The sequence below is a fragment of the Janthinobacterium sp. SUN176 genome (assembly GCF_030587335.1).
In the GTDB taxonomy this organism is placed as follows: domain Bacteria; phylum Pseudomonadota; class Gammaproteobacteria; order Burkholderiales; family Burkholderiaceae_D; genus Janthinobacterium; species Janthinobacterium kumbetense.
In genome coordinates, this window is the sequence record NZ_JAPWIA010000005.1 from 1 (window position 1) to 57,671 (window position 57,671).

A 57,671-nucleotide genomic window follows, 5' to 3' on the forward strand; every position below is an offset into this window, starting at 1 on the left:
TGACCATAGCAAGTTGGTCCCACCCCTTCCCATCCCGAACAGGACCGTGAAACAACTTTGCGCCGATGATAGTGCTGCAACCAGTGTGAAAGTAGGTTATCGTCAGGCTTGTTATTCGCAGTAGAGAAAAACCCCGTCAGAAATGGCGGGGTTTTTTTTCGTCTGGCGCTTCCTTGCTGTTCCCCTTCCCGCTTTCGCTCATTCACCACGGGTGTATAAAATACAACATCCTTCGATATTTACATAAGTGCTTATATAAATGCTGTTACTATCGCTACATGAAACAAGAAAGAAAGTAGCAGCCACTCCCTGACAACCCACGAGGAAAGCGATGATGGACAGCACCCTGAGCATGGCAACGAAGAAATCCCCCCTGGCGCGCCTGATGGCCTATCCCTTGGTGCAGATCGTGCTGGGGATGGTTCTCACCTTTGCCGCGGTACCGCTGGTGATGGGTCTCGCTTCCCAGCTGGTGGACAAGCCTTACCGCATCCTGTGGCCGCAGTTGCTGGCGGCGGTACTGGTGTGGTTTGGCTACCGCTTCTATGTGAGGCGCATCGAAAAACGCCAGCCGACTGAACTGGCAATGCCGGGCATGGCGGGGGAACTGGGACGTGGATTGCTGTTCGGCACCGGGCTGGTCGCCCTGACCTTCGGTGTGCTGGCTGCGCTGGGCGTGTATCAGTTTAGCGGCGTCAACGCCCTGAGCGTCTTGTTGCTGCTCCCTCTGGCCGAACTGGTGCTGGTCGGCATGGCCGAAGAGATGATGTTTCGCGGCATCCTGTTCGGCGTGACGGCGCGTGCGCTGGGCAGCAAGGCTGCCATCGTGATCTCATCCCTGGTATTTGCCCTGGCCCATTTGCCCAATGCCGGCTTTTCGCTGCTGGCGATCATCGCACTTGTCGCGTATGGCGTGCTGCAGGCGGCGCTGTATATGCAGACGCGTCGGCTGTGGGTGTGTATCGGCACGCATATCGGCTGGAATTATTGCGTCGGCCAGGTATTTTCTTCGACCGTATCGGGCCATGCGGCCACGGATGGTCTGCTGCGCGGCGAACTGGCTGGCAATACCGTGCTGACCGGCGGCGCTTTCGGCGTGGAAGGTTCGCTGGTGACCGTCTTGCTGATCGGCGCCGTCGCCGCGTACGTGCTGCGCCTGGCTTTTGCCAGCGCACCGGGCACGTCGCGGGACTAGTTCACCTGGCGGCCCTATTGTCCGGCGACTGCCGGCGTGGCGTCGCTCCTGGCGACCCACTCGATCAGCGCATCGACGGCCGCGCGGCCATTGCCGTTACCCACCAGGTCGCTATTGATCATGGCGACCACCACGCATTGCTGGTTGTTGGCGTCGGGCACATAGCCGGCGATGGCCACGACATTTTTCAAGGTTCCCGTCTTGATGCGGGCCCGCGCGGCGGCCGGGCTGTTCAACAGGCGCTTGCGCATGGTGCCGTCCAGCGCCACGATGGGCAGGCTGGACTGGAACTCGGGCGCCCACGGGCTTTGCTGCATCGCCTGCAAGACGCCGGCCATTTGCGCCGGTGCAATGCGTCCCGTGCGCGACAAGCCGGAACCGTTGTCGACCAGCATGCCCTGGGTATCGATATGGTGCCGCTGGAACCATTCCTGGATGACTTGCCGCGCCCGGCTGGCCGTATCTTCCGGTGCCGCCATGGCGACGGGGCGGCTGCCCAGCCAGCCATCGCTCTGCAAACTGCCCAGGCTCAGGAACAGGGTGCGGGCCAGGGTGTTATCGGAGGTCTTGTTGATATCGCGCAAGACTTCCGGCAAGGCGCGCGCCACGTGGTCGGCCAGCATGCGCGTGCCGACCGGTTCGGCCGTCGGCGGCAAGCCCGTGCCTGGTGCTTCGCGCACCGTGCCCGTGATCGTGCCGCCGAGGCGTTTCCAGGTGGCGCGGAACAAGCGGTCCGCATAATCGTTGCGATCGAGCACATTGATGCTGGTGGCCTTGCTGCAGTTTTGCGGGAAGGTGCCATGCAGTATCACCTGCAGCTTGCCGCTCGCATCGCGCCGGTATTCGGGCGGGCGCCAGCCATCTTCCCACTTGGCGCAACTGCCCTTGACCAGTTTCATGTCGCTCGTGATGCTGACATTCTCGAGCGGCGGCTGCATCTGGAAGCTCAATTGCCGCTCCGTCGCACTGATGTTGATATCGATCAGATTGGTGTTCAGAAGCAAGGCATCGGGGATGACGTTGTAGCGGAACTCGGCCGACTCGTCGAAGGGCGCCGCGCCGATGTCGGGCCGGGCCGGCTGGAACAGCTGGCGGTCGAGAATCAGATCGCCCTTGATTTTGACGATGCCCTGGTTGCGCAGGGTTTGCAGCATGTGCGCGAGCACGTCCGCATTGAAATCCGTGTCGGCGCCGCCGCGCAGGATCAAATCGCCCTTCAGCACGCCATTGATGACGTCGGCACTGGTGCGCAGCTCCGTGCGGCCGCGGAAGATGGGACCGAGCTGCTCCAGGCCCACGGCCGTCGTCACCAGCTTCATGGTGGAAGCGGGCTGCATGCTACGCTCGGCCCCATGCGACAGCACGGTGGTGTTGCCGCGCAAGACGATGGCGCCCATGGCGTCTTCCGGGATATTCGCGCTGCGCAGCAGCAGGCTGACGGATTCGGGCAATTGCGCGTGGGCGGTCGACAGGCCCAGACCCGCCAACAGCGCAGCCATCAGAACAGGACGTAACATGGTGCTCCTTAGTGGAAAAAGACGTAGGCAACGAAGACGGCGGTGATCACGCCGGCCAGATCGGCGATCAGGCCGGCCGTGATCGCATAGCGCGTCTTGCGGATGCCGACGGAACCGAAATACAGGGCCACGATATAGAAGGTGGTGTCGGCCGAGCCCTGGAAGACGCAGGCCAGGCGGCCGACGAACGAGTCGACGCCGTAGGTATTCATGGCGTCGATCATCATGGCTTTCGAGCCGGAGCCGCTGAGCGGCTTCATCATGGCCGTCGGCAAGGCGGGCACGAAGTCCGTATTGATGCCCAGGTTGGCGAAGAACCAGTTCATGCCACTCATCAGGAAATTGAACACGCCCGCGTTGCGGATCACGCTGATGGCCACCAGCATGCCGACCAGGTAGGGAATCACGGTGATCGACGTCTGGATGCCGCCTTTTGCCCCTTCGATGAACGCGTCATACACATTCACCTTCTTGCGCAGGGCGCCGATGATGAAGATGGCGATGACGCTGATCAATACCAGGTTGCTGACCACCTTCGAGACCAGCTCGATTTCCTGTTTTGTCAGGTATTGCGTGAAATACCAGATCATGGCGACGATGGCGCTCGTCATGCCGCCCATCCAGCCCAGCACGACCCTGTTGAGCAAGTTGATGCGTTGCTTGATCGACACGGTAATGATGCCGACCATGGTGGCCACATAGGTGGCGATCATGCAGGGGATAAAGATGTCGGACGGGTCGGCCGCGCCGAGGATGGAGCGCTGCGCCATGATGGCCAGCGGAATCAGGGTCAGGCCCGAGGTATGCAGCACGAGGAACATGATTTGCGCATTCGTCGCCTCTTCCTTGTTCGGGTTCAAGGTTTGCAGGCTTTCCATGGCTTTTAAACCGAAGGGCGTGGCCGCATTGTCCAGGCCCAGCAGGTTGGCCGAGAAATTCATCACCATGTGGCCCGTGGCCGGATGGTCTTTCGGAATTTCCGGGAAGATGCGCGAAAAGAAGGGCGCGATCACTTTCGCCAGCCAGCCGACGATGCCCGCCTTTTCGCCGATGTTCATGATGCCGAGCCACAAGGTCATCACGCCGGCCAGCGGCAGGGCGATATCCATCACGCCCATGCGCGCCGTCTCGAAAGTGCCGTCGATGATGCGCTTGAAGATATCGGTATCGCCGAGAAACAGCCACTGCAGCACTGCGGCCAGGAAGCCAACGAGGAAAAAGCCGGACCAGATGTAATTAAGTGCCATATGCGATCAGTTCTGTGTGTCGGGAGTGAAAAATGTCTGCAAACAAAGTATAGGGGCAGCCCGATACGAGTTGATGAAAGAATGCAGCAATCGCATGCCAAAAAGTTATAAGCTGGCAGCCTGTTTTCATTGGCGCCCCGTAGCTTGCCCGCGTAGTGTGGGGGATGCCTGTCGCTAATCGCTGTTCGTTACCTTGTCTGCACTGGATCACTGATGATGTTTTTACGCAAAACCGCCTGCGCCGCCGGCCTGGCCCTGTTGACGCTGTTGAATGTACCGGGCCACGCTGCCGATGCTGCGTCCGCCAGCACTGCCCGCGCGAACAAGACCCTGCACCTGTTTTTGAGCACCAGCGAGACGGGCCTGGACCCGGCCGTGGCCTCGGACCTGGCCAGCCTGAACTTGATGGAAAATATTTTTGATCCGCTGCTGCGCTATGACTACCTGGCGCGCCCCGTGCAGCTGCAGGGCAATACGGCGCGCGGCATGCCGACGGTGGAAGATGGCGGGCGCACGTACACCTTTCACTTGCAGCCCGGCATCTTCTTTACACAAGATCCCGCTTTCAAGGGCCAGCCGCGCGAAGTGACGGCGCAGGATTATGTGTACAGCCTGACGCGCCTGTATGACCCCAGCCTGAAGTCGCCGTGGCTGTTCTTGCTGGAAGACAAGCTGGTGGGCGATGCGGCCCTGAAAACCAAATTCAGCTACGACACGCCGATCGCCGGCTTGCAGGCGCTGGACAAATACACCTTGCGCATCCGCTTGAACGGTGTCGATCCGAACTTCCTGTTTTACCTGGCCATGCCGGCGACAGCCGTGGTGGCGCGCGAAGTGGCCGAGGCGTACCCGGCGGCAGGGCAGATCGGCAACCACCCCGTGGGCACGGGGCCGTTCCTCGTGAAGGAGTGGAAGCGCAGCGACAAGATCGTGCTGCAGGCCAATCCGACTTTCCGTGCCACCGTGTTCCATACGGAGGCCAAGGCGCTGGCCGCCTTGCCGCTGGACGCGCGCGCCATCGCCACCGCGCTGGAGGGCAAGCGCTTGCCGCTGGTCGAGCGCATCGAGGTGCGCATCGTTGAGGAATATCAATCGCGCATGCTGGGTTTTTTGAAGGGCGAATTCGATTACCTGGAGCAAGTGCCGGAATCGATGACGGACATGGTGCTGGAAAACGGCGCGCTGAAACCGGCATTGGCCGCCAAGGGCTTGCAGCTGACGCGCTTTCCCGTGCTGCAAACGTATTACATGTGGATGAACATGGACGACCCCGTGCTGGGCGGCATGAGCAAGGACAAGCTGGCCCTGCGGCGCGCCATCGCCCTCAGCTACAACGGCCGCGAAGACATCGCGCTGCTGAAAAAAGGACTGGCCTTGTCGGCCCAGTCGCCGCTGCCGCCGAATGTGCTCGGCTACGACAAGCAGTACCGCAGCCCCGTCGGCTACGATCCCGCGCTGGCGCGCGCCTTGCTGGACCGCTTCGGCTACAAGGCGGGCGCCGACGGTTTCCGCACCCAGCCGGACGGCACGCCCCTGGTCTTGACCATGCATACGGAACCGAGCACGGTGGGACGCTTGCGCGATGAATTGTGGCGCCGCAACCTGAACGCCATCGGCGTGCGCGTGGAGTTTAAAAGCGACAAGAAGACGGAAATCATCAAGGCCTCGCGCCTGGGCAAGGTGCAGATGTTCGAGACCAACTGGATCGCCGACTTCCCCGATGGCGATAACTTTATGCAATTGTTGTACGGCGGCAACGTTGGCCGCGCCAACTATGCCCGCTTCAACTTGCCCGATTACAATAAACGCTATGAGGAGGCGCGCCTGCTATCCGATACGCCGCGCCGACGCAGTCTGTACTTCGACCTGTTTCAGCTGATCCACGCTTACACGCCGTGGGTGTTGCTGACGCATCCCATCTCTGCCGACCTGCAACAACCGTGGCTAAAAAACTACAGGCGCCACCCCGTGGAATTCACGTCCTGGCGCTATCTGAACGTGGATAAAACCAGGGCTAGCCCCGCAGGCAAGTGACCATGTCGCTGAAAAGGGCATTCATTCCAAAAAGTTATGGTTAGGAAAGCATTTTTCATTGGCTGGGCCCGGATGCATCGCGCTACTCTGAAAATGAAAACAAATAAAGTCATGCGCAAATGTCATAAAAAAATGTACTGCGAGACAGACGTTGCGACGTGAAAAAAACAGCCTGACTTGAGAACTCAAGTTTCGATTGCCCAAATAAAGGAGAGACCCGTGAGATTGAAGAAGCTAGCGCAATTGGTGGCATTGATGGGGGTGGTGGGACCGGTGATGGCACAGGAAGCGGCGGCGCCAGCAATGCAACGGGTCGAAGTGACAGGCAGCAGCATCAAGCGGGTGGCCAAGGAAGGCGCGCTGCCGGTGCAAGTCATCAGCTTTGAGCAGATGGAAAAACAGGGCATCACGACGGCCGAGCAACTGGTGCGCACCCTGTCGGCGAATGGCACGGGTGCCGAGAACATGACTTCGGGCAATAACGTGTTCGGCGCCGACGCCGACCGTCTTGCCGGTGGCGCCTCGTTCGCCTCGCTGCGCGGGCTGGGACCGGGCGCGACCTTGGTACTGCTGAATGGCCGCCGCGTGGCCACGCATGGTGCCAGTGGCCGTGCCGTCGACTTGAATTCGATCCCACTGGGGGCGATTTCACGCGTGGAAATCCTCAAGGATGGCGCCTCGGCCATCTACGGCACGGACGCCATCGGCGGCGTGATCAATTTCATTCTGAAAACCAATTACAGCGGCGTGGAAGCGTCCGTTTCCACCAACGATACGCAGGCAGGCGGCGGCGCCACGCGCCGCGCTTCGCTGCTGGCCGGCACGGGCTCGCTGGAAGAGGACCGCTACAACATCATGGCCAGCCTGACCGTCGACAAGGCGCAGCGCCTGAATGGCAGCGACCGTTCCTTCGTCAGCGGCTTCCAGCCGGGCCGTGGCCTGTCGCCCGATACCACGGGCACGCCATTCGCCAACCAGATGTCGGGGCCGGGCACGGCACTGCAAATCCCCAATCCTGATCCGAAAAAACCAGGGACGTTTATTGGCGGTTACACCTTGCCTGGCGACCCGACGGTGTATCTGCAAGCCAATCCCCTGAGCTTCCAGGGCAAGTGCGACAGCATCGCCGGCATGTCGCAGTACCAGACGCAACTGTGGAAAGACGTGACCTCACCACTCAGCACCACGCATTCCTGTGCGTATGACTACGGCGCCGACTATGTGCTGCAATTCCCTGTGGAACGGGTCAATTTCCTGTCGCGTGGAACTGTCCAGCTGGCGCCCGACCACCGCATGTTTGTCGAAGTGCTCGGATCGCGCACCAAGGCCACGGCGATCCTGACGCCGATGCAGGTGCAGACGAGCATCGCCAACAAGGGCGTGTATCCGGTGGGCGGCGCGTATTACCAGGATTTGTCGGCCTATATTCCCACGTTCGACAATACCAAGCCGATTGCCTACAAATGGCGCGCCAATGAGATCGGTAACCGCACGCAGGAAAACACCACCGACAATGCGCGCGTGCTGCTGGGTTTTGAAGGCAACTTCGGCAAGTGGGATTACAAGACCGGCGTGTCCTACGCACAGAGCACCACCAAGACCAAGCTGACGGATGGCTATTCCTACACGGATAAGTTATATGCGGCCTTGGGGACAGGGATCATCAATCCCTGGGTGGGCGCGGGCCAAAGCCAGACGGAAGCGGCCAAGCAATTGATCGAGTCGACCAAGTTCCGTGGCGCCTTCCAACATGGCAAGACGACCCTGACGCAGATCGATGGTTCCGTTTCCGGCGAGCTGTTCCAGCTGCCGGCTGGTGCCGTGGCAATGGCGGCCGGCTTTGATTTGCGCCGCGAGGGCTACAGTTTTGAACAGGATGTCGATGCCAACCTGATTCTATTGGCGCCAGGAAATGCCGCCTTGAAGGATGTCAGCCGCAACGTCAAGGCCGTGTATGCCGAGTTGCTGGTGCCGGTCATGAAAGACCTGGAAATGCAGCTGGCCGTGCGTCGTGACGATTACAGCCAGGTGGGCGCCACCACGAATCCCAAGATTGCCTTGCGTTACCAGCCAGCCGACTTCGTCCTGTTCCGCGCCTCGGCCAGCAAGGGATTCCTGGCACCGAGTTTCGACCAGCTCTATTCAGGTGTATTGACGCAGGAATTGCCGAATGGTGTGAAAGATCCGGAAGGCTGTATCAAGCATCCCGGCGTGACCGAATACTGTTCCATTCCCCGCCTCATTTACACGACGGGCGGCAACCTGAACCTGAAGCCGGAGACGTCGAAGCAGGGCAGCGTCGGTATCGTCATCGAACCGGTGAAGGGTTACTCCGCCTCGTTCGATTACTGGGCCATCAATACCCAGGACCAGCTCCTGAAACGCACGCCGCAAGTCGTGCTGGCCAATTACCAGGCGCTGAACCAGTACATCTTCCGCAAACCCGATGGCACCATCGATTACGTGCAGGCGGGCTGGTTCAATGCAGGTGGCAGCCGCGTACGCGGCCTGGACGTGAGCTTGCGCGGCGAAGGCAAGGTCCAGGACGTGAAATGGACGGCAACCCTGGACGGCACGTATATGGACAGCTTCAAGTTTGCCGAATACAAGGGGCAAGAATACAAGGAGCTGGTTGGCAACTTCTACACGCGTGATTTGTACTTGCGCTGGAAACACAATGCCAGCTTCAGCGTATCGCGCGGCGACTGGAGCGGCTTGCTCGTGCAGAGTTTTGCTTCCGGCTACAAGGACCAGGTGCCGAATGGCGGCAAGGGTACGCCGCCACCGGGCTTCAAATCCGATGTGTCCAGTTACACCACGTACAGCTTGTCGGGCACGTACACGGGCTTCAAAAATACCACCATCACAGTGGGTATCCAGAACTTGTTCGACCGCGATCCGCCATTCACCGCACACAACGTGGATGACGTGGTGGGCGCCGGCTGGGACCCGCGCGTGGCCGACCCGCGCGGCCGTTCGCTGTCGTTCCAGCTGAAGTACAAGTTCATGTAAGGCAACCATGCCGGCGGCGATCCCGCCGGCATGCTAACCTCGTGCGGCGGCGCCTGGCGTCGCCGTTTTTTATTCCAGGAAAGGGCCGCATGTCCAGTCAGACCAATCTCAGCCGGCGCCACTTCGGCGGCTTGCTGGCCGCCACCCTCGGGGCGGCAGGCACACCGGCATGGGCGGCGGCCGCGCAAGGGAAGGGAAAACGCATGCAACAGCAACACGCATTGATCAAACCGGCGCGCCTGTGCGACGGCGACCTGGTCGCCATCATCGCACCGGGCGGTTTTACGGATGAGGAGTCCATCGCCAAGGCCCAGCGCAATATCGAATCGCTGGGACTGCGCGCCAGCCTGGGCGCGAACATCCGCGCCGTGCACGGCAACTATGCGGGCACGGTGCAGCAGCGCCTGGACGACTTGCACGCCGCGTTCCGCGACCCGGACGTCAAGGCCGTGTGGGCCATCCGCGGCGGCTCCGGTTGCATTTCGCTGCTGGCGCTGCTCGACTATGGCTTGATCCAGCGCAACCCGAAAGTGCTGATCGGCTATTCCGACATCACGGCGCTGCACCTGGCCATCGGCCGCCAGACGGGCCTGGTGACGTTCCACGGCCCCGTGGCGTCATCGACGTTGTCCGATTACACGGTGACGCAGCTGCGCAATGTGCTGATGACGCCGCAAGACAATTACACGATCCCCATGGCGCTGGACAACCACCGCCGCGCGCAGACGCAGCCGAACTTCGCCATCCGCACCGTGCACGGCGGCCAGGCGACGGGACGCTTGACGGGCGGCAACCTGTGCATGGTCAGCGCGCTGGCCGGCACGCCGTATGCGGCCGATTTCCGCGAGCACATCCTTTTCCTCGAAGAAATCAATGAAGTACCGTACCGCATCGACCGCATGCTGTGCCAGCTCGACCTGTCCGTGGGCTTCAACACGGCGGCGGCATTGATGCTGGGCATCTTCGAGCATTGCGAGGCGGCCGAGGGCGACACGGCGCTGACCCTCGATGCCACCCTGGACCAGCATTTGCTGCCATTGAAGGTGCCGGCCGTCAGCGGCTATTCGTTTGGCCACATCCGCCACCAGTTCACGATACCGATGGGCATCCTCGCCACCCTGGATGCGGATCGGCAAACCTTGACCTTGCTGGAAGCCGCCGTGAGCTAGTCTGTTCGTTCGCGCACGGCACAGTACGGGGATAGTCAGTATGCTAGGGGCATGTGCGGCAAGGCATCGGGCCATGCCGGCATCCTTGAACGGTTTGCTCATGATCAACCGCCGCGCCAGCGCCTACATTTTGAGCCACCCGCTGGCCTTCGTGCTGCAGGTGCTGAAGGGCTTTCGCGCCAACCAGGGCTTGCTGCTGGCGGGCGCCGTCGCGTATTACTCGCTGCTGTCCATCGTGCCTTTGCTGATGCTGGTGGTGGTGGCCCTGTCGCACGTGATCGCGCAGGACGAATTGCTGCAGACAATCGGCCATTACCTGGAATGGCTGGTGCCCGGGCAATCGAAGGCTATCGTGGCGGAAGTGGCGCATTTCCTCAACAATCGGGGCGTGATCGGCTGGCTCTTGCTGCTGACCATGCTGTTTTTCAGTTCGCTGGCGTTTACCGTGCTGGAAAACGCCATGAGCGTGATTTTCATTCACCGCGTGGCCATCCGCCGCCGCCATTTCCTCATTTCCGCCGTGTTGCCGTACTGCTACATCCTGTGCCTGGGCGTGGGTATCTTGCTGATCACCCTGGTGGCGGGCAGCTTGCAGGTGATGAGCGAGGAAAGCGTGCGCTTTTTGCGCCACGACTGGGGCCTGGAAGGCGTGTCCGGCGTGTTGCTGTATTTGCTGGGGCTGGCGGGTGAAATCCTCGTGCTCAGTTCGATCTACCTGGTCATGCCCGTCGGACGGCTGTCGATCACGCATGCGCTGATCGGCGGCGTGACGGCGGCCCTGCTGTGGGAAATCGCGCGCCATGTGCTGGTCTGGTATTTTTCCACCTTGTCGCAGGTCAATATCGTGTATGGCTCGATGACGACGGCCATCGTCGTCATGTTCAGCCTGGAAATCGGCGCCACCTTGCTGCTGCTGGGCGCGCAAGTGATTTCCGAGTACGAAAGGGTGGCCCGTGGCGGCGAAGAAGACAAGCCGCTGGCGCTAAGGACTTGATTTAAAAAGATTATTGCACTGCACAAAAAGCTGTGCTATACTCCGTTCAGTGATTGAGATTCGCTTGCGAATAGTCTCACTATCCAGGCTCAGCGCGGCGACCGACAGGTGTAATGTCGATGGCGTGACAGTGCGAAAGAGTGGATTTTTGTAATTCCGGATACGTTGGTCGATTTACACTTGGAGTCACCATGCAGATAGCATGGGAGTCCGAAAATCAGGAGGCACTTTGCAGATAGCACTGGCGTCCATGACACGATTAAAGCATTGGTAATACATTGGAACAAAGCCTGCATATGTGCAGGCTTTTTTTTCGTCCATCGTTGGCGTATGGGGTCAGACCCTCGGCACCGCTAACGTAAAGCTCCGCGCCAACGCATGTGGGGGTCTGACCCCAGCCTTTGCCTGGGGTTAATCGTCCTCAACTTTACAAAGCCCGCGCAATCAAAATCTTCTGGATATCGCTGGTCCCCTCATAAATCTGGCACACGCGCACGTCGCGGTAGATGCGCTCGACGGGGAAGTCGGATACATAACCGTAGCCGCCGTGCACCTGGATGGCGTCCGAGCAGACTTTTTCCGCCATTTCCGACGCAAACAGCTTGGCCATGGCCGCTTCTTTCAGGCATGGCAATCCCGCATCCTTCATGGCCGCCGCGTGGCGTATGAGTTGCCGCGCCGCTTCGATTTGCGTCGCCATGTCGGCCAGGCGGAATTGCACGGCCTGGTGTTCATAGATGGGCTTGCCGAAGCTTTCACGGTCGCGCGCATAGCTCAGGGCCGCTTCGTACGCGGCGCGCGCCATGCCCACGGCTTGCGAGGCGATGCCGATGCGTCCGCCTTCCAGGCCGGACAGGGCGATCTTGTAGCCTTGCCCTTCTTCGCCGATCATATTTTCCGCCGGGATGCGGCAATTCTCGAACAGGATTTGCGCCGTGTCCGACGAATGCTGGCCCATCTTTTGTTCCAGTCCCGCCACGATGTAGCCGGGCGTGTTCGTCGGTACCCAGAAGGCGCTGATGCCGCGCTTGCCCGCCGCCTTGTCGGTCACGGCCATGACGATGGCCACGTCCGCATACTTGCCGCTGGTAATGAACTGCTTGGTGCCGTTGATCACGTAGTCATTGCCGTCGCGCGTGGCCGTCGTGCGCAGGGCCGACGCGTCGCTGCCCGTGTGTGGTTCCGTCAGGCAAAACGCACCCAGCATGGTGCCTTGCGCCAGTGGGCGCAGCCATTGTTCCTTTTGCGCATCGTTGGCGTACATCATGGCGATGCTGCACACGGGGCAATTGTTGACGGAAATGATGGTCGAGGTGCCGCCATCGCCGGCGGCGATTTCTTCCAGCACCAGGGCCAAGGACACGTAGTCGAGGCCGGCGCCACCGAGCGCTTCCGGCACGGCCACGCCAAAGGCGCCCAGCGCGGCCAGTTCCTGCAATTCTTCTTTCGGGAAATGATGTTCCTTGTCCCAGCGGGCCGCGTTGGGCGCCAGGCGCTCGCGCGAAAAACTGCGCAGCGCTTCCTGGATCATGGTCTGTTCTTCATTGAGTATCATGGGACGTCGTCTCGTTTGTTTTTATATGGTGTGGTGGAATTACCAGGCTATGGGCTTGCCATCGTAGTTGCGGAACACGGCCTTGTCCGTGGCCGGCAGGCTGGCCAGGGTGGCGCGGATGCCGGCAGCGCTTTCCTCGGGGGAAATATCGGCGCCGGCGCCGCCCATGTCCGTGCGCACCCAGCCCGGGTGAAACGCCACGCAGCTGACGCCTTGCGGGCCATGCACGAGGGCAGTGTCGATCAGCACGGAATTCAGGGCCGCCTTGCTGGCGCGGTACAGCGAACCGGTGGGATTGCCACGTTCGCTCAGGGAACCCATGTGCGAGGACAGCACGGCCAGCTTGCCTTTTGCGTTGGCCACCAGCGGCGCCAGGATCGGCAGCAGCCGCATGGCCGCCAGCACGTTCGTGTGCATGACGAGGTCGAAATCGGCTTGCGCGGGGAAACCGTCGTGGCGGGGGCCGTACACGCCCGCGTTGAGGATGGCCACGTCGAGCTTTTCATCGTCGAGTTTCCAGCCCAGGCCGGCACAGCCTTCCACGTCCGTCACGTCCAGCTGGTGCGCTTCCGCGCCCAGTTGCGCGAGGGCGTCGCAAGCGTCCGGTGTGCGGGCCGTGGCGATGACACGCCAGCCATCGTGACGGTATTGACGGACGATTTCGTGGCCGATGCCGCGCGAGGCGCCGATGATCAATGCGGTAGGCATATGTTTTCTCCCTGAAAATAAAATGAAAGGGCGCGCACCGTGAACTGCGGTGCGCGCCCGGGCTCAGGAAGAGCTTATACCAGTTCGATCGCCATCGCCGTCGCTTCGCCGCCGCCGATGCACAGGGCCGCTACGCCGCGCTTGCCGCCGGTTTTTTTCAGGGCGCCCAGCAGGGTGACGATGATGCGCGCGCCCGAGGCGCCGATCGGGTGGCCCAGCGCGCACGCGCCGCCGTGGATGTTGATCTTGCTGTGTGGAATGTCGAGGTCGTGCATGGCGGCCATCGGCACGGCCGCGAACGCTTCATTGATCTCGAACAAGTCCACATTGCTGCTGCTCCAGCCCGTTTTCGCGTACAGTTTTTTCACCGCGCCGATAGGGGCCGTGGTGAATTCGTTCGGTGCCTGCGCATGCGTGGCGTGGCCGTGGATTTTCGCGATGACGGTGCAACCGAGCTTTTTCGCCGTCGATTCGCGCATCAGCACGAGGGCTGCCGCGCCATCGTTGATCGACGAAGACGAGGCGGCCGTGATGGTGCCATCCTTCTTGAACGCCGCCTTCAAGGTGGGGATTTTTTCCAGGCGGGCTTTTTGCGGGCCTTCATCGATGCTGACGATGGTGTCGCCGCCGCGGCCGGACACGGTCACGGGCACGATTTCCCATTCGAAACTGCCATCCTTGGTGGCCGCTTGCGCGCGTTTCACGGATTCGATGGCGAAGGCATCCTGCGCTTCGCGCGTGAAGTGATATTGGCTGGCGCACTCTTCGGCAAACGTGCCCATCGAGCGGGCGTTGCCCTTTTCATCGCGGCTGTAGGCGTCTTCCAGGCCATCCATCATCATGTGGTCATAGATCATGCCGTGGCCGATGCGATAGCCGCCGCGCGCCTTCGGTACCAGGTAAGGGGCGTTGGTCATCGATTCCATGCCGCCCGCCACTACCACGTCGGCGCTGCCGGCGAGCAAGGTGTCATGCGCGAACATGGTCGTCTGCATGGCCGAGCCGCACATTTTCGACAGGGTCACGGCGCCCGTGGAATCGGGCAAGCCAGCCTTGCGCAAGGCTTGGCGCGCTGGCGCCTGGCCCTGGCCCGCCATCAGGCAATTGCCGAAAAACACGTGTTCCACGGCATCCGGCGCCACGCCGGCCCGTTCCACGGCGGCGCGGATGGCCACGGCACCCAGGTCGCTGGCGGTGACGTTGGCAAAGTCGCCCTGGAAGGCGCCCATGGGGGTGCGCGCGGCACCGACGATTACGACTGGATCATTCATGTTGGATCTCCGGTTAGGGGTGGGGATGATGACTGCATACAAAAACGCAGGTGCTGCGGATAAGGGAAGACGTCCTCGATGTGGCCGTCTTCGATGCGCTGTTTGCGCGCCTGCCAATATTGCGCCGTCAGCAGGTCGGCATGGTGCTGCATGAAATAGCTGCGGATGCGGGGATTGCCCAGCAGGAAGGTGCCGAATTGTTCGGGAAACACATCGTGCTTGCCGATGGGATACCAAGGTTCGGCCGACATTTCTTCTTCCTCCGTGCGCGCCTGGGGAATGACGCGGAACTGGCAATCGGTGATGTACTCGATTTCATCGTAATCGTAAAAAACGACACGTTGATGACGCGTGACGCCAAAATTTTTATACAGCATGTCGCCCGGAAAGATATTCGCCGCCACCAATTCCTTGATGGCGTTGCCGTACTCGACGATGGCGTGTTCGACCAGGTCGTCGCGGCCTTCCTTCTCGGCATTGCTCAGCCACATGTTCAGCGGCACCATGCGCCGCTCGATGTACAGGTGGCGGATGATGATCTGTTCGTGGTCTTCTTCGATCAGCGAGGGCGCGAACTGTTTCAGCTCGGCCAGCAATTCTTCCGCAAAACGGGCGCGGGGAAAGGCCACGTTGGAATACTCGAGCGTGTCGGCCATGCGGCCCACCCGGTCGTGGTGTTTCACCAGCAAGTATTTTTGCTGGACTTGCGCGCGCGTGGTTTCCTTGGGCGGCGGGAAAAAATCCTTGATCACCTTGAAGACATACGGAAACGACGGCACGGCAAACACGAGCATCACCAGGCCGCGGATGCCGGGTGCGCTTTCGAAGTGGTCCGACGAGTGTTTCAAATGCTGCAGGTAGTCGCGGTAAAACAGCGTCTTGCCCTGTTTTTGCAAGCCCAGTATCGTATAAATCTCACTGCGCGGCTTGCGCGGGAGCAAACTTCGGAGAAATTGCACGTAGGCCGACGGCACTTCCATATCGACCAGGAAATATGCGCGCGTAAACGAAAACAGCACGGCGATCTGCTGCTGCTCGAACAGCACCGTGTCGAGCACCAGCTTGCCGTGACGGTTGTGCAGGATGGGCACGACAAACGGGTATTCGCGGTTGCCGTTGATGCCCTTGCCGACCAGATAGGCGCCCTTGTTGCGGTAGAACAAACTGGTCAAGACCTGGATCTGGTGGTTCGGTTCGATCCTGTCGCCGCCGAACAGCTGCTGCAGCCGCGCTTCCACCTGGGCCACGTCACGCTCGAGGTTGGCAAATGCGCAGTCCAGCTGGAAGTGCGTCAGCATGCGCGTCAGGGTGTGGCGCAAGCCGTCCTTGCCCGGGTAATACACGCGGTAGGTGGGGACCGGGTCTTGCGTGTCGATGTATTCCGTGGACACGACGGGACGCACGAAAATATAGTCGTTATTGAAATACGTGCGGTGCAGGATGTTGCAGCAGACGGAATTGAAGAAGGTTTCCGCCAGTTCCGGCTGCTTGTGTTCCGTCAGCATGCCGATGTAGTGCAGCTTGAGTTCGCGCCACACTTCATCGCTCAACTCCGACTCTTCGTACTCATCTTCGAGCATCTGCACGCATTCCTGCACGCGCTTGTCATAAAAGTCGATGCGTTCGCGGGCCGCCGTCTGTGCCGCGGCCCAGGCGCCTTGCTCGAAATACTGCTTGGCTTGCTGGCTGGTTTCGCGGAACAGGCGGTAATGCTTGTCGAAGCCGTCGCGGATGGTGCGCGCGATATCGAATGCAATCTGGGAAGAGAGCAATTTGGGGAAGGCAATGTGCGTCATAGCTGTGCTCGCATAAATAGCTCTTCACCCAGTCGATCGCCGCGCGCCCGTGCTTACTTGGTTTCCGCAAACAGTTCGCGGCCTATCAGCATGCGGCGGATTTCGCTGGTCCCGGCGCCGATTTCGTACAGCTTGGCATCGCGCCACAGGCGGCCGGCCGGGAATTCGTTGATGTAGCCATTGCCGCCCAGGGCCTGGATCGCTTCGCCCGCCATCCACGTCGCCTTTTCCGCACTATACAGAATGGCGCCGGCCGCATCCTTGCGCAACTGGCGCACGGCTTCCGGCGTGGTGGCGCGGTCGCACGCCTGGCCGACGGCGTACACATACGCCTTGCACGCCATCATGGTTGAATACATATCGGCCAGTTTGCCCTGCATCAACTGGAATTCGCCGATGGGCTGGCCGAATTGCTTGCGGTCATGCACGTAAGGCACGACCAGGTCCATGCACGCCTGCATGATGCCCAGCGGGCCGCCGGACAGCACGGTGCGCTCGAAGTCGAGGCCCGACATCAGCACGTTGACGCCCTTGCCCAGGCCGCCCAGCACGTTTTCGGCCGGCACTTCGCAATCCTGGAACACCAGTTCGCCCGTGTGCGAGCCGCGCATGCCCAGCTTGTCGAGCTTTTGCGCGATGGAAAAGCCCTTGAAATTTTTTTCGATCAGGAAAGCCGTCATGCCGCGCGGACCCGCTTCCAGGTCGTTTTTCGCGTACACCACCAGCACGTCCGCGTCGGGGCCGTTGGTGATCCACATCTTGGTGCCGTTCAAGACCCAGCGGTCGCCCTTGAAGTCGGCACGCAGCTTCATGCTGACGACGTCCGAGCCCGCGTTCGGTTCCGACATGGCCAGCGCGCCGATGTGTTCGCCCGTGATCAGCTTCGGCAGGTACTTGGCCTTTTGTTCGGCCGTGCCGTTGCGCTTGATCTGGTTCACGCACAGGTTCGAGTGGGCGCCGTAGGACAGGCCGACGGAAGCCGAGGCGCGCGAAATCTCTTCCATGGCGATGATGTGTGCCAGGTAACCCATGCCGGCGCCGCCGTACTCTTCGCTGACGGTAATGCCGAGCAAGCCCATGTCGCCCATCTTGCGCCACAGGTCCATGGGGAACTGGTCGGTGCGGTCGATCTCGGCCGCGCGCGGCGCGATTTCGGCGGCGGCAAATTGTTGGATCGCTTCGCGCAGGGAGGCGATGTCTTCGCCGTGGTCAAAGGTCAAGCCTGGGAGATGGAGCATGTCGTCCTCGTCGTTATAAGTGTGGCGGTCATGGATGCCGGGTCAGTGAAGCTATGATACTCAGTTGTGACGTTTACGTAAACGTAAAGCGATGCGCGCGCGGCCTGCGCCGCCGCATTGCTGCCTAGCTGGTTTGCGCCTGATCCAGGTTCAAGTCCGCCAGCATGTGCGCGCAAGCGTCTTCATGCGCGCTGATTTCCGCCAGCGCCATTTCGATATCGATGCGCTGCTGTTCCAGGGTTTGCCGGTGTTGCGCCAGCACGCCCAGGAAGCGGTCCATCTGCGCGCGCGTGTCTTTCGGCGACTCGTACATGTCGACCAGGCTCTTGATCTCCGACAGCGCCAGGCCCAGGCGCTTGCCGCGCAGGGTCAGTTTCAATCGGGTGCGGTCGCGCGGCGTGTAGACGCGGCTGCGCCCGCCCGCGCCTTCGCGTTTCGGACTGAGCAAGCCCTGGTCTTCATAGAAACGGATGGCGCGCGCCGTGATGTCGAATTCCCGCGCCAGTTCGGTAATGGTATAGGTCGTCATTGCTGCGGGCGGTGTCGGTTGCATGGGTGGTCGGTCGCTGGATGGGTGCTGCAGGGTAATGGGGGGCAAAGTGCCGTTTACGTCAACGTCAATACTATTGTAGCGTGCCCTGCCCGTGCTGCAACAAAGAAAAAAGAGGACCTGGACAGGGGAATTTGGCGAATAAGGCAACAGTTACTGAAAATAAATTGATTCTTCTGGCGCAAACGCGCTTAAGATCGAGAGTTGGTGGCCAAGATGACACCAAAAAGAGCTTTCCTGGCATAACAGCGACATTCTTTTCGCTGCGATGGCAGTAAAATTTTTCGGGCGCAGATTCTTTCCAGCCGGCACGATCAAAAAACAACGTTTCGCTCTGAGCACGTTGTTCGAATCGTTTCCATGTTGGAAACAAAATGGCCCTTCTGAAAACTTTGTCTACAAGAAATTGTATGACATGGGCATTGCGTACATCGGTAGAGGAGGGCATTATCCGATACCGTACGTTGTAATGCCAAACCGAGGCTTTGAATCGTGCTGCAGTGCGAAAATCAAGGCCAGCCGCGAATTTGACCCGAAGCCACGCAGAATCACAAGAGAAAATTCGGCCCACTTTTCTACCCGGAAAGCCCGGCCGGAGTGTTAATTGTTAATTGATACTCTTTTCAAATGTAACATTCTGTATGGTCATTCAAGAAACTGACTTTCATGTTACAACATGAAATAGTACACCTATGAATTCTTCTAACGAACGCGAAAGCTTCAGCCAGCGACTTCAGTTGGCTCTCAAAAACGCCCATTATTCTCCAGACAGCCCGACCAGACTGGCCCGGGAATTCAATATCCGTTTCGACGGGCGCCCGATTACCGTGCATGCAGCTAGGAAATGGTTAGTAGGTGAAGCAATTCCGACGCAAGAGAAATTGCGCATGATTGCCCAATGGTTGGGCGTTCCGGCGGAATGGTTGCGTTTTGGCGGCCCGGAAAGCGCCACGCCGAATGGCGAAGCGGGCAGCGCTTTGTCGCGGTTTGAGTCCGCCGATGTGAAATTAATTGCCGATTTGCAAAGATTAGATGAACATCATCGTCAAATCGCGCGAGAATTTATTCGCATGCTGGTCAGAGTCAACTACCAAAAGTAAGCATTCAGGCCATCCCCGGCCGGCGCCGTCCGCCTTTCGCTGGCGGCGCTCTTCCTGTCCTTTTATTTGCGCAACGTCATACTGGAGACATGATTTTGTCGCACAATAAGACCTCGCATGTTGCGCTGCAGCGGAATTATTTGACAATAATCCCGCACGCAGCGGCGCAGCGGCCAATACCAGCGCATAATCACATCAGAAGCAGCCAGTTCATCCACTACGGAGCCGAGCATTTGAGCCGTCTTATGAAAAGTAACTACAGCAATACCGCGCAGCTGAAGGACTTGATGACCGTGCCCCCCATGACTGCCGCGCAACATGCGGAAGTGATGCGCAAACGGATCGCCCACCGCAGGATGGTTGAAGAAGCCAGGGATTTGAAGCAGGCCAGTGCTCACCAGTTCGACAAGCGGTGAGGGAGGATGCCTGACCAAAGCTGCTGCGCGTCGGCATAGGTAGTTTGCGATGCTCACCGTACTAAAGTACGGTTGCGCTTCTCGACTACCTCTTCCTTCCGCTCGCTACGCTTTTGTCAGGCATCGTGACGTCAATTAAATCGTGACGCCAACTAGAGGATAGGGGTGTCGCCAGTGGACTTCAAACCATTCCACCGTGGCGCCAGGCCGTGCTCGATGCCCAGCAGGTCGATGACGCGCGCGACCGTATGGTCGACCATCTCCGCAATGCTGTGCGGGTGGTGATAAAAGCTGGGTAGTGGGGGGAAGATGATGCCGCCCATTTCCGTCACGGCCGTCATATTGCGCAGGTGCGCCAGGTTGAACGGCGTTTCGCGCACCATCAAAATCAGGCGGCGGCGCTCCTTGAGCACCACATCGGCTGCCCGCGTGATCAAATTATCCGACAGGCCATGGGCCACGGCCGCCAGAGTCTTCATCGAGCACGGCGCGACGACCATGCCATCCGATTGAAACGAGCCGCTGGCGATGCTTGCGCCGATGTCGCGCAGCTTGTGCACCACGTGCGCCTGCGCTTCGATGTCCTTGCGCCCCACGCCCGTTTCCTGGTGCAGGGTCAATACGGCTGCATCCGACAAGACCAGATGCGTCTCGACGCCAGGGATGGCGCCGAGCAATTGCAGCAACCGCAAGCCATACACGGCGCCCGTGGCGCCCGTGATGGCCACGACGATACGGCGCGGCCGCTGCTGTTGACTATCAGGCATCGAGCAGGGACTTCAGTTCGCCCGATTCAAACATTTCATTCATGATATCGGAACCACCGATGAACTCGCCTTTGACATACAGCTGCGGAATGGTCGGCCAGTTCGAGTAATCCTTGATGCCTTGACGCACTTCCGGGTCATCCAGCACGTTGACGGTAGCGATGTTTTCCACGCCGCATGCTTTCAGGATCTGGATGGCGCGGCCGGAAAAGCCGCACTGCGGGAACTGGGCCGTGCCCTTCATGAACAGCACGACTGGCGTGTTCGTCACGGTTTCTTTGATCCAGGTTTGTACGTCGCTCATAGCTGCCTCTGATGGGTAAATAAATAGATGCCGTCATTTTATAAGAAAACGCCGGCACGGGTATGCGCTCAAGTCATAAATCGGGCAAGTCAGCCACGTTGATGCTTATAACTGTTTGCCCAGGCACACCGATTGTGCCGCGCCCACGTATTTGCCCCAGGCAACGACGGGTGCATAGCCGTGTTTGGCATAAAACGCCACCGCGCGGGTATTCGCCACGCGGGTGGACAGGTGCAGCCGCGCATAGCCGAAGCAGCGCGCCTGCGCTTCCACATGGGCCAGCAGGGCCGCGCCCACGCCACCTTGGCCGGGGCGCGCATACATGCGCTTGAGTTCTGCCGTGGGGCTGTCCGGCCCGCCCAGCGGGCGCAGGGCGGCGCAGCCCAGCAGGTCACCGGCGCCATCGCGGGCAAGATAAAAGCCGCCGCGCGGCGTGGCCGCTTCGGCATCGAAGGAAGAACGGCCGCTGTCACCATTGATGCGCAGCAATGCGTTCGACAATTCGTCGAGCAGCAGCTGGGCATCCGGGCCGGCCGCATCCGCCGCCAGGATGGTGATACCCTGCCTGGCGGCCACGAACTTAACCGCGCAGCTTGGCGAACGCGGCGGCCATGCTGCCGGCCGGTTCCGGTGCGTTGCGCGACTGCGACTGGTGCTGCGCCATGCTGCGGCGGTCGTTGCGGTCGCCACGCTGTTCCGGCTTGCTGCCCGCCTGCGGCGCGCTATCCGTCAAACGCATGGTCAGCGCGATGCGCTTGCGCTTTTCATCGACTTCCAGCACTTTCACGCGCACGACTTGTCCAGCCTTCACCACCGTGTGCGGGTCTTTCACAAACGTGTTCGACAGGGCCGAGATATGCACGAGGCCATCCTGGTGCACGCCGATGTCGACGAAGGCGCCAAAGGCGGCCACGTTGGTGACCACGCCCTCGAGAATCATGTCCGGGCGCAAGTCGCGGATTTCTTCCACGCCTTCCTTGAAGGTGGCCGTCGTGAATTCCGGACGCGGGTCGCGGCCCGGTTTTTCCAGTTCCTTCAAGATGTCGGAAATGGTCGGCACGCCGAAGGTTTCATCCGCGTACTTGGCGGGGCTGAGGGTTTTCAGCAGGGCCGTTTCGCCGATGACGGCCTTGATATCCTTCTTGATATCGGCCAGGATCTTTTCCACCAGCGGGTACGATTCCGGGTGGACGGCGGACGCGTCCAGCGGATTTTCGCCGCCCATCACGCGCAGGAAGCCCGCTGCCTGTTCGTAGGTCTTGTCGCCCAGGCGCGGCACGGCTTTCAGCGCCGCGCGCGAGGTGAACGCGCCCTTCATGTCGCGGTAGGTGACGATGCTTTGCGCCACGCTGGCCGACAGGCCGGAGACGCGCGCCAGCAGCGGCGCCGACGCCGTGTTCACGTCCACGCCCACGGCATTCACGCAATCTTCCACCACGGCATCGAGCGAGCGGGCCAGCTGGCTTTGACTCACGTCATGCTGGTATTGGCCCACGCCGATGGATTTCGGGTCGATTTTCACCAGTTCGGCCAGCGGGTCTTGCAGGCGGCGCGCAATCGACACGGCGCCGCGCAGGGACACATCCATGTCTGGCAACTCTTTTGAGGCGAACTCGGACGCCGAATACACCGACGCGCCCGCTTCCGAAACGACGATCTTCGTCATCTTCGCTTCCGGATGCTGCTTGATCAAATCCTGCGCCAGCTTGTCCGTCTCGCGCGACGCGGTGCCGTTGCCGATGGAAATCAGGGACACATTGTGCTTGGCGGCAAGACGGCCCAAGGTGTGCAAGGAACCATCCCAGTCGTTCTTCGGCTGGTGCGGGTAGATCACGGCCGTGTCGACCACTTTACCGGTGGCATCGACCACGGCGACCTTGACACCCGTGCGCAAGCCAGGATCCAGGCCCATGGTGGCGCGCTGACCGGCCGGCGCGGCCAGCAGCAGCGCTTTCAGGTTGGTGGCGAAGACATTGATGGCGTCGAGTTCCGAGCGTTCGCGCAGCGCGCCCATCAGTTCCGTTTCCAGGTGCATGAAGCTTTTCACGCGCCAGGTCCAGCGCGCCGTATCAAGCAACCATTTGTCGGCTGGACGGCCGAGGCTCTTGATGCCGAAGCGGGCGGCGATGCGGCCTTCGCACGGGTTGTGCGGCGCATCCCATTTCGGTTTTTCCGCTTCCGTATCCAGGCGCAGGGTGACGTCGAGGATGCCTTCGCGGCGGCCGCGCAGCAGCGCCAGCGCGCGGTGAGATGGCACTGTGGAAATGGTTTCCGAGTAATCGAAATAATCGGCGAATTTTTCGCCTTCGTCCTGCTTGCCTTCCACCACTTTCGATTCGACGATGCCGTGTTCCTGCACGTATTCGCGCAAGGTTTGCAGCAGCGTTGCATCTTCGGCGAAACGCTCCATCAGGATTTGGCGCGCGCCGTCGAGGGCCGCTTTGGTGTCCGCCACGCCCGGGTTGTTGCCGTCGGCACTCGTAAACGCTTCGCGCAGGAACTTGCCCGCTTCCATTTCCGGCGTCAGTTCGGGATTGTCCAGCAAGCCGTCGGCCAGCGGCATCAAGCCCGCTTCGATGGCGATCTGCGCCTTCGTGCGGCGCTTTTGCTTGTATGGCAGATACAAGTCTTCCAGGCGCGTCTTGTCTTCCGCGTGCATGACGGCGTCCAGCAGCTCGGGCGTCATCTTGTTCTGTTCCGTGATCGAGGCCACGATGGCGGCGCGCCGCTCTTCCAGCTCGCGCAGGTAGCGCAAGCGCTCTTCGAGCAGGCGCAGCTGGATATCGTCGAGGCCGCCGGTCGCTTCCTTGCGGTAACGGGCGATGAAGGGCACGGTGGCGCCTTCGTCGAGCAGTTCGATGGCGGCGGCAACCTGCACCGGTTTGGCGGCAAGTTCAAGGGCAAGACGTTGTTCGATAGTGGGCAGCATGGTTGTTTCCAGAGCGATCAAGCCTGGAATGATACGCAATCGGCGCGATTGCGCAATCTTGACAGCGCAAATGGACTGTGCGTTGACAACAGCGTCAGCGGGCCGGCAGCAGCGGGCTGGCGGGCGTCGGCGGCGGCGGGCGCTGCGGCGTGACGGATTTGCCAAAGGCATTGCCCATGCGGTGTTCGAGGGCGGCGCGGTTGTACAGGCCCAGCTGGTTCGACGGGCGCTGCACGATCGCTTCCGCGCCGGACAGGGCGGGTGGCTGCCGGTTCACGGTGTTGCTATCCGGCAATAATTTTTCATTCAAGCAAGACATCGATTGCGCGCGCTTGCCATTGACTTCCACTTCCACGCAACCCTTCTCCGGCGCGGCCGCCTTCACGACGACGGTGTGCTCGTCCGCCTGTGCGGGCAGGGCGGCGCAGGCCAGCAGCAATAGTGATAACAGGCGTGCCATGGCGGCTCCCGCAGTGGTGGATCAGGCGTTCAGCATAGCAAGATCATATGTCGCGGCGATGACACAGGCCGGCATGCGGGCCGACGCCATGTCATGCAGTTGTCATTTTATGAAGCTACCATCTTGCCATTCTGCAGGCAACATTGCAGTCAAGACACTTCATGAGCAGGATTTTTCGTTGATTCCCCTGGAAAATGACACTAAGCCACCGCCGCGCCGCAACGGGCAATGCCCTGTCCGCCTGCTTGCTGATGACATTCATGACATTGATGACATTCGTGCGGCCGGCTGCGGGCGCGGACGGTGCTGACGCCAGCGCGCACGCGACCCTGCGCTTCGACTTGCCCGCCCAGCCGCTCGATGCGGCCCTGGTGGCGTTCGGCGAAGTGACCGGGTATTCCGTGCTCGTCAGCAGCCAGCTGGCGGCCGGTCGCGTGGCAGCGCCCGTGCGTGGCGACTACACGCCGGCCGAAGCGCTGCAGCGCTTGCTGGCAGGCACGCAGCTGGGCGCGCGCTTCAGCGGCAGCAACGCGTTTACCTTGCTGGCGCTGGCCGACGCCCCCGTGGCGCCGGCGCCCGTGCCGGCAGAGGCCGCTCCTGTCATATCACCGTTGCAAGGCTATGCGGCCATCCTGCAGCGCTCGCTCACGCGCGCCCTGTGCCGCTTGCATCCGGACGCCTTCGGCCGCTACCGCCTGGCTTTCCAGCTGTGGCTTGACGAGCGGGGCAAGGTGCGCGCCGTACACGTGCTGGAGCCGAGCGGCGTGGAACAGCGCGACCGCGCCGTGCTGCAGCGTTTGCGCAACCTGCTGATGGATGGCGCGCCACCGGCGGGCTTGCCGCAGCCGCTGACGATTTTATTGACGCCGCGGCCCGATCCGGATGCCGACTGCGCGCCCTACCTGCTGGCCGGGGCGCCCTGACCATGCCGGAATTGCTCAAAACCACCTTGCGCAAGCTGTTCCTGGAACGCTACGGACAGTTTCGCCGCCACTTGCAGCGCCGCCTGGGCTCGGAAGACCTGGCCAATGACGCGCTGCATGAAACGTATCTGCGGGTGGAACGGATGAATGCGCCCGAGGCCATCAGCTACCCGTCCGCTTACTTGATGCGCATCGCCATCAACATTGCGGAAGATCAACGTCGCGACAATGCGCGCCTGCTCAGCTTGCCCGATATCGACGACCTGTACGAGATGGCCGACGAGCTGGCCGACCCGGCCCGCACCTTCAGCGCGCGCGCCGAGCTGGAAGAGCTGGAACGGGCCTTGCAGGAGTTGCCGAAACGCCGGCGCGCCATCGTCATCGCCGCCCGCGTCGACCAGTTGCCGCACCGCGATATCGCCGAGCGCTTCGGCATTTCCGCCCGCACGGTGGAGAAGGAATTGCGCGCCGGCCTGGAACATTGCTGCGAGCGCATGGGACGCGATTTCATTCAGCGCTTCGGTCCCGGCGCGGGAAAAACGTCTAAACATCATGACTGAACAAGCGGAAGACGACATGAGTGTCATCCAGAAGGAAGCGCAGGCGTGGGTCGTGCGCCTGGCCTCGGGCCAGGTCAGCGAGCGCGATGCGCAAGTGTTTCGCCATTGGTGTGCGCGCAGCCGCAAGCATGCCAACGCGTTTGCCGAGGCGCGCGCCGTGTGGGGCGCCATGGCGCCGGCCGCGTGCGCCGTCAAGCGGGCGCAGGCGCCTGTCAACACGGCGCGGCGCGCCTGGCTCGGCGGCGCCGTGGCCGCCTCGCTGGGCTTGCTGGTGCTGCGCCCGCCCATGGACCTGTGGCCGGCCGTCGCGGGTCTTGCCGCCGACTACGCCACGGGCACGGGCGAACAGCGCGAAGTGGCGCTCGACGGCGGCGTGCTGGTGCAGATGAATACGCAGACGCGCCTCGACGCGGCGCCCGTGCAGGACGGCGCCGCGGCGCTGGTGCTGCTGGCGGGCGAGGCGGAATTCCAGGCCGGCTTGCGCGGCGCGGCGCGCGTGCGCGTGCAGGCGGGCGACGGCACCGTGTCGGCCGGCAGCGCCCGTTTCAATATCCGCCTGTTCGGCCAGGAAGTGTGCGTGACGTGCCTGGCGGGCCGCCTGCGCGTGGCGCAGGCTGGCAACGATGCGGAACTGGCGGCCGGCCAGCAGCTGCGCTACCGGCCCGAGCATTTCGGCATCGCCCGCGCGGTGGCCAGGGGCGACGTCAGCGCGTGGCGCCAGCGCTTGCTGGTGTTCAAGCAAAGCACCCTGGCCGAGGTGGTGGACGAGGTGAACCGCTACCGTCCCGGCAAGCTGATCCTCAATGGCGACGCCTTGAAACTCACGCGCGTGCAAGCGAGCTTTTCGCTCGACCGTCTCGACGACGTGATCGCCCTGATCCAGGACGCGTATGGCGCGCGCGTGACGCGGCTGCCGGGCGGCATCGTGCTGTTTGGCTAGTGATGCACGCCGATGGCATGCCGCCAATTATGACATTTTCATGACCTTTTGCAGTCCCGGACCTTGTTCCCTGTCAATGCTGCTGGAAGCCGCGAATCAGTGCCTGCCGCCCGCCCCCGTGCGTGCCGCGCGCCGCCTCGCGATATCGGTCAGCAACGGAACATGAAAAGGGAATGTCGCCATGCAGCGAAGCAAGTCGGTCACGAAACACGCATCCTCCTCCGCCATGGCGGGCAACCGGACCGGGCGCCCCGTGCGCCTGAAACCGCTGGCGCTGGCCATCGCCGTGCTGCTGCAGGCGGGCGGCGCGCAGGCGCAGCAGCCGTTCAGCGGCGCCTGGTTTGCCGGCAAGGGCGCGCAGCAGGGCACGGCGGCCAGCACGGGACGCTTGCCGAATGGCCAGCCAGCCACCTCGCTGAACAATCCTTTGCTGCAGCAGCAGAAGGCGGAAGGCAAGCTGCAGCAATCACTGAATAACCTGTTGCTGGCCGCGCGCGGCATCGCCGCCGAGCAGGCGGTGCAGGCAGCCGCGCGCCAGGCGGCGCTGGCGGCGGGCGGCGCTCCCGATGGCCTGGTCAAGGGCGGCTTGCAGGTCGACAGCAACAGCCTGACGGCCGGCTGGCTCAACGCCCAGGGACCGGTGCAGAGCCAGGCCGACGGCAAGACCGTCGTGAAGGTCGTGCAGACGGACGACAAGGCGATACTGAACTGGGAAAGTTTTAACGTCGGTAAGAACACCACCTTGCAATTCGACCAGAAATCGAACTGGTCCGTATTGAACCGGGTCAATGATCCGCTGGCGCGCCCCAGCCAGATCCAGGGCCAGATCAAGGCCGATGGCACGGTGATGATCGTCAACCGCAACGGCATCGTGTTTACGGGCAGCAGCCAGGTCGATACGCGCAATCTGGCGGCCGCCGCCATGGGCATGAGCGACAGCCAGTTCAAGAGCGGCCTGTACGGCAAGGCGCAGGGCACGGGCGCCGTGCCGACCTTTGCGAATGACTTGTTGCTGGACCAGAATACCTTCAAGTATGGCAAGGCCGAGGCCGATGTCGTCGTCGCCGCCGGCGCGCGCATCGACACGCGCAAGCCGCAGACGGTGACGGAAGGCGGCGGCTATGTGCTGCTGGCCGGCCGCGGCGTCGACAATGCGGGCGCCATCACCACGCCGAACGGCCAGACCACGCTGGCCGCCGGCGACGCCATCGTCGTGCACCCGGGCCAGGGCACGGACAAGAACCAGTATTCGAGCACGCGCGGCAATGAAGTCGGGATGCTGCGCGTGGCCGGCAGCGGCGCCGGCGCCGTCGTCAACAGCGGCTTGATCCAGTCGGCCGGCGGCGACATCACGCTGAGCGGCAACACGCTGCGCCAGGACGGCGTGCTGCTGTCGAGCACCTCCGTCAACGGACGCGGCGCCATCCACCTGGCGGCGGCGGGCGACGACGCCAAGGTCACCATGGGCCGCGGCAGCGTCAGCGCCATTGTTATCGACGATAACGGCGCCACGGCGCTCGATGTGCAGCGCGACACCCTGCTGAAAGACACGGGCAAGGGAACGGACACGCCGCTGGACCGGCGCGACCAGTCGCTGGTGCGCATCGTTTCGGCCGGCAACGTGGAGTTCGAAGGCGATTCGCTGACCCTTGCCACGGGCGGCCAGGTGCTGGTCGACGCGGCCCGCCGCAGCCACGTGGCGCGCGACGCCGCCATCGACGTCTCCGGCGCCGTCGGCGTGAAGGTCGACATGAGCAGCAACAATGTGCTGATCAACGTGCAGGGCAACGAGCAGCGCGACGCGCCCGGCAGCCGCGACGCCAAATACCTGAACAACAGCGATGTGTGGGTCGACCGCCGCGACCTGGTGCTGGTGCCGGCCGGCACGAATGGCTATGCCACGGACCGCTGGTACACGGCCGGCGGCTTGCTGGAAGTGAGCGGCTACCTGAACACCAGCGGCCACGGCATCGGTGAATGGGCGGCCCAGGGCGGCACCGTCGGCTTTGGCGGCGGCGAAGTGGTGACGCAGGCCGGTTCGCGCATCAATATCGCCGGCGGCTCGCTGGACGTGCAGACGGGCATGGTCAAGCAGACGTGGCTGAAGGGCGCCGATGGCGCGATGTACAAGCTCAGCACGGCGCCGGGCGACAATCTGTACACGGGTCTGTACCGCGGCTATGAAAGCACGCATGCGCGCTGGGGCGCGAATACGACGGAAACCTATGCGAATGCCCTGATCGGCCCGCGCGAACGCCTGGAAAACGGCTATACGGTGGGCCGCGATGCGGGCCGCCTGATCGTTTCCACGGGCGCGGCCGTGCTGGAAGGCGATATCGATACGTCCGTGTTCCAGGGCGAGCGCCAGCAGCGCAAGCGCGATGACGGCGTGGATGGCTACAAGCAGGCGCAGACGGCGGCGGCGCGCGCCGGCCAACTGATCGTCGGCAAAATGACACCCGTCTTCGATACCAAGACGGGCCAGATGCGCGACAGCCCGCAAGCCGTGCTGGACAAGGTGCAAATCGGCAAGGTGGCCGGCATCGCCGATGGCCAGCTGCTGGACGCCGCCTTGCCGGCCGCGCGCAGCCAGACCTTGCAGCTCGACGCCGACTGGCTCAACGGGCTGGAATTGGGCGTGCTGAATATCTATGCCTACGACAAGCTCGACGTCAATGCCGACGTGCGCGTGGCCGATGGCGGCGACATCGCCCTGCACGCCACCGACGTGGCCCTGAAAGCGAACGTGAGCGCGCGCGGCGGCAGCATCGCCGCCGGCGACATCGTCTCGCGCTACCTGGCGAATGCGGGCGCGGTATGGGCCGATGGCAAGCTCGTGCCGGACAACCGTCCCACTGGCACGGCCGGCGTGCGCGTGGCGCCCGGCGTGCGCCTCGATGCGCGCGGCCTGTGGAGCAACCTGGAACTCGATCCCGGCGCCGGCGCTGGTTTGCCGTATATCAATGGCGGCAAGGTCAGCCTGAAAAGCTCGGGCGGCATCGACCTGACGGGCGGCAGCGTCATCGACGTCTCGTCCGGCGCGGCCCTGATGGGCAATGGCAGCCTGCAGGGCGGGCGCGGCGGCGACATCACCCTGGCGGTCGATCTGCCGACGGAGAAGGCGCCGACGGGCGCCATGCTCAAGCTCGATGGCGAATTGCGCGGCCATGGCGTGAAAGGCGGCGGACGCCTGGTGATCGACAGCGGCGCGGCCGTCAGCATCGGCGGCCAGCTGCTCGAAGGCGATGTGTTGCCAGGCGGCAGCAGTTCGCCGTTGGCCCTGCGCCTGGCCGATGAATTGCTGATCGCCAAGGGCGAGACGATTCCCCTGGCTTTCACCTTGACCACCAGCGTGATCAAGCCGGGCCAGGCCTTGAGCAAACCCGTGGTGGTGGATGTGTCGGTGCAAAAACCGCTGGTGCTGGGGGCCGACCTGCTGTTGCCGCCTGGCGCGCACGTCGTCATCAACAACGCGACGTATGTATGGGAGGGTTCCATCGTGCCAGCCGGCAGCGTGCTGACGGTCATCAATGGCCTGAATGCCGGCTTCGTGGTGTCGGCGGCGGCCTTTCCGCAGGGCTTGCCTATCGTACCGGTGACGACGAAGTACGCGGCGGGCAGCATCGCCACCGAAGAATTGCGCGCGCCGCCTGGTCTGGTGCTGCCGGCCGGCATGGTGCTGGGGCGCGACGCGGCCGTCAAGCCGCTGCTGGCGCTGGACGCGAGCCTGTTCCGGAGCGGTTTTGCCGACTACGCCATCACGGGCCGCGATGGCGTCGCGGTGGTCAAGGATGCGCATATCGACGTCACCATGCCCGTGTTGCATTTCAATCCCGCCACGGGCCATACGGTGGCGGGCGGCACCGATCCTGGCGCCGCGCTGGAACTGTGGACGCCGGAGCTGTACCAGGAAGATGCGCGCAAGGCCCGCCTGACGCAGCGCGCCGGCGCCAACCTGTCGCTGACGGCCGGCAGTCCGCACGTGAAGGGCGCCCTGGCGGTGGCCCAGGGCGCCGTCATCAAGGTTGATCCGGGCCGCCAGATCAGCCTGACGGGCAATGACCAGATCACCGTCGATGGGCGGCTCGACGCCTGGGGCGGCAAGATCGCCATCCTGCCAGGCACGTTTGGCACGGGCAATGATGTGGACTTGCCGAACGGCAAGGGACAAGCGACGTCGATCTGGATCGGCGACAAGGCCGTGCTGGACGTGGCCGGCCGCGCCACGGTCGCCACCGACATGCGCGGCGGCCGCTATGGCCGTGCGGACCAGGGCGGCAGCATCGAAATCGGCGCCCGCTACAAGGCTGACGCTGCCAGCGTCGACGCGGCCGATGCCTTTGTCGTCGTGCGTCCGGGCGCCCTGCTCGACGCCAGCGGCGCGCAAGCCGCACTGGACTTGCCGAACCAGGGCGCCGTCAACGTGGCCGGTAATGGCGGCTTGATTTCGCTCAGTTCGTACAACGGCATCTTTGCCGACGGCACCCTGCGCGCCGCGGCCGGTGGCGCCGGTGCGGCCGGCGGCACCCTGGCGCTGGCGCTGGACACGCCCAATTATGGCAAGGTCGACCGCTACAACTTGCAAGGCGGCAACGTGGACAACGCGGTGCGCGTGCCGCGCGAAATGTTGCTGGCGCAGGTGCAGGGCGAGAGCGCCTTGCCCGTCGACTTGCGCGCCGGCCAGCAGGATGCGGCGCTGCGCTACGGCAGCGCGCGCCTGGGCGTCGACCGCGTGCAGGCGGGCGGCTTCGACAACCTGGCCCTGCATGTGAATGGCATGCTCGGTTTTGACGGCGACGTCAACCTGTCGCTGGGCCAGAGCCTGCGCCTGAGCGCCACCTCGCTGGGGCTGGCGCAGCAGCCTTTGCCCGATGGCCAGGACAAGGCGACCAGCCTTGCCAGCCAGGTGCGCCTGGCGGCGCCGTATGTGCGCCTGGGCACGGCCGTGCGCGCGCAGAAGGACGATTACATCGTGCCCAATGCCGTAAAAGGCTCGAAAAACCTGGGCAGGGGACGGGGCATGCTGGGCGTGCCGCTGGTGGCCGAGGATTCCTTGCTGCAGATCGATGCGGGCATGCTCGATATCGCGGGCGAGGTCAACATGGGTACGCGCGGCACCATCGCGCAGAGCAGCGGCGCCGACCTGGTGGTCGAACGCGATGCCTTCGAGCAGCTGACCCTCAACAGCCGCGGCGACATGCGCCTGTCGAACAGCGCCGCCCTGTACCAGCCGGGCAATGCCACCTTGGTGGCCGCGCAAATCTACCCGGCCACGGGCGACAGCGGCATGGTCACGGTGGGCCAGAAGAGCGCCATCGACGAATACGGCATTATCCGCGTCACGCTCGATCCGCTGCGCACGCTCGATATCGGGCGCAGCGCCGGCAGCGCCACGCCGAACCAGCCGTTCTCCGTGTTTGGCAGCCTGAGCCTGGTTGCCCCCACCATCAACCAGCATGGCGTGCTGCGCGCGCCGCTGGGCCAGATCAATCTGGGCGCCGAAGGCTATGAAGCCTACACGGGCCATGTCAACCTGTTGCCGGGCAGCCTGACGTCCGTCAGCGCGAAAGGCTTGACGATGCCGTACGGCGGCACGCTCGATGGCCTCAGCTACCTGTATGACGGCAACGACGTCGTGTTCAAGGGCGTGGGCAACGGTCCCGAGATCGCCTTGACGGGCGCCGCCGTCGACGTGCAAGCCGGCGCCGTGCTCGACCTGTCGGGCGGCGGCACCTTGACGGGCGCGGCCTTCCTGGCCGGACGCGGCGGCTCCACCGACGCGCGCCTCAATCCGCTGGTGCAGATGAAGCCGAACGGCGGCTTCACCCTGCCCGGCCTGAATACCAACCCCGTGTACGCCATCATTCCCGGCGTACAGCCGGACGTGGCGCCTTTGACGGCCGAGCAGGGCGCGGGCAAGCCCGCCGTGGGACGCCAGATCACCATCGGCGCGGGCGTGCCCGGCCTGGCGGCCGGCACCTACACCTTGCTGCCATCGACTTTTGCCCTGCTGCCCGGTGCATTCCGCGTGGAATTGAATGGCCTGGCCGGCGCCGTCGAGACAGGCGGCACGATCGCCATGCGCAATGGCTCGTTTGCCACCGCGGCGCAGACGGGCGTGGCGGGCACGGCGTTCCGCGACGTGGTGGCGCAGCAAGCCATCCTGACGCCGGCCGACGTGCTGCGCAGCTATTCGCAATACAATGAAACGGGCTATGCCGCCTTTGCCGTGGCGCAAGCCACGCGCGACGGCGTGCCGCGCGCCATGCTCGAACGCGACGCCAAGGGCGTGCGGCTGCAACTGATCGCTCCATCCCTGCACAGCGTCGAGAACAACCATACGCCATTGATGATGGATGGCAGCACCCTGTACGCGCCGGCCGAGGGCGGCTTCGGCGGCTCCCTGCTGCTGGGTACGGGCAACCATGCCTCGACCCGCTACGAAGTGCTGGCCGACGGCACGGCGCCGCTGGCCGATTTCAATGGCGTCTCCGTGCATGCGTCGCAGATCAATGCCTTCGGCGCCCAGCGCGTGGGCATCGGCGGCTTGCCGCGCGTGACCTACAGCGAATTTGGCACGGGCAGCAACCAGCGCGCCAATATCGCCGCCATCAACGAATCGGCGGGCGGCATCGTGCTGCGCGACGGCGCCGTGCTGAAGGCGGCCGAAGTGTTCCTGGTGACGGCGAGAAAAGACGACGGCATCATCCTCGAGCAGGGTTCCGGCATCAATACGCTGGGCCGCGGCAAGGCGGCCTGGGACTCGCGCGACGGCTATGTGTACCTGCCCATGGGCAGCGTGCTGGCCGTTTCGAACGGCTGGCTGGACATGCTGCCGGCCGCAGCGCCGTCGTCCGAATCGTATGGCCCCGGCATCATCGACATCGGCGCCTGCAAGAAGGCGGACGGCGCCTGTGGCGGCGGCACCTCGCTGTATTCCGAGGGCACCATCGCCGCCGTGACGGAGCGCGCGTTTACCCTGCGCGACAACGTGCGCTACGGCACGCGCAACCTGGTGCTGGCGATGGGGGCGATCAATGTCGGCAGCGAGGCGTCCCTGGCGGACGCCAGCGCCCGCGGCGCCCTGCCGGACGGCCTGGCGCTGAACCAGGGCGTGCTCGACCGCCTGCTGCGCGGCGACACCAGCACGGGCGCACCGGCGCTGGAAAGCCTGGGCTTGACGGCGCGCAACTCCTTCAACTTCTATGATTCGTCGCAGCTGTCGACCATCGATGCGGCCACGGGCAAGTCGTCGCTGTCGCGCCTGGTGCTCAATACGCCGGCCATCTACGGCTATGGCGGCGCGGACGCGCTGGCGCGCATCCACACGGACACCCTCGTGTGGCAGGGCGCGACGAACGCGCCCGGCGCCGTGGTTGCGAATGGCCCCGGCACGGGCAGCGGCCGCCTGCAGGTCGATGCCAAGCGCATCGAGTTCGGCTTCACGGCGGACAGCCGTCCCGACACCATCCACAAGCTGGACCGCCTGGTGCTGGGCTTTGGCCAGGTGGCGCTGAACGCCAGCGAACAGCTGACGGCCAACAACAAGGGCAGCCTGTCCGTCTACCAGTCGCAAAGCGCGTGGGATACGGCCACCAATGGCTACCGCTACAGCGGCGGCGATTTGCTGATCAATACGCCGCTGCTGACGGGCGCGGCCGGCTCCGTCAACCGCATTACGGCGGGCGGCGACCTGAAGGTGAGCGCACCGGCAGGCGCGGCCGCCGCCTCGCCGACGAATGCGGCGCTGGCCGGCGCACTGGGCGCCGAAGTGGCGCTGAGCGGCAACAATGTCAGCGTGGATACGTCGGTGGTCTTACCAAGCGGAAAATTGACCCTGTCGGCCGAGCGCGATGTGCTGCTGGGCGACAAGGCCAAGCTGGACCTGGCGGGGCGCAAGATCGATTTCTACGACACCAGCAAGTACAGCTGGGGCGGCGACGTGATCCTCGACAGCCGCGAAGGCGACGTGCGCCAGGCGGCCGCCTCCGTGATCGACGTGTCGGCCGTGAACAACCGCGCCGGCAAGCTGAGCGCGACAGCCACCGGTGACGCTGCCGGCAGCGTCGATTTGCGCGGCACCTTGCTGGGCGGCGCCAGCGGCAGCTATGACGCGGGCGGCACCCAGGTGCTGTACGCGGCCGGTGGTGCGGAGATCCGCGCCCAGCGGATCGGCGACTTCGCCGGCCTGAACCAGCGTTTGAACACGGGCAAGGTATTCGGCAGCCGCAGCTTCCAGCTCAAGCAGGGCAATTTGACCATCGGCGACGAGCTCAAGGCGCGCGAAGTGAGCGTCTCCGTCGACGGCGGCAGCCTGACGGTGCATGGCCGCATCGACGCCAGCGGCGAACAGGTGGGCAGCATCCGCCTGGCCGGCCGCGACGGCGTCACCATCCAGTCCGGTGCCGTGCTCGACGCGCACGGCACGGTGCTGCGCACGGACAGCTATGGCCAGGTGATCGAGGCGCCGAACCGCGCCGTGATCGAACTGGCGTCGCCTGGCGGCCGCCTGACCCTGGAAAACGGCGCGCGCTTCGATCTGCGCAGTGGCGAGGCAGGCAAAGGCGGCGGCAACTATGGCAGCATCGACCTGAACGCGCGCCGCCTCGGTGGCGCCACGGGCGACGACATCGACATCGACGCGGCCGGCGCGCTGAACATCGCCGGCGTGCGCACCGTCAACGTCAACGCCTTCTGGCAATACAAGGATGCCCCGGCCGGCGCCGGCAAGGATGCGGACGGCCGCAGCTACCAGAGCATCAACCAGGCTTACCTGGACGGGAAGCACGGGGACAGCCAGGCCTTCATGGTCAATGCGCTGGCGAACGGCAACTTGATGAACAACAAATTGCGCGGCTTGCGCGGCGATGCGAACGCCTTCCACCTGCGTCCCGGCGTCGAGATCGTCAGCGCCACGCCGGGCGGCGACCTGCATATCGATGGCGACATCGACCTGTCCGGCCACCGCTACGACGGCGTCAATCCGCTGGCGCGCCTGAGCGGCGTGTACGGCTCGGGCGAGGCCGGTGCGCTGGTGCTGCGCGCCGGTGGCAAGCTCAGCGTCTTTGGCAGCATTACCGATGGTTTCGATACCAGCAAGCTGCCCGTCACGGTCGATAACAAGGGCTGGCAGCTGGTGAAGGGCCGGATGCCGTGGGGCGGCGAGGTCGTCGTGCCGCAAGCGGGCCTGGTGACCCTGGCCGAGGACACGTATTTCAAATCGGGCACGAGCGTCAATTTTGCCGTGCCGATGAAAGCCATGGAGTTGCGCAGCGGCACCTTGCTGGCGGCGCGCGCCACCTTGACGGCGGAGTTGAACTTGCCAGCAGGCAGCGTGCTGGGCGGTGCCGTGCGCAATGCCGACGGCAGCGTGCTGTACGCGGCCGGCACCGTCTTGCCCAAGGCGCTGACCTTATCGAGCGGCATGCAGCTCGATGCCGGCCTGCGCCTGCCTGGCGCGGCCAAGGTGGCGGCCATGGTGTGGCCGGCGAATGTGGCCTTGCCCTTCCCGGAAGGCCAACCGCGCGACACGGGCGATAGCGTCAATTCCGTCAATGGCGTGGTGCTGGCCTCCGCGCTGGCGCTGGACAAGGGCAGCGTGCTGCCAGCCGGCACGCTGGTCAAGCTGCCTGGCGACGCGACCATGGTGGCGCTGCGCAGCGAGGATGGCAGCGGCAGCCAGGGCCGCAACCTGGCGCTGGCGCCCATGCTGGCCCAGGGTTCGCAAGCGTGGTCGCTGCGCCTGGTGGGCGGCGCCGATACGGCCGCGGCCGATACGCGCGCGCTGCGGCCGCATGCGAAGGACGCCCATCTGATGCTGGCCGATACGCATTACGGCATGGGGGAAAAGACGTCGGTCAAGCCGGGTACGGGTTTGCCGGGCAAATATATCTTCAGTGAACAAGCCATCAGCGAGGGCATGCCGGAAGGCGAGGTTGATATCGAGACGTGGTTTGGCAGCGAAGAGTTCATGCTGGAGTACTATGCCCATTATGTGATCAAGGTGGCGGACGGCACGCCGCCCGAATATGTGACCAATGTGGAACCGGCGCGCCAGCCCCTGTTCAGTGTGCTGCGCACGGGCACGGGCGACCTCGACTTGCTGGCCGCGGGCGACTTCGACATGCGTTCGCTGTATGGCGTTTACACGGCGGGCACGCAGTCGGCCTCGCCGCTGGTCGATGGCAAGGATCTGTTCAACTTGCCGCGCGGCCTGAACGCCAAGGGCCAGCTGCTCGGCGCCCTGGGCGACAAGCTGACGCGCTTCGTCGATGGCGGCAGCGAGAGCCTGTACCGCGCCTGGTATCCCGAGCACGGCGGCAATCTGCTGCTGCGCGCCCAGGGCGACGTCAAGGGCGATACCCTGGGCACCTCCACGCAACGCCGCGAAGATGCCATCGGCTTCCTCAACGCGCAGCAGGACACCAGCGATATCGGCAGCTGGCTGTGGCGCCAGGGCAGCGGCAGCACGGGCGCGGGCGTGCCGACGGCGTGGTGGGTCAATTTCGGCACCTACGTCGCGCGCCCGGAAGGTCCCGACCTGTTTGCCGGCTTGCCGGTCGTGTCGGGCTTTACGGGCATCGGCACCCTGGGCGGCGGCAATGTGCTGCTGCAGGCGGGCGGCGACGCCGGCATGCTGACCTCGCGTGCCGACCCGGCCGGCGAATTCGCGCCGCGCAGCCAGGGCCTGAACGTGGCCGTGGGCAGCACGGGCAGGGTGACGCCGGACGGCAAGCTGCTGCTGACGGGCGGGGGCGACCTCGACATCCGCATCGGCGGCGGCCTCAATCCGGTCGCCGCGGTGCGCAGTTTCGACCGCAACGGAGACTTCGCGAATGTCGATACGCGCTTCGAGCGCCAGTATCCCACGCTCAACAGTACCTTCACCAACCTGCGTGGCGCGCTGCGCATGGAGGCGGGCGCCGTGGGCGGCGTCGAACTGCGTTTCGACCGCGCCGATCCGACGGAATCGCGGCCGTACGAAACCTACACGGCGGGCACGTCCATCGCCAGCGGCGGGCCTATCCTGGTGCCGGGCGACAGCGGCGTGCGCATCGATGCGCGCGGAGACCTGGTGCTGGGCGGCACGGCCGATGCGGGCCGCGTGAAGCAGCTGGGCAACGGTTCGCCGTTCAACTACCAGGGCGTGGCGCGCACCGGCGAAGGCTGGAGCTGGTTCTCGCTGTGGACGCCGGCCACGGCCATCGACCTGTTCAGCACGGGCGGCAACTTGACGCCCACCTCGTCCTGGATCAATTCGACGATCGGCGACAACCACGCGCCGACGGACGGGCGCTTCGTCATGCCGTCCGTGCTGCGCGCCGTGGCCGCCAGCGGCAGCTTGTACTACGGCAATGCCAGCCTGGGCAGGCTGGGTGGTGATGGCGGCAAGGTGGACATGCCGCAAAACGGCGTGATCCTGGCGCCGTCGCCGGTGGCGCCGCAATTTGTCAAGACGGGCACGGGCCAGCTGGAAATGCTGGCCGCCGACTCCATCCATGCGGCCGGTTATCCGATCACGCCATCGGGCGCCGACCCGCGCATGCTGCCGAATCCGTTCAATCCGGGCTTCGTCGGCGCCCTGGACAAGGTCTGGTTCGGCCTGCTGCCGCTGCATAACGTCAGCGCCGATGCGCTGGCGCCCGGTGCGCTGAAATGGTTCGGCTCGACCCCGAACGGTGCCAGCGATGCCGGGCAACAACTGTATCCGCTGTTCAGCATGACGCCGCCGACGGTGTCCGACTATGTGCCGGCAGGCCAGCTGCCCGCGCGTTTCTATGCCAGCAGCGGCGACATCGTCGGCCTGCGCACGGGCGGCATCGTGTATCGGGGCAACCTGAAGGGCGTCAGCGGCGCCCTGGGGCTGTGGTACGAGGGCGGCGGCGCCGTGGCTGTGCGCGCCGGACGCGATATCGTCAACTCGGGCACGCCGCTCGGCAGCGTCGAGGGCGTGCCGGACGGCGCGGCCGGATGGACCAGCCAGGGCTTTGTCGGCCGGCCGGACTATCCGGACAAGCCGGTCGTCACCGGCAGCTCGACGGCGCGCGGCAACCTGTTCGTGCACCGCCACGCCGATGACGTTTCCGTCGTCAGCGCCGGGCGCGATATCCGCTACAGCACCTTCTATGTGGCGGGACCGGGCCAGCTCAATGTGAGCGCCGGACGCGACCTGTACATGGCCGACAAGGGCGAGCTGCGCAGCCTCGGTTCCATCGTCAGCACCGGTCCCGGCGAGCGCGGCAATGGCGCCGGCATCAGCGTGGCCGCCGGCGTGGGCCGCAATGGCCCCGACTACGCGGCCTTCGCGGCGCGCTACCTGGACCCGGCCAAGCTGGCCGACCCGGGCCGTCCGCTGGCCGACCAGGCCGGCAGCGCCGTGTACGTCTACGGCGGCAAGCTGACCCTGGCCGACTGGCTGCGCGGCCAGTTCGGCTACAAAGGCGACGAGGCGGGCGCTGCCGCCTTCCTCGGCACGAAACAGGCGGAACTGGAAAAGGCCGGCCAGCAAACGGGCGGCGTGCGGCGCGACCTGGCGCGCGAATACGCGCAGGTCAGCCAGTTGCACCTGGTGAACTGGCTGACGACGCGCTTTGGCGGCGACAGCGGCCTGGGTATCCGCTACGACCCGGCCACCGATGCGCGCAGCTTCTTTGCCGCCTTGCCGAAGGAACAGCAGCAGGTGTACCTGAGCAATGTCTACTTTGCCGAACTGAAGGCGGCCGGGCGCGAGTACAACGATCCGGACGGCGTGCGCCGCGGCAGCTACCTGCGCGGCCGCGAAGCCATCGCCACCCTCTTCCCGACGCAGGACAAGGCGGGCAAGAAGATCGAGTACAAGGGCGACCTGACGATGTTCAGCAGCGCTCTGTACACGGTCAACGACTACGCAGGCATCTATACCAAGCGGCCCGTCGCGGGCGTGCGCTACCTGAGTCCGCAGGAGTGGGCCGAGGCGGGGCGTCCGACCGTCAACGTGCCGCACGTGATCGTCAACGATGCCGGCATGCACACGGATTTCGGCGGCGATATCGGCATCGCGGTGCCGGGCGGGCGCGCGCTGATCGGCGTCGACGGCGGCTATGCGCCGGGCGAAGGCTCGGGCGTGCTGACGCAGGGGGCGGGCGAGATCCAGATGTATGCGAAAGACAGCATTCTGCTGGGCCAGAGCCGCATCTTCACCACTTTCGGCGGCAACATCCTGGCCTGGTCGGCCACGGGCGACATCAATGCGGGCCGCGGCACCAAGTCCACCGTCGTCTACACGCCGCAGCGCCGCACCTACGACAGCATCGGCCTGGTCAGCCTGTCGCCGAGCACGCCGACGACGGGCGCCGGCATCGCCACCCTGAACCCGATCCCGGAGGTGCCGCCCGGCGACATCGACCTGATCGCCCCGCTGGGCACCATCGACGCGGGCGAGGCGGGCATCCGCGTCTCGGGCAACGTCAACCTGGCGGCCTTGCAGGTGGTCAACGCGGAAAACATCCAGGTGCAGGGCAAGTCGACGGGCATGCCCGTGATCGCCTCGGTGAACGTGGGGGCGCTGAGCAATGCCAGCGCGGCCGCCACGCAAGCTGTGACGGCGGCGCAGGACGTGCTGCAGCGCGAACGGGCTGCCACGCGCCAGGCGCAGCCGTCGCTGTTCACGGTGAAGGTGCTGGGCTTTGGCAACGAGCAGGCGGACGAAGCCGGTGTTGGCAAGCACACGGGCGGCGAACCGCAGGCGTCCAGCTACCAGCCGGCCGGTGTGGTGCAGGTGCTGGGGGCGGGGCCGTTGACGGCGCCGCAGCTGCAGGCGCTCACGCCGAACGAGCGGCGCGGTTTGCAGCCTTGAGCGGAGTTTTATGAACATTTGATGACATTCGGCAGTCGCCGCGCGCGGCGGCTGTCTAGGCATCAGTAGATCAGCATTAGCAACAAAAATACGCCGGCCCAGCGCCGCAACACAGGGCAACCGTTTGATTTTAAGGTGAATGGAAGATGCGTGAAATGACAACCAAGGGCAGGGGCGTGCCGCCAGCGGCGCCTGCAACCGCCTTGACGATGCTGTGCCTGGCCATGCTGGCGCTGTCCGGCATGGCGCGCGCGCAGGACGCGGTCCCGGCGGCCGCTCCTGTGGCCGCGCCGGAACGGCAGGTGACGATCGAGGAATACCTGGTGCGCGGCAATACCGTGCTCGATGCGCGTGCCATCGAAGAGGCGGTGACGCCCTTCCTGGGGCCGGGCCGCACCCTGAAGGACGTGGAAGGGGCGCGCGACGCCCTCGTTGCGGCATATCAAGCCCGCGGCTACCAGTCCGTCTACGTGGACTTGCCGGAGCAGCAGGTGGAGCAGGGCGTGGTGGTGCTGCAGGTGAGCGAAACGAAGGTGGGACGCTTGCGCGTCGTCGGCGCGCAATACAACTCGCCGCTCGACGTGCGCCAGCAAGTACCGGCCTTGACGGAAGGCAAGGTGCCCGACTTTACGCAGGCGCAAGTGGAGCTGACGGCCCTGAACCGCGGTCCCAAGCGCCAGGTGATGCCGCTGGTCAAGCAGGGCAGCCTGCCCGGCACCATGGACGTGGACTTGAAGGTCGAGGACAGCAGCCCGTGGCGCGCCAGCGTCGGCTTGAACAACGATTACAGCGCCGATACCAAGAAGCTACGCAGCAGCATGTCGGTCGGTCACGACAACCTGTGGCAGATGGGGCATAGCGCCACCATCAGCTTTTTCGGCACGCCGGGCGACCTGAACCAGACCAAGGTGTGGTCCGCCTCGTACGTGGCGCCGATCGGCACGCAAGGCTGGAGCGTGGAAGCGACCGGCTACCAGTCGAACAGCAACGTCGCCAGCACGGGCGGCACCAGCGTGCTGGGCAAGGGCCACGCGCTGGGCATGAAAGTCAACTACACGGTGCCCAACAGCGGCATCTGGTGGCACAGCTTTTCTGCCGGCATCGATTTCAAGGATAACCAGGAAGCCTTGAAACTCAATGGCACGGGCAGCAATATTCCGCTGAAATACGTGCCGCTCAGCGTGGCCTACAACGGCTTTGCGCAGACGGATGCGGCGACGTACGGCCTGGGCCTGTCGCTGGTGGCCGGCACGCGCGCCGCGTTCGGCTATGGCAGCAACAGCGCCGCCTACGACAACAAGCGCTACAAGGCCTCGCCCAGCTTCCTCGTGCTGAAGGGCGACGCCAACGCCACTTACACCCTGGGCAGCGGCGCGCAGCTGCACGGGCGCATGTCGGGCCAGCTGGCTGACGCGGCGCTCGTGTCGGGCGAGCAGATGGCCGCCGGCGGCGCCAATTCCGTGCGCGGCTACCTGTCGGCCGAAGCGACGGGCGACTACGGCATTTCCGGCACCGTCGAATGGCGCACGCCCCAGCTGACGTACTTCAGCCGCCTGGAAAACTGGCGCCTGTTTGCCTTTGCCGATGGCGCGCGCCTGCGCCTGCGCGATCCGATGATCGAGCAGAAAGACCTGTTCGGCCTGGCCTCCGTGGGCGTGGGCAGCAGCTTCCAGTTCCTGCGCTACCTGAATGGCCGCATCGATTTCGCTTACCCGCTGCGCGATGGCCCGCGCACGCACAAACACGTGCGCCGCATCAATTTCAACCTGTCGGCCAGCTACTGACGGGCCAGCTCACCAGCACTGCACTTTTTTAGACTTTTCTTCGGAGAATCACTGTCATGCAACGTTTTCTTTTCCTGCTCACGATCCTGGGCACGCTCGTTCCCGGCCTGGCGCATGCCTGGTGGCAGCCCGACTGGGCTTACCGCAAACCCGTCACCGTCGACGCCGGCCCGAAGGCGGGCGCCGTGGGCGGCGATCCCGGCCGCATTCCCGTGCTGCTGCGCTTGCATTCTGGTAACTTCAACTTCGAAGGCGTCAGCGACAACGGCGCCGACCTGCGCTTCGTGGCGGGCGACGACAAGACGGTGCTGAACCACCAGATCGAGCAGTTCAACCCGCTCCTGGGCATCGCCCTGATCTGGGTCGATGTACCGGCCCTGACGGCCGGCACGCCGCAGCAGCTGTGGATGTACTACGGCAATTCGAAGGCGCCCGCTTCCGGCAACGGCCAGCGCACCTTCGACCCCGATTACAGCCTCGTGTACCACTTCACCGAGCCTGGCGTGCCTTCGCGCGACAGCACCGCCTACGGCAACCATGCCCAGACAGCCGTGCCGGCGCTGGACGGTTCCGTCATCGGCGCCGGCGCCCGCCTGGGTACGGCACCGCTGATGCTGCCTGCCTCGCCTTCGCTGGCGCTGGCCGCCGGCGCGCCCTTCACCTTTTCCGCCTGGGTGCGTCCCGATAACCTGGGCCCGCAGCAAGTGCTGTATGCGCGCCGCGACGGCGCCAACGAATTGCTGATCGGCATCGACCAGGGCGTGCCTTTCGTGCAGGTGAATGGCCAGCGCAGCAAGCCCGGCCAACCGATCCAGGCCGCGCAATGGTCGCACCTGGCTGTGAAAGCCGATAAAGCCAACGTGGCCCTGTACGTGGGCGGCCGTCCGGCCGTGTCGCTGGCCACCGCGCTGCCAGCCTTCACCAGCGCCGCGTCGGTCGGCGCCGATGCGGCGCCGGTCGCTTCCGGCGCCGCCACCCTGAACAACTTCACGGGCGCCATCGACGAGCTGCGCCTGTCGCGCACGGCCCGTCCCGACGCCCTGCTGCTGGCCGACGCCGTCTCGCAAGGTTCCGAATCGCGCCTGGCCGTGTTTGGCGCCGACGAACAGCAGGCCGGCAAGAGCCATTTCGGCTTCATCATCGCCGCCATGCCGCTCGACGCGTGGATCGTCGTCGGCGTGCTGGGCCTGATGATGGTCTTGTCGTGGATCATCATGATCGGCAAGGGCCGCAGCTATGGCGCCATCTCGCGCGCCAATGCGCAATTCATGCAGTCGTTCCACGAAGCGGCCGGCGCGCCGCTGGACCACCTGGCGCGCAACGGCAAGCTGAGCACTTCCGTGAAGACGGATTCCTCGCTGTGGCGCCTGTATGACGTGGCCATCGACGAGATGCGCCGCCGCCACGACCGCGGCTACGACCTGAACGCCGTGTCCAACGCGACGATCGGCGCCATCCGCGCCGCCATGGATGGCGTGATGGTGCGCGAAAGCGAGCGCATGTCGAAACGCATGATCTGGCTCTCGACCACTATCGAAGGCGCGCCGTACGTCGGTCTGTTCGGCACCGTGATCGGCATCATGCTGGTGTTCGTCGTGGCGGCCATGGCCGGCGCCGTGGACATCAACTCGGTGGCGCCAGGCATGGCGGCAGCGCTGTTGTGTACGGCTGCGGGCCTGGGCGTGGCGATTCCCGCCCTGTTCGGCTACAACTGGCTGTCGTCGCGTTCTGACGCCATCGTCGCCGATATGGCCGTCTTCGTCGACGAATTCGCCACGCGTCTGGCTGAAGAGCAGGGCGACGGACGCCAGATGCGTCCCGTGCTGCAACAGGCGTGAGGGGCGCATAACCATGGCCACCTCCGCCAAGTTTACCCCCCGCAAGCGTAGCGGCGGCATCAACATCACGCCCTTCGTCGACGTGCTGCTGGTGGTGCTGGTGATCTTCATCCTGACCAGCAATGCCAGCATTCCCGGCATCAAGGTCGACCTGCCCAAGGCCAGTTCGGCCATGGCGCTGGAAAAACCGAAGACCAAGGCCATCACCATCGACAACGCGGGCCAGGTCTTCCTCGACGCCTATCCCGTCACCTTGCCCGAGCTGGAAGAGCGCTTGCGCACGGAAAAGGCCCTGACGCCCGACTTCCCCGTGATCGTGCGCGGTGATGCCGCCGTGCAATACGCGAAAGTGGTCGAAGTGCTGGACTTGCTGCGCCGCATAGACCTGAACCAGGTGGGCCTGGTGACCGGCAAGCCGGCATGAGGAGCGCAAGGTGAAGCGTGACGACATGATGAAGATGGCCGCCTCGGAACCGTCGGGCGCGGCGCAGTGGTGGCGCCGCTGGGGCGGCGTGGCCGGCGGCGTGCTGCTGGCCGGTGCGCTGGCCGCGCTGGTCTGGTATTTGCTGTCGGACACGGCCGCGACCAAGCGCGAAGTGGCGGCCCCGCCGATGCTGATGCTGCCGCCTCCGCCGCCACCGCCGCCGGAACCGGAAAAACTGCCGGAACCGACGCCCGACAAGGTGGTGCCGGAAGTGTCGGAGCCGGAACCGACGCCGGCCGACAAGCCCATGGATGACGCGCCGGAAAGCCCGTCGCCGGACAAGGGCGACCCCGTCACCATCGATGGCGCGGCGCAGGCCGGTAGCGACGCCTTCGGCATCCAGGCCGGGCGCGGCGGCGGCATGACGGGCGGCGGCGGTGGCGGCGGACTCGGCGCGGGATCGTATGGCCGCTATGTCGCCAACGCGCTGCAGCTGGCCTTTGCCCGCGACCCGCGCACGCGCCAGCTGGCATTCAGCGATATCCGCGTCGACCTGTGGCTCGATACGGAAGGCAGGACGACGAAAGTGCAGCTGGTGCAAGGCACGGGCAATGCGCAGACGGACGAGCAAGTGCTGGCCATGGTGCGCGATTTCCGCGCCGACGAGCGGCCGCCGGCGTCCCTGCGTTTCCCGGCACGTGTGTCGATCAAGGGCCGTCGGCCATAGCGCCCCAATTCATATTAATTTTTTTCGAGAGAAACAATGAATTCCTTATTTTCTTCCCCACAGCGCCTGCGCCGCCTTCCGCTGGCGCTCGCTGCCCTGGCCCTGAGCGTGGCGGCAGGCGCCGTGCAAGCGCAAGCACCGGCCGATAGCACCATGGTCAAACTGATCCGCGGCCTGATCCAGAGCGGCGCCCTCAACAAGGATGCCGGCGAAGCGCTGCTGGCGCAGGCGCAAAGCGAAGCGCTGGCCGCCGCGCAAGCGCGTCCGGCGGCAGCGCCGGCGGCCCTGGCGCAGGTACAGCCGGGCGACGTGCGCGTGCCGTACATTTCGCAAACCGTGCGCGAGCAGATCCGCGACGAAATCAAGGGCCAGGTCATGGCCGAGGCGAAGGCGGGCGGCTGGGCGGCGCCGAATGAAACGCCGGCCTGGACCAAGCGCATCCGCGTGGAAGGCGACGTGCGTGCGCGCTACGAATCGCGCTATTACGACATGGCCAACAGCAATATCGAGATCGACTGGCGCTCGCTCAACAGCGGCAGCGGCTACGACGTCAATTCGAACACCAACCTGGCCCTGCCGGCCCTGCTGAACACGCGCGAAGACCGCAAGCACTTGCTGCGCGCGCGCGCCCGCCTGGGCATCCTGGCCGACATTTCCGACAGCACGCAGGCAGGCATCCGCCTGGCCAGCGGCAACGACGACAGCCCCGTGTCCACCACGCAAACCCTGGGCGGCGGCCTGGGCAAGAAAAACATCTGGCTGGACCAGGCCTGGCTGTCCTACCAGCCCGCTTCCTGGCTGAAACTGACGGCGGGCCGCTTCGACAATCCGTTTGTTTCCAGTGATGAATTGTTTTCCAGCGAACTCAATTTCGACGGCATCGCCGCCAAGGTGCAGCAACCGGTGGGCGACAGCAAGGACGTCACCGTGTTCGGTACCCTGGGCCTGATTCCGCTCGAGTATTCGTCCGACAATGCGCCTAGCCGCAGCCAGGCAAAGATGTCCAGCGAAAACAAATGGCTGCTGGGCGCGCAAGTGGGCGCGTCGTGGAAGATCAACAGCGACCACCAATTGCGCGGCGCGCTGGCCTACTACAACTTCCGCAACATCAGCGGCGAGTATTCGCAGCCGTGCGCGCTGTATGCGGGCGCCGATGGCTGCAACACGGACTGGTCGCGTCCGTCGAGCATGCAAAAGGGTAACAGTTTGATGCTGTTGCGCAATATCGCCCTGAATCCGCTGGACCCGGCGAACACGCCGCAGCCGCAATTCGTGGGCCTGGCGTCGAAATTCCGCCTGGCCAACCTGAATGCGCGCTGGGATAGCAAGGTGGCCGGCGGCACGGACTTGCGCATCGAAGGCGATTATGTGCGCAACATGGCCTACGACAAGAACGAAATGTGGGCGCGCGCCAAGGGCGGCATCATGAACAACTTCGGCGGCACGGGCGGCGTGTCGCAAGCCGATTTCCGGAGCGGCGGCAATGCCTACATGCTGCAGGCAACCCTGGGCAAGGCCAGCCCGGCGGCGCGCGGCGACTGGAACGTTTTGCTGGGCTACAAGCGCATCGAACCGGATGCCTTGCCTGACGCCTACAACGATTCCACCTTCCACCTGGGCGGCACGAATGCGCGCGGCTACTACCTGGGCGGTGCATATGCGCTCGACAAAAATACCTGGCTGAACGGCCGCTGGACGTCGAGCCGCGAAGTGTTCGGTTCGGCGCTGTCGATCGACACCCTGCAAATCGAATTGAACGCGCGTTTTTAAGGAGCCATGATGTTGATATCCAACAAAATGCGCGTGCCGCTACTGTTGCTGAGCTTGCTGGCCGCCGGCACGGCCCAGGCGCAGGGACAGAAGGGCCAGAGCATGGAAGAGCGCCTGCGCGCCGAGTTGCGCAATGTCACGGCGCAACTGCAGCAGACGCGCGGCGAGCTGGAATTGCTGAAAGCCAAGGGCGTGCCTGCCGCCAAGGCGGCGCCCGTCGCCGCGCCTGCCAGCGATGGCTTGAAAAAGGAACTGGCGCGCAGCCAGTCGCAACTGGCGCAGGAGCGCGCGCAACGGGAAAAACTGGGCGAGCAGCAACAGCGCAGCGCCGCCGCCGCGCAAGAGGCAAGCGCCAGCCTGGCGCAGTACCGCCAGGCCAGCGAACAGCTGGCCGCCACGGGCAAGCAGCTGGAAGCGGAGCGCGCGCGCCTCGACGGCGAAGTGGCGTCGCAGCGGGGCGCCCTGGCGCGCTGCGAAAGCAAGAATGCCCAGCTGTATGCGGCCGGGCAGGAAATCCTGCAAGCGTATGAAGGGCTCGACGTGCTGGACGTCATGAAGGCACGCCAGCCGTTCGCCGCGCAAAGCCGGGTGAAACTCGAACAGATTGCCCAGCAGTACGGCGACCAGCTGTACCAGGGGCGCTTTGATGCGCGTCAAACCGAAGCGGCAGCAACGCCGGCCGCCCCCGCGCCGGCCCCCCAATAATTTTACTTTTCGAAATGAATGGAATGACGATGGAAAACACGAATAGCTTGCTGACCACCCTGAATGCGGAACAAACGGCCGAGGCCATCAAGGCGGCCGGCTGCGCCGTCACCAGCATCGAACACGACGGTGTCCTGCGCCTGCACAGCGCCAGCCATGGCATCGGCTTTCAGGTGCTGTGGGGCAATGAAGCATCGCCTGGCCAGTATGCGGATCTGACCCTGAGCTGCCCGCTGCGCGTGCAGGGCGGCGACTTGCCGGCCGGCTTGCTGGCCGAATGGCACCGCAGCAAGCGTTTTGCCCGCGTGGCCCAGCATGGCGATTTCGTCGTGCTGGAAATGGATGTGCTGGTCGCCGGCGGCGTCAGCCGCGAGTACCTGAATATCAATCTGCAACTGTGGACGCAGATGATGGGCCAGTTCTTCTTGTTTTTGCGCAACTTTACGCCGGCCGATACGAGCACCGCTCCGCTCGTCGAAGCCGTCAACGTGGCAGAAGAAGAAACTGTGCCGGCCTGATAAGCGGGTCAACGGCGGCAAAAAAGGCCCGTGACGGGCCTTTTTTGCCGTCTGCGGGTCCCAAGTGTCGTATTAAATACTTATTTTTTAGGCATCGCGCATTAAAACTGCTCAAAGAGCGTGTGTGAATCAAGCCAGCAACGGCTGTATGGCGGATAATATTGCCTGTTGCCGATTTGGATACGACCTTTACACAAAAATGCGCCCCATGGATTTTACCCGCGACGAAACCAGTGAAACCCCAGTTGCCCCGGCCAGCGCGCCGGGAGCGCCTTTGCCGTATGCCGTCGCCACCTGGCTGCAGCGGGTGGAGGCAGCCGCCCATCCGAAAGCCGTGCTGAGCATTGCCGAACCGGACCCCAAACTCAACCAGCATCGATTGATCTACGTGCTGGCGCCCACCAGCGGTGGCCGCCACGTGGCCCTGTGCCTGTACAAGGCGCGGCTGCGGCCGAATGGCGACGTGGCGGCGGCTTCTCCCATCAGCGAAATCTTTTCCCTGCTGTCGGCGCCCCCCACGTTCCTGACGCCAGCCGACGAAGACCTCGTGCGTTTCTTCGTGGCCATGCGCAGCGGGCAGAATTCGCAGACGGGCAGCGCCACGGAGCCGAAGGGCAAGGTGGGCGCGGCCCTGCTGAAAATGCTGGCCGAGCAGGATAAATTGTTGTGGGCCAATTCCTGGGCCGACGTCGGCAATGGCCTCGTGTATCCGTTGAAGGAAGGTCCCGTGCGTCCCGCGCGCCTGTTCTGGCGCGACGAAGGCAAGACCATGCGCCTGGGCTGGCAAGTGGACCCGCCGGAAGGCGCGAAGCACCATGGCGCCGACCAGATCGACTACATGCTGCCCACCGATCCGCCGTGGTACATCGACAACCTGTCGTGCGGCGTGCTGGAACTGAACCAGGGCGGCTCCGACATTTCCCTGGCCGACTTGCAGGCGCTGGTGGCGCAGGCGCCGCCCCTGAACGCGAACGACAAGGTGCGCGTGTCGCAACTGCTGCTGGCGCAGGGCTTGCAGCATTTGATGCCGCTGCCGCAACCGTTGCCGCAGCGCTTGCGCAAGGATGTGCCGGCGCAGCCGGTCTTGCTGCTTGATAGCGCCATGCTGGCCGATGGCGGCGCGCAGCGCTGGAGCGACTTCGCCGTGCTGTCCTACGACTACGATGGCGAAAGAGTCTCGTTCGACCCGTCGCAGCGCGTGGTGCGGCAAGTGGGCGACGTGACGGAAATTATTCAGAGAAACACGGTCGATGAAGCGCGCGCGCTGGCCACCCTGGCCGAGCTGCAATTCAAGAAGCCTGGCTCGGCCCCCTTGAGCGGCTTGAAGGGCGCCTTGCAACTGCCTTCCCAGGCGGAATGGCTGCGTTTTGCAGAGTCCGGCATTGACGCCTTGCTGGCGCAGGGCTGGATCGTGGAAAAGACAGCCAAGTACCGCTACGACGTGAGCGACGTGGGCGACTGGTACGCGGAAATCGACGACCAGGACCCGGATAGCGGCAACGCCTGGTTCGAGCTGGAACTGGGCATCGTCGTCAACCACGAGCGCGTGCCGCTGCTGCCCGTGCTGGTACAGCTGATCCGCAACGCGCCCAACGATTTCAACCCGAAAGTCATCGAAGCGCATGCGGACGATGACCAGATGCTGGCGACCTTGTCGGACGGCACGCGCGTGGCCCTGCCGTGGGGCAGGGTGCGCCCCATCCTGAACACGCTGGGGGAACTGTATTTCAGCGACAAGATCAAACATGCCGTGCGCATGTCGACCCTGGATGCGGCGCGTCTGGAAGAGCTGGCGCGCGGCCTGGACATGCAGTGGACGGGCGGCGAGCAGCTGCGCGCCATGGGTCGCAAGCTGAGCCAGTTCGGCGCCGTGCAAAAAGTGGCGGCACCAGCCGGCCTGCAGGCGACCCTGCGCGATTACCAGGCCGATGGCCTGGCGTGGATGCAATTCCTGCGCGACCATGACCTGGCCGGCATCCTGGCCGATGACATGGGCTTAGGTAAAACCGTGCAAACCCTGGCGCATATCCTGGTGGAAAAGGAGGCGGGCCGTTTGACGCATCCGGCGCTGGTGATTGCACCGACGAGTTTGATGGGCAACTGGCAGGACGAGGCGGCAAAATTTGCGCCCGGCTTGAAGGTATTGCTGCTGCAAGGCAAGGACCGCGCCCAGCAATTCGACCAGATCGACCAATGCGATCTGGTGCTGACCACCTACGCCCTGTTGCCGCGCGATGAGGAAACCTTGCGCGAGCACGATTTCCACCTCGTCATCCTCGACGAATCGCACTACATCAAGAATACGCGCAGCAAGGCGGCGCAAAGCGCGGGCCTGCTGCGCGCGCGCCACCGCCTGTGCCTGTCCGGCACGCCGCTGGAAAATCACCTGGGCGAGCTGTGGTCGCAATTCCACTTCCTGCTGCCGGGCTTGCTTGGCGACGAAAAGACGTTCAACACCCAGTTCCGCCATCCGATCGAGCGCCAGGATGATCCGTTGCGCCGCATGCTCTTGAACCGCCGCATCAAGCCTTTCCTGCTGCGCCGCACGAAGGACAATGTGGCCAAAGAGCTCCCGCCGAAGACGGAAATGGTGCGCAAGGTGGAATTGACGGGCCCGCAGCGGGACCTGTATGAAACCGTGCGTCTGGCGATGGATCAAAAGGTGCGCGAAGAAATCGACAAGAAGGGCGTGGCGCGCAGCCAGATCGTCATCCTCGAAGCGCTGCTGAAACTGCGGCAAGTGTGCTGCGATCCGCGCCTGGTGAAATCCTTGCCGGCGAAGAAGCAGTCGGCCGGCTCGGCCAAGCTGCTCGACTTGATGCAGATGGTGGAAGACTTGCTCGACGAAGGGCGCAAGATTCTTGTCTTCTCGCAATTTACCAGCATGCTGGAATTGATCGAGGAAGAACTCGAATCGCGCGACATCCCCTACGCCTTGCTGACGGGCGAAACGAAGGACCGGGGCGCGCAAGTGGCGGCCTTCCAGCAGGGTGCCGTGCCGATCTTCCTGATCAGCTTGAAAGCGGGCGGCGTGGGCCTGAACCTGACGGCGGCCGACACGGTCATCCACTACGACCCGTGGTGGAATCCGGCGGCGGAAAACCAGGCCACGGACCGCGCCTGGCGCATCGGCCAGGACAAGCCCGTGTTCGTCTACAAATTGATCGCCAAGGGCACGCTGGAAGAAAAAATCCAGCTGCTACAGCAAAAGAAATCGGAGCTGGCACAATCGATCCTGGCCGAAGGCGAATCGCAAAAGATGGCCCTCACGCAGGAAGACTTGCAGCAGATTTTCGCCCCGCTGGAAGATTAACGTTGCTGCACGCTTATACTTGGCGATTCTTTCTTGCCAGGTATAACGCATGCTGCCCTTCCTGCCCTTTCTTGTATTGCTGCTGGCCGGCGCCATCCTCATGGCGCTGCGCTTCGTCCAGTTGCGCCGCGCCCTGCTGCGCGCGCGGGCGGGCGAAGCGCAGTTCCGCCTGCTGGCCGAACACGGTCGCGACGCGGCCTTCCTGCTCGACGCCGCCACCCTCGAATTGATCTATATCAGCCCCGCCGCGCAGCGCCTGACGGGATACGACTTGCCGGCCTTGCGCGCGCATGCGGCGCAGCTGGCGGCGGACGTGCCGGCCCGGCTGCAGCGCTGGCGCGACGGCGACGCCAGCCGTTTGACCCTGTTGCGCGAAGTGGAATTGCCGCACGCCGACGGCCACCTGCTGGCGCTGGAAATCCATTCCACCATCGTGCCCGCGGCGGCAGGGCGGGGCGTGACCCTGGCGGGTACCTTGCGCGACGTCAGCGCCGCCCAGGCGCAGGAAGCCGAGCGGGAAAAGGAGCAGAAGCGCTTCGCCTCGATGCTGTCGCATGAATTCCGCACGCCGCTGGCCACCATCGACGGCGCCATCCAGCGCCTCGTCTCGACGTCCACCGAGGCGGACGAGGCCACGCGCAAGCGCTACGTGAAAATCCAGACGGCCGTCGACCGTTTGTTAGGCATGATCGACGACTATTTGTCGCCCGAACGCATGGCGGCCATCGGCCGCGAGCGGGCCGCCGACGGCATCGCGCCGCTGGCTTTGCTGCAGCAGGCGGCCGCCACCGTGCCTGCCAGCCACCGCGTGCAGCTGGAACTCGACGAAGACTTGCCGGCCAGGCTGCGCTGCGACGTGCCCGGCATGGCCCTGTGCCTGAAAATCCTGCTGGACAACGCCGTCAAGTTCAGCCCGCCGGGCAGCGCCATCACCTTGTCGGCCAGGCTGGTGCCCGAGGGCGGCGTGGCGCTGTGCGTGCGCGATGCGGGGCCCGGCTTGCGGGAAGAAGAACTGGCGCAATTGTTCGAAAAAGGTTTCCGTGGAACCAATGCCACGCATCCGGGCGCGGGCCTGGGCCTGTACATGGCGCGCGCCGTGGTGGACGTGCATGGCGGGAGTTTGCAGGGGCATAATCTGCCCGAAGGCGGGGCACTTTTCCGCATTTGGCTGCCGCTTCCTGTCTAGACAAGGAAAAGCCTTGCTTCCGCTGAAGGCAACCGTGATAATTCCTTGACGTAAACCTATTGTGCCGTCCATCATGGTGTAGAAGTGCATGGCATGGTTTGCCCTCGGTGTGCTCACTAACGGAAGAATGGCGTAGCAATGACGAAAATACTGATCGTCGAAGACAATCTCGACTACGCCGAAGACATGGCGGAGTTCCTCGTTGAGCTCGAACACGAAGTCCATATCACCAGCTCTGCTGGCGGTATGTGGACGGCGTTGAGCCATGGCAATGTCGGCGTGGTCGTACTGGACCTGGGTTTGCCCGATGAAGACGGCTTCAACGTCATCCCCCGCATGCGCCAGCTATATCCGCAAATCGGCGTGCTGGTGCTGACGGGGCGTGTCGCCTTCGACAGCCGCATCCTGGGCTTGCGCCTGGGCGCCGACCACTATCTGACCAAGCCGATCAAATTCCCCGAACTGGCGGCGCACATCGAAGCGCTCGACCGCCGCGTCGGGCCGCAAGATCCCGTACCCGAGCCGGGAAAGTGGACGTTGAAAGTAAGTGCTCGCCAACTTGAGTTGATGGGCGCCGTCATCGCCTTGACGGAAAAGGAATTCAACTTCCTGCACTTGCTCACCATTAATACCCGTCCCGTGCCGCGCGACGTCATCGTGGCCGGCATGGGCGGCGAAGATCCCGATGCGGGCCGCCGGGTCGACATGCTCGTGTATCGTTTGCGCAAGAAAGCCAAGACGGGCCTGGGCCAGGACTTGCCGCTGCGCAGCGCGTATGGCGAAGGCTACAGCCTGTCGGCCAGTTTCAACCTGTCCTGATGACCTTGTTGCGCCGCCCGCAAGTGGCTGGCGCAATAAAAGGGACAGAGTCAACCGCTTTTTTCCGCATTTCAAATAAAACAGGGTCAGAGTCGTTCCTTGCGCTCGCAAGTGTGTAAAATCAAGGCCTTAGCCTTCTTTTTACCGATTCTGCCATGGCCCGTTTGCCCCGCCTCATCATTCCAGCACTGCCCCATTATGTGATTCAGCGCGGCAGCAACCGCCAGCCCGTGTTCCAGGACGCGGCGGACTACGCGCAATTCCTGTCCTGGCTGAAAACGGGGGCGAAAATGTTCAAGGTGGCCATCCACGCCTATGTTTTATTGCCTGATCAGCTACATTTTCTGGCCACGCCGGCCGATGCGACGGGCCTGGGACAGCTGATGCAGTGGCTGGGACGCTATTACGTGCCATATTTCAACCAGAAATACGGCCGCGAAGGCGCCTTGTGGCAGGGACGCTACAAAACTTCCGTCATCGATCCCGACAATTTCTTCCTCACGTGCTGCCGCTACCTGGAATGCGTGCCCGTGCAAACGGGCCTGGCGGGCCAGGCGCTCGATTACAGCTGGTCCAGCTATGCCCACCATGCGGGCGTGCGTCCCGATCCCGTCATCACCGACCATGCGCTGTACTGGGCGCTGGGCAACACGCCGTTCGACCGCGAGGCGGCGTATCTGCGCCTGTTCGAGCAAGGCCTGGGCAGCAGCCAGGTGAAAGTGGTGGAACAGGCTGTATTGAAGGGCTGGCCGCTGGGTTCCGACGCTTTCAAGCAGGCGCTGGAGCAGAAAATGCAGCGGCAAGTGCTGCCTGCCAAGCGGGGCCGTCCCCGCAAAATCGTGGCCGACGCGGCCGCCAATTAAAAAGCATTCGCATTTAAAACAAAAAATGGTTTCTTTCCGCGCTTTTATTGAAATTGCTTCGACTATGTCCCTATTAAATTTTTAGAGCAACAGAATCGAATTTAATTCGACTCCGACCCTAATTGTTGTAGTTGAGTTTTTTGTTGCGTTGCACTACTCTAGTTTTTCGATAGTCATATGCAGCGGAGAAGCCCATGAAAGCGCAAGGCCTGTACGACCCAGCCAATGAACACGATGCCTGCGGCGTCGGTTTCGTCGCCCATATCAAGGGCAACAAGACCCATTCGATCGTCGAACAGGGTTTGCTGATTCTGAAAAACCTCGATCACCGGGGCGCCGTGGGCGCCGATGCGTTGATGGGCGATGGCGCCGGCATCCTGATCCAGATTCCCGACCAGTACTACCGCGAAGAAATGGCCAAGCAGGGCGTGGAATTGCCGCCGCCTGGCGAATACGGCGTGGGCATGGTCTTCCTGCCGAAGGAACACGCATCGCGCATCGCGTGCGAACAGGAAATCGAACGCGCCGTGCGCATCGAAGGCCAGGTCGTGCTGGGCTGGCGCAACGTGCCCATCGATACGGACATGCCGATGTCGCCCACCGTGCGCGCCAAGGAACCGGTGATTCGCCAGATTTTCATCGGCCGCGGCCCGGACATCATGGTCACCGACGCGCTCGAGCGCAAACTGTATGTGATCCGCAAATCGTCGGGCCACGCCATCCAGGCCTTGAAACTGCTGCACGGCAAGGAATTCTTCGTGCCGTCGATGTCGGCCCGTACCATCGTGTATAAAGGCTTGCTGCTGGCCGACCAGGTGGGCGTGTACTACAAGGACTTGCAGGATGCGCGCTGCATCTCGGCCCTGGCCCTGGTGCACCAGCGTTTCTCGACGAATACCTTCCCCGAATGGCCGCTGGCCCACCCATACCGCCTGATCGCCCACAACGGCGAGATCAACACGGTGAAAGGCAACTTCAACTGGATGCGCGCGCGCGAAGGCGTGATGAAGTCGGCCGTGCTGGGTGACGACCTGCAAAAGCTGTTCCCGCTGATCTATGAAGGCCAGTCCGACACGGCGTGCTTCGACAATGCGCTGGAACTGCTGCTGATGGCCGGCTATCCGATCGCCCAGGCGATGATGATGATGATTCCGGAAGCGTGGGAAAACCACACGACGATGGATGACAACCGCCGCGCCTTCTATGAATACCACGCGGCCATGATGGAACCGTGGGACGGCCCCGCCGCCATGGCGTTCACGGACGGCCGCCACATCGGCGGCACCCTGGACCGCAACGGCTTGCGTCCGGCCCGCTACATCGTCACGGACGATGACCTGGTGGTGATGGCGTCGGAATCGGGCGTGCTGCCGATTCCCGAGTCGAAGATCATCCAGAAATGGCGCTTGCAGCCTGGCAAGATGTTCCTGATCGACCTGGAAGCGGGCCGCATCATCGACGACCAGGAACTGAAAAACACCTACGCCAACGCCAAGCCATATAAAGCGTGGATCAATTCGGTGCGCATCAAGCTCGACGAGATCAAGCTGGCCGAAGGGCAGGCGAAACAGGACCGCGCCCAGGGCGAAAAAGAGCAGCCATCGCTGCTGGACCGCCAGCAGGCGTTCGGCTACACGCAGGAAGACTTGAAATTCCTCATGGCGCCGATGGCCGTGGCCGGCGAAGAGGCGACGGGCTCGATGGGCAATGACTCGCCGCTGGCCGTCATGTCGAACAAATTGAAGCCGCTGTATAACTACTTCAAGCAACTGTTCGCGCAAGTGACGAATCCGCCGATCGACCCGATCCGCGAAGCGATGGTGATGTCGCTCGTGTCCTTCATCGGCCCGAAACCGAACTTGCTCGATACCAACAACGTCAATCCGCCGATGCGCCTGGAAGTGGCGCAGCCCGTGCTGGGCTTTGACGACATGGCCCGTTTGCGCAACATCAGCGCCCACACGGGCGGTAAGTTCAAGTCGTACGAGCTGGACATCTGCTACCCGCTGGCCTGGGGCAAGGAAGGCGTGGAAGCCTGCCTGGCCTCGCTGTGCGCGGAAGCCGTCGACGCCGTGAAATCCGGCCACAACATCCTGATCGTCTCGGACCGCGCCATTTGCGCCGACCAGGTGGCGATCCCCGCGCTGCTGGCCACCTCCACCGTGCACCAGCACCTGGTGAGCAAGGGCTTGCGCGCGTCCACCGGTCTCGTCGTGGAAACGGGCTCGGCCCGCGAAACCCACCACTTTGCCTTGCTGGCCGGCTACGGCGCGGAAGCCGTCCACCCGTATCTGGCCATGGAAACCCTGGTCGAGATGGCGCACGGCTTGCCGGGCGACTTGTCGGGCGACAAAGCCATCTACAACTACACCAAGGCAGTGGGCAAAGGCTTGATGAAAGTCATGTCGAAGATGGGCATTTCCACGTATATGTCGTACTGCGGCGCGCAAATCTTCGAAGCCATCGGCTTGAACAAGTCGCTGGTGGACAAATACTTCAAGGGCACGGCCTCGAACGTGGAAGGCATCGGCGTGTTTGAAGTGGCGGAAGAAGCGCTGCGCCTGCACGCGCTGGCCTTCGGCAACGATCCTGTGCTGGTGGACAAGCTCGACGCGGGCGGAGAATACGCGTTCCGCGTGCGCGGCGAAGACCACATGTGGACGCCGGATGCGATTGCGAAATTGCAGCATTCCACGCGCAGCAACAATTTCTCCAGCTATAAAGAGTATGCGCAAATCATCAACGACCAGAGCCGTCGTCATCTGACCCTGCGCGGCCTGTTCGAATTCAAGCTCGACCCGACCAAGGCGATCCCGCTCGACGAAGTGGAACCGGCCAAGGAAATCGTCAAGCGCTTCGCCACGGGCGCCATGTCGCTCGGTTCCATCAGCACGGAAGCGCACGCGACCCTGGCCGTGGCCATGAACCGCATCGGCGGCAAGTCGAACACGGGCGAAGGCGGCGAAGATCCGAACCGCTACACGCAGGAATTGAAGGGCATCCCGATCCGCCAGGGCGACACCATGGCGTCCGTCGTGGGCGCCGAGCAGATCGTCGTCGATATTCCGCTGCAGGAAGGCGATTCCATGCGCTCGCGCATCAAGCAGGTGGCGTCGGGACGTTTCGGCGTCACGGCCGCCTACCTGAACTCGGCCGACCAGATCCAGATCAAGATGGCGCAGGGCGCGAAACCGGGCGAAGGCGG

Annotated in this window: 37 protein-coding genes and 1 rRNA gene (1 of these 38 running past the window's edge); 24 read left to right on the top strand and 14 right to left on the bottom strand. The window is 63.7% G+C overall.

From position 1 onward, the window contains the following. A 5S ribosomal RNA gene (gene rrf / locus O3299_RS24185) occupies window positions 1-108 on the top strand; the annotation flags it as partial. 226 nt (window positions 109-334) lie between these two features. Continuing rightward, on the top strand, window positions 335-1,195 hold the full coding sequence (locus O3299_RS24190) for a CPBP family intramembrane glutamic endopeptidase (RefSeq protein WP_305063366.1): 861 nt from the start codon (window positions 335-337) through the stop codon (window positions 1,193-1,195). A gap of 14 nt (window positions 1,196-1,209) precedes the next feature. Here the strand turns inward: O3299_RS24190 and dacB are convergent, their stop codons facing one another. Continuing rightward, complete coding sequence (gene dacB / locus O3299_RS24195; protein WP_305063367.1) at window positions 1,210-2,712, bottom strand: D-alanyl-D-alanine carboxypeptidase/D-alanyl-D-alanine-endopeptidase; 1,503 nt, start codon at window positions 2,710-2,712, stop codon at window positions 1,210-1,212. Window positions 2,713-2,720: 8 nt separating this feature from the next. Beyond that, window positions 2,721-3,959, bottom strand: a complete 1,239-nt coding sequence (locus O3299_RS24200; RefSeq protein ID WP_034753725.1) for a nucleoside recognition domain-containing protein — start codon at window positions 3,957-3,959, stop codon at window positions 2,721-2,723. Window positions 3,960-4,175: 216 nt separating this feature from the next. On the opposite strand from O3299_RS24200, the gene O3299_RS24205 reads away from it, so the two are divergent. The 4 genes from O3299_RS24205 (at window position 4,176) to O3299_RS24220 (ending at window position 11,168) form a co-directional block, all read left to right on the top strand. Further along, window positions 4,176-5,993: an ABC transporter substrate-binding protein gene (locus O3299_RS24205; protein ID WP_305063466.1), complete on the top strand. Its 1,818-nt coding sequence runs from the start codon at window positions 4,176-4,178 to the stop codon at window positions 5,991-5,993. 219 nt (window positions 5,994-6,212) lie between these two features. After that, window positions 6,213-9,005: a TonB-dependent receptor gene (locus tag O3299_RS24210; RefSeq protein ID WP_305054652.1), complete on the top strand. Its 2,793-nt coding sequence runs from the start codon at window positions 6,213-6,215 to the stop codon at window positions 9,003-9,005. Window positions 9,006-9,094: 89 nt separating this feature from the next. After that, a complete protein-coding gene (locus O3299_RS24215; protein ID WP_305063368.1) occupies window positions 9,095-10,174 on the top strand; it encodes an LD-carboxypeptidase in 1,080 nt (359 codons plus the stop codon). A gap of 73 nt (window positions 10,175-10,247) precedes the next feature. Further along, window positions 10,248-11,168, top strand: coding sequence for a YihY/virulence factor BrkB family protein (locus O3299_RS24220; RefSeq protein WP_289907052.1), 921 nt, complete (start codon window positions 10,248-10,250; stop codon window positions 11,166-11,168). Window positions 11,169-11,595: 427 nt separating this feature from the next. Here O3299_RS24220 and O3299_RS24225 read toward each other — a convergent pair whose 3' ends face one another. From O3299_RS24225 to O3299_RS24255, 7 genes are all read right to left on the bottom strand, one after another. After that, window positions 11,596-12,723: an acyl-CoA dehydrogenase family protein gene (locus tag O3299_RS24225; protein ID WP_305063369.1), complete on the bottom strand. Its 1,128-nt coding sequence runs from the start codon at window positions 12,721-12,723 to the stop codon at window positions 11,596-11,598. A gap of 39 nt (window positions 12,724-12,762) precedes the next feature. Next, a complete protein-coding gene (locus tag O3299_RS24230; RefSeq protein WP_305054656.1) occupies window positions 12,763-13,431 on the bottom strand; it encodes an SDR family oxidoreductase in 669 nt (222 codons plus the stop codon). 74 nt (window positions 13,432-13,505) lie between these two features. Then, window positions 13,506-14,702, bottom strand: a complete 1,197-nt coding sequence (locus tag O3299_RS24235; protein WP_099666058.1) for an acetyl-CoA C-acyltransferase — start codon at window positions 14,700-14,702, stop codon at window positions 13,506-13,508. Further along, window positions 14,699-16,498 (bottom strand): bifunctional isocitrate dehydrogenase kinase/phosphatase, encoded by a 1,800-nt coding sequence (aceK, locus tag O3299_RS24240; protein ID WP_305063370.1) that lies wholly within the window; start codon window positions 16,496-16,498, stop codon window positions 14,699-14,701. Before aceK ends, O3299_RS24235 begins: the two co-directional genes overlap by 4 nt. A gap of 53 nt (window positions 16,499-16,551) precedes the next feature. Further along, complete coding sequence (locus O3299_RS24245) at window positions 16,552-17,736, bottom strand: isovaleryl-CoA dehydrogenase (RefSeq protein WP_077398251.1); 1,185 nt, start codon at window positions 17,734-17,736, stop codon at window positions 16,552-16,554. 124 nt (window positions 17,737-17,860) lie between these two features. Further along, a complete protein-coding gene (locus O3299_RS24250) occupies window positions 17,861-18,265 on the bottom strand; it encodes a MerR family DNA-binding transcriptional regulator (RefSeq protein ID WP_251351570.1) in 405 nt (134 codons plus the stop codon). A 94-nt stretch (window positions 18,266-18,359) separates the two neighbouring features. Then, entirely contained in the window at window positions 18,360-18,734 is a 375-nt protein-coding gene (locus tag O3299_RS24255; protein ID WP_251351519.1) for a hypothetical protein, read from the bottom strand. Window positions 18,735-18,978: 244 nt separating this feature from the next. On the opposite strand from O3299_RS24255, the gene O3299_RS24260 reads away from it, so the two are divergent. Then, a complete protein-coding gene (locus tag O3299_RS24260; protein ID WP_034753756.1) occupies window positions 18,979-19,386 on the top strand; it encodes a hypothetical protein in 408 nt (135 codons plus the stop codon). A gap of 89 nt (window positions 19,387-19,475) precedes the next feature. Next, on the top strand, window positions 19,476-19,802 hold the full coding sequence (locus O3299_RS24265; protein WP_077398249.1) for a hypothetical protein: 327 nt from the start codon (window positions 19,476-19,478) through the stop codon (window positions 19,800-19,802). A gap of 152 nt (window positions 19,803-19,954) precedes the next feature. On the opposite strand, the gene O3299_RS24270 is transcribed toward O3299_RS24265, so the two are convergent. The 5 genes from O3299_RS24270 to O3299_RS24290 all read right to left on the bottom strand — a co-directional run bounded on the left by O3299_RS24270 (window position 19,955) and on the right by O3299_RS24290 (window position 24,262). Beyond that, on the bottom strand, window positions 19,955-20,569 hold the full coding sequence (locus O3299_RS24270) for a UbiX family flavin prenyltransferase (protein ID WP_305054658.1): 615 nt from the start codon (window positions 20,567-20,569) through the stop codon (window positions 19,955-19,957). Next, a complete protein-coding gene (grxD, locus tag O3299_RS24275; protein WP_034753766.1) occupies window positions 20,562-20,873 on the bottom strand; it encodes a Grx4 family monothiol glutaredoxin in 312 nt (103 codons plus the stop codon). Before grxD ends, O3299_RS24270 begins: the two co-directional genes overlap by 8 nt. A 105-nt stretch (window positions 20,874-20,978) precedes the next feature. Then, entirely contained in the window at window positions 20,979-21,449 is a 471-nt protein-coding gene (locus O3299_RS24280) for a GNAT family N-acetyltransferase (RefSeq protein ID WP_305063371.1), read from the bottom strand. 4 nt (window positions 21,450-21,453) lie between these two features. Then, the gene (locus O3299_RS24285; RefSeq protein ID WP_099666063.1) at window positions 21,454-23,802 is read right to left on the bottom strand and encodes a Tex family protein; all 2,349 of its coding nucleotides are present in this window, start codon (window positions 23,800-23,802) and stop codon (window positions 21,454-21,456) included. 94 nt (window positions 23,803-23,896) lie between these two features. Further along, complete coding sequence (locus O3299_RS24290; protein ID WP_143451408.1) at window positions 23,897-24,262, bottom strand: hypothetical protein; 366 nt, start codon at window positions 24,260-24,262, stop codon at window positions 23,897-23,899. A 260-nt stretch (window positions 24,263-24,522) separates the two neighbouring features. Here O3299_RS24290 and O3299_RS24295 point away from each other — a divergent pair, with 260 nt between their 5' ends. From O3299_RS24295 to O3299_RS24370, 16 genes are all read left to right on the top strand, one after another. Continuing rightward, window positions 24,523-25,185: a secretin and TonB N-terminal domain-containing protein gene (locus tag O3299_RS24295; RefSeq protein WP_305063372.1), complete on the top strand. Its 663-nt coding sequence runs from the start codon at window positions 24,523-24,525 to the stop codon at window positions 25,183-25,185. 2 nt (window positions 25,186-25,187) lie between these two features. Then, window positions 25,188-25,745 carry an RNA polymerase sigma factor gene (locus tag O3299_RS24300; RefSeq protein WP_035823145.1) on the top strand — a complete coding sequence of 186 codons (558 nt, stop codon included), beginning with the start codon at window positions 25,188-25,190 and terminating at the stop codon, window positions 25,743-25,745. Next, complete coding sequence (locus O3299_RS24305; protein WP_251351525.1) at window positions 25,738-26,685, top strand: FecR domain-containing protein; 948 nt, start codon at window positions 25,738-25,740, stop codon at window positions 26,683-26,685. Before O3299_RS24300 ends, O3299_RS24305 begins: the two co-directional genes overlap by 8 nt. A 181-nt stretch (window positions 26,686-26,866) precedes the next feature. After that, complete coding sequence (locus O3299_RS24310; protein ID WP_305063373.1) at window positions 26,867-40,519, top strand: filamentous haemagglutinin family protein; 13,653 nt, start codon at window positions 26,867-26,869, stop codon at window positions 40,517-40,519. Between the two features lie 146 nt (window positions 40,520-40,665). Further along, window positions 40,666-42,303, top strand: a complete 1,638-nt coding sequence (locus O3299_RS24315; protein WP_305063374.1) for a ShlB/FhaC/HecB family hemolysin secretion/activation protein — start codon at window positions 40,666-40,668, stop codon at window positions 42,301-42,303. A gap of 56 nt (window positions 42,304-42,359) precedes the next feature. After that, window positions 42,360-44,141: a DUF2341 domain-containing protein gene (locus O3299_RS24320; RefSeq protein ID WP_305063375.1), complete on the top strand. Its 1,782-nt coding sequence runs from the start codon at window positions 42,360-42,362 to the stop codon at window positions 44,139-44,141. A gap of 13 nt (window positions 44,142-44,154) precedes the next feature. Further along, window positions 44,155-44,565, top strand: coding sequence for a biopolymer transporter ExbD (locus O3299_RS24325; protein WP_034753784.1), 411 nt, complete (start codon window positions 44,155-44,157; stop codon window positions 44,563-44,565). Window positions 44,566-44,575: 10 nt separating this feature from the next. Then, entirely contained in the window at window positions 44,576-45,292 is a 717-nt protein-coding gene (locus O3299_RS24330; RefSeq protein WP_305063376.1) for an energy transducer TonB, read from the top strand. Window positions 45,293-45,328: 36 nt separating this feature from the next. Beyond that, on the top strand, window positions 45,329-47,062 hold the full coding sequence (locus tag O3299_RS24335; RefSeq protein WP_289914062.1) for a putative porin: 1,734 nt from the start codon (window positions 45,329-45,331) through the stop codon (window positions 47,060-47,062). A 9-nt stretch (window positions 47,063-47,071) separates the two neighbouring features. Beyond that, window positions 47,072-47,767, top strand: a complete 696-nt coding sequence (locus O3299_RS24340) for a hypothetical protein (protein ID WP_305063377.1) — start codon at window positions 47,072-47,074, stop codon at window positions 47,765-47,767. A gap of 29 nt (window positions 47,768-47,796) precedes the next feature. After that, window positions 47,797-48,285, top strand: a complete 489-nt coding sequence (locus tag O3299_RS24345) for a YbjN domain-containing protein (RefSeq protein WP_305054669.1) — start codon at window positions 47,797-47,799, stop codon at window positions 48,283-48,285. A 208-nt stretch (window positions 48,286-48,493) separates the two neighbouring features. Next, the gene (locus O3299_RS24350) at window positions 48,494-51,598 is read left to right on the top strand and encodes a DEAD/DEAH box helicase (RefSeq protein ID WP_251351534.1); all 3,105 of its coding nucleotides are present in this window, start codon (window positions 48,494-48,496) and stop codon (window positions 51,596-51,598) included. A gap of 49 nt (window positions 51,599-51,647) precedes the next feature. After that, window positions 51,648-52,784 (top strand): HAMP domain-containing sensor histidine kinase, encoded by a 1,137-nt coding sequence (locus O3299_RS24355; RefSeq protein WP_305063378.1) that lies wholly within the window; start codon window positions 51,648-51,650, stop codon window positions 52,782-52,784. A gap of 138 nt (window positions 52,785-52,922) precedes the next feature. Then, on the top strand, window positions 52,923-53,603 hold the full coding sequence (locus O3299_RS24360; protein ID WP_034753797.1) for a response regulator transcription factor: 681 nt from the start codon (window positions 52,923-52,925) through the stop codon (window positions 53,601-53,603). A gap of 155 nt (window positions 53,604-53,758) precedes the next feature. Continuing rightward, window positions 53,759-54,466: a transposase gene (locus O3299_RS24365; protein WP_305063379.1), complete on the top strand. Its 708-nt coding sequence runs from the start codon at window positions 53,759-53,761 to the stop codon at window positions 54,464-54,466. Window positions 54,467-54,660: 194 nt separating this feature from the next. Beyond that, window positions 54,661-57,671 carry the 5' portion of a glutamate synthase-related protein gene (locus O3299_RS24370; RefSeq protein WP_099666074.1) on the top strand. The gene runs 1,690 nt beyond the window's last position, so only the first 3,011 of its 4,701 coding nucleotides appear in the window; the start codon lies at window positions 54,661-54,663; its stop codon lies off the right edge, out of view.

What these genes read in the sequence shown, in the direction of transcription:
- O3299_RS24190 (WP_305063366.1), top strand. Translation starts at nt 335, where the DNA reads ATGGACAGCACCCTGAGCATGGCAACGAAGAAATCCCCCCTGGCGCGC.
- dacB (WP_305063367.1), bottom strand. Translation starts at nt 2,712, where the DNA reads ATGTTACGTCCTGTTCTGATGGCTGCGCTGTTGGCGGGTCTGGGCCTG.
- O3299_RS24200 (WP_034753725.1), bottom strand. Translation starts at nt 3,959, where the DNA reads ATGGCACTTAATTACATCTGGTCCGGCTTTTTCCTCGTTGGCTTCCTG.
- O3299_RS24205 (WP_305063466.1), top strand. Translation starts at nt 4,176, where the DNA reads ATGTTTTTACGCAAAACCGCCTGCGCCGCCGGCCTGGCCCTGTTGACG.
- O3299_RS24215 (WP_305063368.1), top strand. Translation starts at nt 9,095, where the DNA reads ATGTCCAGTCAGACCAATCTCAGCCGGCGCCACTTCGGCGGCTTGCTG.
- O3299_RS24220 (WP_289907052.1), top strand. Translation starts at nt 10,248, where the DNA reads ATGCCGGCATCCTTGAACGGTTTGCTCATGATCAACCGCCGCGCCAGC.
- O3299_RS24225 (WP_305063369.1), bottom strand. Translation starts at nt 12,723, where the DNA reads ATGATACTCAATGAAGAACAGACCATGATCCAGGAAGCGCTGCGCAGT.
- O3299_RS24230 (WP_305054656.1), bottom strand. Translation starts at nt 13,431, where the DNA reads ATGCCTACCGCATTGATCATCGGCGCCTCGCGCGGCATCGGCCACGAA.
- O3299_RS24235 (WP_099666058.1), bottom strand. Translation starts at nt 14,702, where the DNA reads ATGAATGATCCAGTCGTAATCGTCGGTGCCGCGCGCACCCCCATGGGC.
- aceK (WP_305063370.1), bottom strand. Translation starts at nt 16,498, where the DNA reads ATGACGCACATTGCCTTCCCCAAATTGCTCTCTTCCCAGATTGCATTC.
- O3299_RS24245 (WP_077398251.1), bottom strand. Translation starts at nt 17,736, where the DNA reads ATGCTCCATCTCCCAGGCTTGACCTTTGACCACGGCGAAGACATCGCC.
- O3299_RS24250 (WP_251351570.1), bottom strand. Translation starts at nt 18,265, where the DNA reads ATGACGACCTATACCATTACCGAACTGGCGCGGGAATTCGACATCACG.
- O3299_RS24255 (WP_251351519.1), bottom strand. Translation starts at nt 18,734, where the DNA reads ATGCCCTCCTCTACCGATGTACGCAATGCCCATGTCATACAATTTCTT.
- O3299_RS24260 (WP_034753756.1), top strand. Translation starts at nt 18,979, where the DNA reads ATGAATTCTTCTAACGAACGCGAAAGCTTCAGCCAGCGACTTCAGTTG.
- O3299_RS24265 (WP_077398249.1), top strand. Translation starts at nt 19,476, where the DNA reads ATGATTTTGTCGCACAATAAGACCTCGCATGTTGCGCTGCAGCGGAAT.
- O3299_RS24270 (WP_305054658.1), bottom strand. Translation starts at nt 20,569, where the DNA reads ATGCCTGATAGTCAACAGCAGCGGCCGCGCCGTATCGTCGTGGCCATC.
- grxD (WP_034753766.1), bottom strand. Translation starts at nt 20,873, where the DNA reads ATGAGCGACGTACAAACCTGGATCAAAGAAACCGTGACGAACACGCCA.
- O3299_RS24285 (WP_099666063.1), bottom strand. Translation starts at nt 23,802, where the DNA reads ATGCTGCCCACTATCGAACAACGTCTTGCCCTTGAACTTGCCGCCAAA.
- O3299_RS24290 (WP_143451408.1), bottom strand. Translation starts at nt 24,262, where the DNA reads ATGGCACGCCTGTTATCACTATTGCTGCTGGCCTGCGCCGCCCTGCCC.
- O3299_RS24295 (WP_305063372.1), top strand. Translation starts at nt 24,523, where the DNA reads ATGACATTGATGACATTCGTGCGGCCGGCTGCGGGCGCGGACGGTGCT.
- O3299_RS24300 (WP_035823145.1), top strand. Translation starts at nt 25,188, where the DNA reads ATGCCGGAATTGCTCAAAACCACCTTGCGCAAGCTGTTCCTGGAACGC.
- O3299_RS24305 (WP_251351525.1), top strand. Translation starts at nt 25,738, where the DNA reads ATGACTGAACAAGCGGAAGACGACATGAGTGTCATCCAGAAGGAAGCG.
- O3299_RS24310 (WP_305063373.1), top strand. Translation starts at nt 26,867, where the DNA reads ATGCAGCGAAGCAAGTCGGTCACGAAACACGCATCCTCCTCCGCCATG.
- O3299_RS24315 (WP_305063374.1), top strand. Translation starts at nt 40,666, where the DNA reads ATGCGTGAAATGACAACCAAGGGCAGGGGCGTGCCGCCAGCGGCGCCT.
- O3299_RS24320 (WP_305063375.1), top strand. Translation starts at nt 42,360, where the DNA reads ATGCAACGTTTTCTTTTCCTGCTCACGATCCTGGGCACGCTCGTTCCC.
- O3299_RS24325 (WP_034753784.1), top strand. Translation starts at nt 44,155, where the DNA reads ATGGCCACCTCCGCCAAGTTTACCCCCCGCAAGCGTAGCGGCGGCATC.
- O3299_RS24335 (WP_289914062.1), top strand. Translation starts at nt 45,329, where the DNA reads ATGAATTCCTTATTTTCTTCCCCACAGCGCCTGCGCCGCCTTCCGCTG.
- O3299_RS24340 (WP_305063377.1), top strand. Translation starts at nt 47,072, where the DNA reads ATGTTGATATCCAACAAAATGCGCGTGCCGCTACTGTTGCTGAGCTTG.
- O3299_RS24345 (WP_305054669.1), top strand. Translation starts at nt 47,797, where the DNA reads ATGGAAAACACGAATAGCTTGCTGACCACCCTGAATGCGGAACAAACG.
- O3299_RS24350 (WP_251351534.1), top strand. Translation starts at nt 48,494, where the DNA reads ATGGATTTTACCCGCGACGAAACCAGTGAAACCCCAGTTGCCCCGGCC.
- O3299_RS24355 (WP_305063378.1), top strand. Translation starts at nt 51,648, where the DNA reads ATGCTGCCCTTCCTGCCCTTTCTTGTATTGCTGCTGGCCGGCGCCATC.
- O3299_RS24360 (WP_034753797.1), top strand. Translation starts at nt 52,923, where the DNA reads ATGACGAAAATACTGATCGTCGAAGACAATCTCGACTACGCCGAAGAC.
- O3299_RS24365 (WP_305063379.1), top strand. Translation starts at nt 53,759, where the DNA reads ATGGCCCGTTTGCCCCGCCTCATCATTCCAGCACTGCCCCATTATGTG.